Origin of the sequence: Caulobacter sp. S45 (assembly GCF_903642205.1) — a bacterium.
Classification (GTDB): domain Bacteria; phylum Pseudomonadota; class Alphaproteobacteria; order Caulobacterales; family Caulobacteraceae; genus CAHJWH01.
Window position 1 is genome coordinate 1 of sequence record NZ_CAHJWH010000001.1, and the last position, 53,447, is coordinate 53,447.

Genomic DNA, 53,447 nt, shown 5'->3' on the forward strand with positions numbered 1-53,447 from the left:
GCCGGAGCTCCGCGGCCAGCAGCGGTGCGGCGCCGCCCGTGGCGACCGCGGCGACGATAGCGCCCCGGTCCACGATGGCCGGGGTGTTGAAGTCGCAGAGCTCGGGCCGGTCCACCACGTTGACCAGGGCGCCGGCTGCGCGCGCCGCCGCCGCCGCCTGAACGGCCTCGTTGCCCGGAACGGCGATGAAGGCCAGGCGAGCGTCGGCATAGGCCTGCGGCAGGGCCGCTTCAGACCGGGCGATGCACCGCAGGGTGGCGGGAGAGCCTTCGAACAGGCGCGCCTTGGCGTCCGCGGGCTCACCTTCCCCGGCTACGGCGATGGTCAGGCCGGCCAGCGGAAAGGCGGCGGGGAAGACCTCCACCTCAGCCGGTCCCGATCGCATGCAAGGCTTCACGGGTGTCCACGTCGAACAGCACCCCGCGGTCCTGCACAGCCAGGCGGACGAAGCGTTCTCCCTGCGACTCCATAAGAGCGCGGGCGCCGCGGTCGCCCGTCAGCCGCATGGCCGCCGGGAACAGCTCGACGCCGAGCAGGGCGGGATGACCGGGCTCGTCCTCCAGCACAGGGGCGACAGCGACGACGCCCGGGTCGAGGGCGTGCGCCAGCCGCTGAGCGAGCCCCGAGGGAATGTTTGGCATGTCGCCAAGGAAGATGAACGCGCCCCGGCTGTGGGGCGACACGACGGCCAGGCCTGCCCGCAGCGAAGCCGACAGCCCGTCACTCCAGCCCGGAGCGCGCATCGTCCGGAGGCGCGCTCCCTGGCCGCGAGCTCGCGAAAATGCTTCCGCAGCCGGCGCGACCTTGGGATCGGAACCGGTGACCACGATGATCTCGTCAACGGGAGCGGCGAAGGCCGCGCGCAACGCCCCGTCCAGCAGCACGCCGCCCCGAAAGGGCGTAGTGAGCTTGGCGCCCCCGAACCGCCGTCCGGCGCCGCCGGCGAGGACAAGCGCGCTGAAACCGGTCGGCTCAGGGACGTTAAGGCGATCCACGCGTTTGACCGGCATACACGGATGTCCATCTATGGGGTCCGGGCCGGCGGACGCATGACACCTTACGACATCCTCGATCAGCCCATAAGCGGCCTGCGCTTCGGCGAGGGCCTGCCCGCGCCTGCGCCGCTGCTGGACGGCCACCGCCGCCGCATCGACTATGTGCGCGTCTCGGTGACCGACCGCTGCGACCTGCGCTGCACCTACTGCATGCCCGAGCGGATGCAGTTCCTGCCCCGGGCCGAGGTGCTGAGCCTGGAGGAGCTGGACCGGCTCTGCACCCTGCTGGTTGCGATGGGCATGACCAAGCTGCGCCTGACCGGGGGCGAGCCGCTGGTGCGCAGGGGGTTCATCAGCCTGGTGGACAGCCTCTCGCGGCACCTTCGCAGCGGCGCCCTGCACGAGCTGACCCTGACCACGAACGGCACGCGCCTGGCCGAGGTGGCGGACGACCTCGCCCGCTGCGGCGTAGGGCGGGTCAACGTCTCGCTCGACACCCTCGACCCCGCCACCTACCGCCGCCTGACCCGCGGCGGCGATCTCGCCAGGGTCATGGCCGGTCTGGACGCCGCCCAGGCAGCAGGCCTGAAGGTGAAGATCAACGCCGTGGCGCTGAAGGCCGACAACCTGGCCGACATCCCCGCCATGGTCGCCTGGGCTCATGGGCGAGGCCTGGAGCTGACCTTGATCGAGACCATGCCGCTCGGAGCCATGGAAGAAGATCGCACTGACCAGTACGTGCCCCTCGGCCAAGTTCGCGACACCCTCGCCGCCATCTGGACCCTTACCCCCGACGCCCACGTCACCGGCGGCCCGGCCCGCTATGTCCGGGTGGCGGAGACGGGCGGCCGGGTGGGCTTCATCACCCCGCTCAGCCACAGCTTCTGTGACACCTGCAACCGGGTCCGCGTGACCTGCACGGGCACGCTGCACACCTGCCTCGGCCAGGACGACGCCACCGACCTGCGCGGCCTGCTGCGCGCCTATCCGAACGACGACGCCCCAGCGCGTGAAGCGGTGCTGGGCGCCCTGGCCACCAAGCCCAAGAGCCACGACTTCGTCATCGCCCGGGGCTCGGCGCCGGCGGTGGCGCGGCACATGTCCACCACGGGCGGCTGAGCATGGCCCGGGTGCTGCTGTTCGGGGCGCTGGCCGATGTCGCGGGGTGGCGTGAGCGCGAGGTGGAGGCGACAGCGATCTCCAGCCTTCGCGCCCGCCTGGCCGCCGACGACGCGACTCTAGGCCAGGCGCTGCAGCGCCCCGGCGTGCAGGTGGCGCTCGACAAGGCGCTGACACGCGGCGACGCCCCGCTCGGCCCCACGACCGAAGTGGCCTTCCTGCCTCCGATGAGCGGCGGCTGATGAGCGTCCATCTTGAGACCGCACCGTTGCGCCCCGGCGAGATGCTGGACCGGTTCACCGCAGGCCGCAGCGAAACCGGCGCCATCGTCAGCTTCACCGGGCTCATGCGCGCGGAGCACGGCGCAGCCGACACGCTGTACCTGGACGCCTATCCCGGCTTTACAGAGGCCGAGATCGCCCGGACCGAAGCCGAGGCCCAGGCCCGCTTCGCCCTGCAGGACAGCCTGATCGTGCATCGCCATGGGGCCATCGCCCCAGGCGAGCCGATCGTCTTCGTGGCCACGGCCGCCGCCCACCGCCGAGCGGCGTTCGAGGCGGCGGACCACCTGATGGACTACCTGAAATCGCGCGCCCCATTCTGGAAGCGGAGTTCGGGACCGGCCGGCGCTTCGTGGATCGAACCCACCGCCCAGGACTTGGACGACGCGGCCCGCTGGGATGTGGTCCCTTGGGATGTCGCCCCCGCCGCCGAGGACGCTGGATGAACGCTCACCTCCCGCCCCCGCCCGAGCCCTCCGCCCTGCCCAAGGACGCCGGCGGCCGCTACGACCAGACCAAGCCTTTCAAGCCGGTGCGGATCGCGGTGCTCACCGTCTCCGACACCCGCGACGAGGAGAGCGACACCTCCGGCGACCTCCTGGCCGGCCGCATCGCAGGCGGGGGCCACGAGGTCGCCGGACGCGCCATCGTGCGCGACAACGTGGACGCCATCCGCGCCCAGGTGAACGCCTGGATCAACGCCGGCGTGGAGGTGGTGATCACCACCGGGGGCACCGGCATCACCGGGCGGGACGTGACGCCCGAGGCGCTTGAACCCCTCTTCGATAAGCGGCTGGATGGGTTCTCGGTGGTGTTCCATATGGTCAGCTATGCGGCCATAGGGCTATCTACGCTGCAGTCCAGGGCCACCGCAGGCCTAGTTCGCGGCGCCTTCGTCTTCTGCCTGCCGGGGTCGAACGGGGCGGTGAAGGACGGCTGGTCGGTGATCGCGCCCCAGCTCGACAGCCGTCATGGCCCCTGCAACATGGTGGAGCTGATGTCGCGGCTACTGGAGCGGTGAGCCCCCTCACGCCGCACCTCACCCACCTCGACGCCGAGGGCCGCGCACGAATGGTGGACGTGTCGGACAAGGCGGCCACAGCCCGCGAGGCGGTGGCCGAAGGCTTTGTCCGCATGGCGCCGGCGACCCTGGCGCTCGCTCGCACCGGATCTGGTCGGAAAGGCGACGTGCGCGCCGTGGCCGAGATCGCCGGTGTCATGGCTGCCAAGAGAACTTCGGACCTGATCCCGCTCTGCCACCCGCTCGCCCTGTCCAAAGTGGAGGTGGCGGTCGGCGAGGCGACGGACGGTTCGGGCCTGCGGGTGACCGCAAACGTGCGCACGACCGGTCCGACCGGCGTCGAAATGGAGGCGCTGACCGCCTGCTCTGTGGCCTGCCTGACGCTCTACGACATGCTCAAGGCCGCCGACAGGGCCATGGTGATCGAGGGCGTGCGCCTGCTTGAGAAGACCGGCGGCAAGTCTGGGGACTATCGAGGGTGAGGCGAGGGCCTGCTGTCCTCCGCTGCACAGGTATGCAGGGAGACCGCACGAAGCGGGTCGGAGGGAGCGTCAGGGCCGGAACACGCGCCGTTGGCGGCCGCTGCGTCACGCAGTTGGCGCCCCGCGCCACGTTCCGCGTTTCAAAGGCTAGGGAGATCAGCGGCATGACGCAACTTAGGGACTTGCCCGTGGAGGAGGCCCGGGCGCGCATGCTGGGCGCCGTGTCACCCGGCGTACCGGAGCTGATCCTGCTGGATCGGCACGCGCTCGGCCGCGTGCTCGCCGAGCCCATAGCGGCGGTGCGCGACCAGCCGCCCTTCGATGCTTCCGCCATGGACGGCTACGCTGTGCCGCTTGAGGGCGTGTGGACCGCCGGGTTCCAGCTGATCGGTGAGAGCGCCGCTGGCCGACCCTATGCCGGCGCCGCGCCGCGGGCGGGCGAGACGGTGCGGGTGTTCACAGGCGCGAGCGTGCCCGAAGGCTGCGCCGTGGTGGTGCAGGAGCGCGCGAGCCGCGAGAGCGACCACGTCCGGTTCGAAGGCGCCCCACCCTCGATCGGCGCCCACGTGCGGGCGAGAGGCGGCGACTTCCGGCGGGGCGAGATCCTGCTCCCTGCGGGCGTTCGGCTGGACGCCTGGCGGCTGGCCCTGGCCGCGTCGGCCGGACGCGGCGAGGCGCTGGTCTTCCCCCAGCCTCGGGTCGCCATCCTGTCCACGGGTGAGGAGATCGTGCGAGCCGGCGCCGCGGATCCCTCGGATGCGCAGATCTTCGACTCCAACGGTCCCGCCCTGTCCACTCTGATCGCCCAGTGGGGTGGCCGGCCTGTGCCGCTTGATGCCGTGCGCGACAGCCAGGCGGCCATCCTGGCAGCCTTGGACGGCGTAGCGGCGGAGCTGATCGTCACCGTCGGCGGCGCGTCGGTAGGCGACTATGACCTGGTCAAGCCGGCGCTGGCGAAGCTCGGCCTGGAACTGCTGGTGGAGACAATTAGACTGCGTCCAGGCAAACCCACATGGTTCGGGACCCTGCCCAACGGCCAGCGGGTGCTCGGCCTCCCAGGCAACCCGGCCTCCGGCCTGGTGGCGGCGGAGCTGTTTCTACGGCCCTTGCTGGCCGCCTGGCAGGGCGTCGATCCCGCCTTCCCGCTGGAGCATGCCCGGTTGGCCGAACCGCTGGAAGCCACGGGGCCACGGGAGCACTGGATGCGGGCTCGGCTCGTTTCGCAGGCTGATGGATCGGTCAGCGCCCACACCTTCCCGGACCAGGACAGCTCCCTGGTCAGCGTCTTCGCCGCCGCGGACGCCCTGGTGCGCCGCCCCGCCGGTGCGCCGGCGCTCGCCTCAGGCGAGGTGGTGGAGATGCTGAGGCTGAAGCGATTGTAGCGTCAGGTCAGCCTTGCCCCGCCAAGCGCGACAGGCCACCTGCAAACCATGCCCGTCTCGCCCGCCTACCTTCCCGACCCTCAGTTTCCTACGCTGGGGCCGGAGTTCGCCGAGGTCGTGGCGCCGGCCGCCTTCCCGCAGACGATCTCACGCTTCCGCAACGACCGTGCGGCCGCGCGCGTCGGCCTGAACACCCTGACCGACGCGGAGTGGCGCGACGCCTTCGCCCTCTTCAAGCCGCTGCCCGGCAACCTCCCTGCACCGCTGGCCACCCGCTATCACGGCCACCAGTTCCAGGTTTACAACGCCGAGATCGGCGACGGCCGCGGCTTCCTCTACGCCCAGATGCGAGAGGACGGCGAGCCCGGCGGCCGGCTGCTGGACCTCGGCGCCAAGGGCTCGGGCCAGACACCCTTCTCCCGCTTCGGAGACGGGCGGCTGACCCTGAAGGGCGGTGTGCGTGAACTGCTCGCCACAGAGATGCTGGAGGCGCTGGGCGTGCCGACCTCCAAGAGCTTCGCCTTGTTCGAGACGGGTGAAGACCTGGAGCGCGGCGACGAGCCGTCGCCCACCCGGTCCTCGGTGCTGACGCGGCTGTCCTGGAGCAACATCCGCTTCGGCACTTTCCAGCGCCACGCCTTCTTCAACAAGCCGGCGCTGGTCGGCCAGCTCGTGGAGCACGTTGTCAGCCTCTACTATCCCGAAGTCGGCGGGGCGGAGATGGCGGAGAAGGCGCCTGCGCTGCTTCGGGCGGTGACCGCACGCATGGCGCACCTGTGCGCCCGCTGGATGGCGGCGGGGTTTGTGCATGGAGTGCTGAACACCGATAACATGAACATCAATGGCGAGAGCTTCGACTACGGCCCCTATCGCTTCCTGCCGAAGAACGACCCAAACTTCACGGCCGCCTATTTCGACCACCAGGGCCTCTACGCCTTCGGTCGCCAGCCGAGCGCTGTGTTCTGGAACCTGCAGCAGCTGGCCGGCTGCTTGGCGCTCGTCTGCGAGCAGGAGCCGCTGGTGGACGCCTTGAACACCTATGGAACGCAGTACCGGGACAACCTGGCCGAAGCCATCGTGCGCCGCCTGGGGCTGAAGCCGCTGACGCCACCCGACAACGGCGTGCTGGCCGCGATCGCCTTCAAGGCCTTGGCCGAGGGCGGGGACGCCCTGCGCTGGGAGCCCTTCTTCTTCGACTGGTTCGGCGGCCTGGCGTCAGCGCCACGGGCGCTACGGGGGCCTCGCGCCCACCTCTACGACACCGAAGCGTTCCGAGCGCTGCGCACCGGGCTGGAAGCCTTCGAGGCCCATCAGGAGGAGCGGCTGCAGCACCGCTACTTCCAGCGTTCAGACCCTCAAGAGCTGCTGATCGGGCAGATCGAGGCGCTCTGGGCGGCCATTGCGGAGCACGACGACTGGGCTCCGCTGCAGGCCAAGCTTCAAGGGATCGGCGAGGCTCGAGAGGCGATGGCGCTTGCGTCCTGACCGGAACCGGCCGGGTCGGCGTCGCGTTGTCGGCGCAATATCTCCCAGTGGCTTGCGGCTCGTCCGTACGCCTGCTCAACACCTTAGGAGCTTCCCATGGCCGATGGCGCCGTCGATGTCGCGCAGCCCGACTACAAGATCCAGCCCAACGAGATACAGGCCTTCGGCACCCTCAAGGAGCTGCCGATCGCCCTGGCTGAGAACGCCCGCGCCAAGAGCGTCGGCGCCCTGAACCAGATCCTGGTCGACACCATGACCATCCGGGACCTCTATAAGAAGCACCACTGGCAGGTGTCGGGCGTCACCTTCTACCAGCTGCATCTGCTGCTCGATAAGCACTATGAGGAGCAGGCTGGTTTCGTCGACGACATTGCCGAGCGGATCCAGTCCCTCGGCGGGCTGGCCTACGCCATGGCGCACGATGTGGCGGCGAACACCAAGATCCCCCGCCCGCCCTCCGGCCGGGAAGATGTGGCGACGCAGATTTCCAGGCTTCTCGAAGCTCACGAGATCATGCTGCGGGAAATCCGCGAAGCCGCGCACGAGGCCGCCGAGTACGGCGACGACGGCACCAACGACCTTCTGGTGTCGAGCCTGATCCGCACCCACGAGATGCAGGTGTGGTTCATCGGCGAGCATCTGGCCGCCACCCCGCTGCTGGCCAAGGACCGTTAAACGTCAGATTTTGGCCGGAGTTCGGGAGGGGCTCGACGCGTGCGTCGAGCCCCTTCTTCATGGGTATGGGCGGCTCCGGTAGTGGGAAAGCCATGGACTTATGCTGATCGCGCTTTCTCCCGCCAAGACCCTGGACTTGAGCCCGGTCCCGCCGGACCTGCCCGCCACCCGTCCGCTGTTCGCCAAGGACACTGCCGAGCTCGCCAGGATCGCTCGTACGCTCAGGCGCGCTGACCTGAAGCGACTGATGGGCATCTCCGACAAGCTGGCCGACCTGAACGTCGAGCGTTTTCACGCCTTCAAGGCCGGCGCCAGGGCTGTGGGCGTTCCGGCCGCCCTCGCCTTCGCCGGCGACGTTTATACCGGGCTGAAGGCCCGCGAGCTGGATGGCCCCGCACTGGACTGGGCGCAGGAGCGGCTGCGCATCCTCTCGGGCCTTTATGGTCTGTTGCGGCCGCTGGACATGATCCAGCCCTACAGACTGGAGATGGGGATCAAGCTGGCCAACCCGAAGGGTCCTGACCTCTACGCCTTCTGGCGTGAGAAGGTGACAAAGACGCTGCGCAAAGAACTGAAGGTTCACGCCGATCCCACCCTGGTGAACCTGGCGAGCCAGGAATATTTCGGCGCCGTGGACGCCAAGGTGCTGGGACGGCCTCTTGTCAGCTGCGCCTTCAAGGAACGGGCGGCGGACGGCGGGGTGCGCATGATCGCCCTGTTCGCCAAGCGTGCTCGCGGCGCCATGGCCCGCTACGCCATCGACCACCGCGTCGACCGCGCCGAAGGCCTGAAGGACTTCGACCGCGACGGCTACCGCTTCGCCCCCGAGCTGTCCAACGCGTCGGCATGGACCTTCACCCGCCCTGCGCGTTGAGCCGCCACATCCCTGAGGGTTCTCCCATGACCACCGTCCTGATCTCCGGCGCCAACCGCGGAATCGGCCTGGAACTCGCGCGACAGTATGCTGCCGACGGCGCGCGGGTGATCGCGGGTGTGCGCGACCCAGGCGCCGCCTTGGCGTTGAAGGCGATTTCGGGCGTAGAGGTGCATACGCTGGACGTGGCCGACGAGGCCTCCGTACAGGCCTTCCACCAGGCCGTGGGCGAACTGCCTGTGGACATCCTGATCGCCAATGCTGGGGTGGGCGGCGGCCGTTCGGTGCTGGGCGAACTGGATTTCGACCGCTGGCTGCAGACGCTCAACGTGAACAGCCTTGGGCCGGTGCGACTGGCCCAAGCCTTTCTGCCCAACGTGAAGGCGAGCGCAGACAAGAAGATGGTGGCCATCTCCAGCACGCTCGGGTCCACCTCCACCCACGCCGGCGACATGTTCGCCTACCGCGCCTCCAAGGCGGCCTTGAACAACGCCTGGGTAGGACTGGCGGCGGCGCTGAAGGGTGAAGGCCTCACCTTCCTATTGCTACATCCGGGCTGGGTCAAGACCGACATGGGCGGTGCAGGGGCGCAGATCACGCCTGCGGCGTCGGCCGAGGGCCTGCGAGAGCGGATTGCCGAGGCGGGCCCCGCCCTGTCGGGCCGGCTGTTCGCCTATGACGGCGAGCCGCTTCCCTGGTAGGGACGGCGCCGCTTCGGGGCGGTCAGCCAGGGTGGACGGGTCGGCGGCCATGGTCTAGCCAGCGCTCAAGAGGACCCGTGATGATCGAAGAGCTTGTCCAACACGCGGCCCGCCATACCGGGCTGAGCCTCCAGCAGTCGCAGAGTGCACTCGCGGGATGCCTGTTTCTCATCGACAAGCACGGCGACCCCGCGAAGGTGAACACCCTGTTCGAGGCTGTGCCGGGCGCCGCGGAGCTGGCGCGCCAGGGCGGTATGCTGCTCGGAAAGGGCGGCGGCCTGATGGCGGGCCTGGTGTCCAAGGCCGGCGGAGCCGGCGGAGCGGCCATGTCGGACGGCATGGCGATGAACCAGCAGCTCACCCGCCAGGGGGTCACGATCTCCGACCTTCAGAAGATCCTTCCGCTCGCCATGGGCTGGGTCAAGCAGAAGACAGGCTCGGACCTGTTGCGCGACGTCCTGTCCTCCGTTCCTGGGCTGGGTCCCCTGCTGACCTCACATTGATGCGCTGGCTTAGGTCAGGTCCTCCGCGAGGATGGCCATCTCGAACATGAACGAGCCGTCCTCGTCCTCATCCTGGTAGACGACGCCGACGAACTCCTCGCCCACATAGACCTCGCAGCTGTCCTTCTGCTTCGGCCGTGGGCGCAGGCCGATGCTGGTGTTGGCAAAAGTGCGCTTCAGGTGCGCCTCGATACGCTTGAGGTCCTTGTCGTTCACGTCTTTCCGGCTCCTTCAGGTACGGGGCCGGGTCCTAGGCCCGATTGGCCCGCGGTGGAAGCCCGCCCGATCGCCGCTCTGAAACGCGCACCTCAGATCACGTAGTCGCCCAGCTCAGCCAGGGTATGGTCCATGGTTCGCGCCGGCTCCTCGCAGCTGGAGCAGTTCACCAGACGGGCCGGAACTCCAGCTGCCGTGCAATGGGAGGGAACAGGCTTCAGCACCACCGAACCCGCGGCGATCTTGGCGTAATCTCCAATCTTGATGGCCCCGAGCACCTTGGCGCCGGCCCCGATCAAGACACCCTTGCCGATTTTGGGATGGCGGTCGCCACGCTGGGCGCCGGTGCCGCCGAGCGTCACGCCATGCAGCAGGGAGACATCGTCGCCCACTGTCGCGGTCTCGCCGATGACGATGCCGGTGCCGTGGTCGATGAACACGCCTGAGCCGATGCGAGCCGCGGGGTGGATGTCCAGCTGGTACAGTTCCGACATCTTGCTCTGCAGGTGGTAGGCCATGGTCTCGCGACCCTGGGTCCACAGGTGGTGGGCGATGCGATGGGTCTGCAGCGCCTGATAGCCCTTGAAGAACAGGAACGGCTGCAGATAGCCCTTGCAGGCGGCGTCGCGCTCGAACACGGCCAGCATGTCGGCCCGCGCCGCCTCGATGAGGGTGGAGTCGGCGGCGTACGCCTCCTCGCAGATTTCGCGCAGGCTCATGGCTCGCAGCTCCTGGTCCCCGAGCTTGCGGGCGATCTGGTAGGCGAGCGAGCTGGTGATGTCGGTATGCGACAGGATTATCGCGTGCAGCATGGACGCCAGGCCGGGCTCCGTCGCCGCGACGCGCTCCGCCTGGTTGCGCAGCGCCGCCCAGATGGGAGGCGGGTCTTCGCGGGTGACCACTTCCAGCTGATGGGCCATGTTCGTCCGTCCGTCGCTATCGGCCGAGCAGGAGGTGAGCCAGGTCCGCCTCCAGTTCCCCCTCGGCCGCCATATGGTACAGCCTAAGGAGTCCCGCCACGGTAAGCGAGTCCTTCACGCGTCCCTCGACTGCAGCGTGGAGCGCCCGGCGGAAGGGGACGCGAGCCAGAGACAGCGCCTCGGTGGGGTCGCGCTCCACCTCGGCGGCGCCAAGGCCTGTCGCGAGATAGATGTAGGCGGTCTCGTCGCTGGAAGCGTTGGAGAGCTGCAGGGTCAAGATCAGATCCAAGCGCGCGGCGGACAGGCCCGCCTCCTCGCGCAGCTCGCGCCGGGCGCCGTCGATCGCGGGTTCAGGCAAGGGCGCGCCCCCTTCCGGCAGCTCCCAGCTGTAGGTCCCGAACGGAAAACGCCATTGGCCCACAAGAGTTATCGTTCCGTCCTCGTGCAGCGGGATCACGCCCGTGGCGGCGTTCTTGTAGCGCAGGGCGTAGTAGGTGGCCTCCGCGCCTGTAGGCGCGACGCCGGCATAGACGTCGGCGGCAAACCAGGGATTGTCGTGGACGCACTCCGGCGCTTCGGACTGCCAGGGGGAACCGCAGGGGTGTAGCCAGGCGTCGGCCGTGTCGCCTGATGAGGAAGTGGCGATGTGCGTGGGGAACGCGCTATCGGTCATCGTCACCTCGTCTCAGATCGACCGGCGCAAGGTTGCGCCCCCTGCGCTATAGCCGATAGCCGCCCGCGACCCCCTCGCGATTTATTGGAACGCCGTGATGCCGACCGAGACCTTGCTTGAAAGCGACCGAGGCGTGCCGATTGCACCTGAGTTCGGCGCGCGGTGTCCGGTCCGGCCGTCGTCGCAAACCCTGGCTTTGATGGCGAAGCGCCGCTCCGCCTCGGCTCAGACACTCCAGGCGCCTGGACCCGGCGCAGCCGAACTCGACGACCTGCTGCGCCTAGCCGCCCGGGTCCCTGACCACGGCAAGATGACGCCCTGGCGCTTCATCGTCATGGAAGGGTCCGCCAAGACGGGGCTGGTGGAGCGCCTGCGCGACCTCGCCGCCACTCAGGCCAATCCGGGCAAGGCGATGGCGGCGCTCGGCAAGATGTCTGCGCCGCCCGTGGCCGTGGCGGTGGTGTCGACCCCGCGCGAGGGCGGCCAGCCCGTCTGGGAGCAACAGATGTCGGCCGGCGCGGTCTGCATGAACCTGCTGCTGGCGGCCGAGGCCATGGGCTACGGCGCCAACTGGATCACCGACTGGTACTCCTACGATCCGGCCGCGAGGGCGTTGATGGGCGTGCGGGCTGGCGAGCAGGTGGCCGGCGTCGTCTATCTCGGCACACCGGGCGAAGACCCGCTGGAGCGGGTGCGCCCCGACATGGCTTTGTTGGTGAGCCGGCTCTAGCGCTTTCTCCACCCTTGGGCGGTGGGAGGGAGGTTACGGCATGCGCGATCGAGGTCGCTATTCGGCGTTGTCGTAGTGCAGATCAGGAACAACCCGGCGTGGTCCTGGCCGACGCCTCGGGAGACGGCGCAGACGCTCAGGCTCGGGACGCGAAGGGCCAGCCCGACGGCCTCCCGGAAATCCAGCGGCTTAGACGGTTGGCGGCTTGGTGGCCCGTCGGCGGCGTAGACCGGGATCAGGTCGTAGGCCTTCACCGGCCCGCCCGCAGCAGCAGCCCGTAGACCCGCGCCCGCGAGGCGGCCCACTTCTCGCCTTCTTGAGCTGCGATCTCCGACCCGTGAGCGAGCGAGGCGCGCAGAGTGGCCTCGCTCACCGCGGGCTCAGCGGCATGGGCGCATGTGCTGTCCATGCCACTAGGCTGGGCAAGTGCGAGCCGGGACGCAAGCCCGGCGTACGCCCCCTTGACCCGGGGATGCGAGCCCCGTATCGGCGTCTGCAGCGAAGGCGTTACAATGTAACACGCGCGCTGTCCTACGAAGTGGAACGTCCATGAAGCTGAAGATCGGGCTGCTCGCGGCCGTGAGCGCACTGGGGTGCGTCACAACGGCGGTCGCCCAGGTGGACCCCGCCACCCCGCAGTCCAGCCAGGTGAAGCCCGGCCCCGCGGCTGTCGGCGCATCGCCGCCAGCGGGCGCGGTCTCGGAGGTGGTGGTCACCGCCCAGCGGCTGAACGCGGCGCGGCTTGCCATCGAGCCGAGCCTCGGCGCCTCGACCTACACCGTCAACAATGCGGCCATCCAGGCCCTGCCCGGCGGCGACGACCAGCCGCTGAACGACGTGATCCTGCAGCTGCCCGGCGTGGTGCAGGACAGCTTCGGCCAGTTCCACGTGCGCGACGACCACAACGGCATCCAGTACCGCATCAACGGGACGATCCTGCCTGAGGGCATCAGTGTGTTCGGCCAGACGCTCTCGCCGCGTCTAGTGGACAGCCTTAGCCTGATCACCGGCGCCCTGCCCGCCCAGTACGGGCTGGAAACCGCCGGCATCATCGACGTGACCACCAAGAGCGGGCTGAAGAACGGTGGCGCGATCTCGCTCTATGGCGGCAGCCACGGGACCTATGAGCCGAGCCTGGTCTATGGCGGCTCCGGCGGTGGGACCAACTTCTTTGTCTCCGCGGAGTTCAAGCGCACCCAGCTCGGCATCGAGAGCCCGGACGGCAGCTCCACTCCTGACCACGACCGGGCGGATGAAGGCAACGTCTTCGTCTACGCCGACCACATCCTGACCCAGCAGGACCGGGTGTCCTTCATCGGCGGCTATTCCGACGACCGCTTCCAAATCCCCGACACGCCGGGCCTGGGTCCGGCGAACGGTTTCGCCGTCGGCTCGGTCACCGACTATCCGAGCACGCTTCTGAACGAGACCCAGCGCGAGACCACCGGCTTCGCCATCGGCAGCTGGCTGCACGACCAGGGGCCGTTCACGGTGCAGACCTCGGTGTTCAGCCGCTATTCCACGCTCGACTTCCGTCCCTCGCCCGTGGGCGATCTTCTGTATACCGGCATCGCCCAGAACGCCTTCAAGCGCGACGTGGCGTTGGGAGTGCAGACCGAGGGCGTCTACCGCGTGACGCCTGCCCATACGCTGCGCGGCGGGATCATCATCCAGGGTGACCGAGGCACGAGCGACACCGTCTCCCAGGTGCTGCCCGTATTACCCGACGGCACGACGGGGACCACCCCGGTACTCATCGCCGACAACGGCGGCAAGACGGAATACACCTACAGCGTCTACCTGCAGGACGAGTGGAAGCTGCTCTCCAAGCTGACCCTGAACTACGGCCTGCGCGGCGACGACGTGAACGGCTACCGCGACGAGAAGCAGCTCTCGCCGCGGGTCAACCTGGTCTGGCTGCCGACGCCGCAGACCACGCTGCACGCCGGCTACGCCCGCTACTTCAACCCGCCGCCGTTCGAGCTGGTGGGCACCGAGACGGTGTCCAAGTTCCAGAACACCACCGGCGCCTCGACCCTGACCCAGGACACCACACCCTTCGCCGAGCGGCAGCAGTATTACGACATCGGCGGCGAACAGAAGCTGCTGGACCGCCGGCTGACGCTGGGCGTGGACGTCTTCTACCGCCAGTCGCACAACCTGATCGACGAGGGCCAGTTCGGCGCGCCCATCATCCTGACGCCGTTCAACTATCTACGGGGCATCATCTTCGGACAGGAGTTCACGGCCAACTACACGCAAGGCCCGCTCAGCGCCTATTTTAGCTTCACCCACCAGCGCGCGCAGGGCAAGGACATCGACTCCAGCCAATTCAGCTTCGACCCCGCGGAGCTGGCCTATATCGCGCGGAACTACATCTATCTCGACCACGACCAGACCTATACCGGCTCAGCCGGCGCCACCTACCTGATCCGCGACGGGGTGATCGGAGGCACGCGGTTCGGCTTCGACCTGCTGTACGGCTCGGGTCTGAGGCGCGACCAGACCGCCGCCGACGGGACCGACATCCCCAACGGCGACCACGTGGCGAGCTACCTCACCGCCAACCTCACGGCCTCTCACCACTTCGACTTGCCGCTGACCGGGGTCGTGGACGTGCGGGTGGACGTGGTGAACGTCGGCGACAAGCTCTACGAGATCCGCGACGGCACCGGAGTTGGCGTCGGCGCGCCCCAGTTCGGCGCGAGGCGCGGGGTCTTCGGCGGCATCACCAAGTCGTTCTGAAGCTGTTCTCCTCCCCTGCGCAGCGGGGGTTTGAGCGCGAAGGCGCTCATGGGCGCGGCGCATGGCGCCGTGACGGAGGGGGCGTCCCCGGTGGGTTGGTACACCGGAACCGGCGACGCCCCCTCACCAGGCTTCGGCTGGTCCCCTCCCCCCGCTACGCATGGGGAGAGAAGAAGGGATCAACCCAACCCCTACTCCGGGTTTTCCAGGCTGAAGGCCCGGGATTGCTCGTCATAGGAGAACAGCTCCGCGTAGCGGCCCCAGCTGATCGCCGCGTCCATGGTCTCGTCGGCGTAGTCCTCGCTCATCACGTCCTCCAGCTGCTCTGAGAAGCGGCGATAAGGGGCTGTGTGGGTGGGCCGTTCGTCCAGCACCCGGCGGATCAGGGCGACGATGGGGACGTGGGCCACCAGCTGGCGGCCGAACAGGCGCTTCCTGGTGTCGCTGTCGCCATCGACGAACTGGCGTCCGGCGTCGCTGAGCGTGATGTCGCCGTGCGCCACCTCGGCGAAGCGCATCAGCTGCAGCGACTCCGCCAGCGGGAACAGCTCATCGATCTCCATCTGCAGATCGTCGGCGATCTCGGGCAGGTCGGCGCGGCCGTTGAAGGGCGGCTTGGCCAGTTCCTCCATCAGGCCGGCGAGCAGGTTGGTGGAGACGCTGGCCAGCCCCATGCCGACGCCCTGGCTGGCGGCGCTGTCGGGTGTGGGCTGCTCGGCCTTCAGCTTGGGGTCGGAGGGATTGGTCATGCGGCCGTAGATGTCGTCCACCAGCTGGCGGAAGGCGGGCTCGCCCCGGTCGCGGGGGTGGGCGAGCTCGACCCGAATCTCGTGGGCGATGCGGCCAGGGTTGGAGGCGAAGATGATGATGCGGTCGCACATCAGGACCGCCTCCTCGATGTTGTGGGTCACCAGCAGGATGGAGGACAGGGGGAGCTTCTTCTCCTGCCACAGCTCCACCAGGTCGGTGCGCAGGGTCTCGGCGGTGAGCACGTCGAGCGCGGAGAAGGGCTCGTCCATCAGCAGCAGCTCGGGATGGACCACCAGCGCGCGGGCGAAGCCGACCCGCTGGCGCATGCCGCCGGAGAGCTCGCGCGGATAGGCCGACTCGTAGCCGTCGAGCCCGATCAGGTCGATGGCCGCCACGGAGCGCGAGCGGCGTTCGGCCGCCGGCACGCCGAGCGGCTCCAGCCCGATCTCCACGTTCTCCAGCACCGTCAGCCAGGGAAAGAGCGCGAAGCTCTGGAACACCATGGCGATGCCCTGGGACGGGCCGGTGACCGGCCGGCCGCGCCAGCGCAGCTCTCCCGCCACGGGGCGCGCGAGCCCTGCGATGATGCGCAGCAGGGACGACTTGCCCGAGCCCGAGCGGCCGAGCAGGCCCACGATCTCGTTCCCGCGCAGGTCGAGGTTGATGTCCTCCAGCACCAGCAGGTCGTTGCCGGAGCCCTTGGAGTAGGACTGGCGGACGTGGCTGATCTCCAGCAGCGAGCGGCCGGTGGGGGCCTCGGCGACGGCTAAGTCTGTCATGACCCGCTCCTCAATCCATCCTCAACCGTTTGGCGGCGTAATTGAACAGCGGGCGCCAAAGCACCCGGTTGAACAGCACCACGAAGAGGCTCATCACCGCGGTGCCCAGCACCACCCGGGGGAAGTCTCCCCGCTCGGTGGACTGGAAGATGAAGGCGCCCAGGCCGCGGGCGACCAGCCGGGTGTGGCCCCAGTTGACCAGCTCGGCGATGGTTGAGGCGTTCCAGGCGCCGCCGCTGGCGGTGATCGCGCCGGTTACGTAGTAAGGGAAGATGCCCGGCAGCATCACCTTGCGCCACCAGCTCCAGCCCTTGACCCCGAAGCTCGAGGCGGCTTCGCGCAGGTCGTTGGGGAAGGCGCTGGCGCCGGCGATGACGTTGAACAGGATATACCACTGGGTGCCCAGGATCATCAGCGGCGACAGCCACACGTCCGGAGCCAGGTGGAAGTGCACGATGCCCACCACGACGACGGGGAAGAACAGGTTGTTGGGAAAAGCCGCCATGAACTGGGCCACCGGCTGCACCGCCTGGGTCCAGCGGGGCCGGAGCCCCACCAGGATGCCGATCGGCACCCAGATCAGGCTCGCCAGCACGATCAGGACCAGCACCCGCACCAGGGTCAGGCCGCCGAGGCCGATGACGGCCAGCACCTCGGCCGGACCCACCTCACGGCCAACGAAGGCCACGACCCTCCACGCCGCCCAGACACCCAGCAGCGCCAGCACGGTGTACCAGACATAGTCCGCGCCCCGGCTCGACCAGGCCTGGACCAGCCGGCGCGGCGGCGGGCGGACGCCGCCGACATGCACGCGGGTGAGCACTCCCGCAACGTTGGCGAACGGCATCCAGATGCGGCGGGCGAGCTGCGCTCTCTGGATGAAGTTCAATACCCAGGACTGCGGCGGCGCGCCCTGGCGGGAGGACAGCTCGACGGTGAACTTCTCCGACCAGGCCACCAGCGGGCGGAACAGCAACTGGTCGTAGGCCAGGATCACCAGACCCATGGCCAGGATGGCCCAGCCGATGGCGCCCAGGTTCTGCCGCGCGATCGCCAGCCCGACATAGGAGCCGATGCCGGGTAAGGCGATGGACACGTGGCCGACCGTCACCGCTTCCGAGATCACCACGAAGAACCACGCGCCCGACATGGACATCATGGCGTTCCAGATCAGGCCGGGCGCCGCGAACGGCACCTCCAGCACCCAGAACCGGCGCCAGGGCCCGAGCCTCAGGCTGTCGGACACGTCGCTGAGGTCGCGCGGCACGGTCTTCAGCGACTGGTAGAAGCTGAAGGTCATGTTCCACGCCTGGGCGGTGAAGATGGCGAAGATCGACGCCAGCTCGGCCCCGAACACCTGACCCGGGAACAGGGCCAGGAAGAAGGTGATCGTGAAGGACAGGAACGAGAACACCGGCACCGACTGCAGGATGTCCAACAAGGGGATCAGCACCTGCTCGGCCCGCCGGCTCTTCACCGCCAGCGCGCCGTAGGCGAAGGTGAACAGGGTGGAGCAGATGATGGCCGCCAGCATGCGCAGCGTCGTGCGCAGCGCATAGTTGGGTAGCACGCGCGGATCGAGGCTGATGGCCGGGCTGTGCGCCAGGGGCTGCAGCGTCTCGTGGCCGCCGATGGCGATGAGGGCGAGGCCGCCGATCACCAGGGCGAAGATCAGCGCATCCCAGACGCTGGGGACGAAGCGCCAGCTCTTGCGCATGTCCAGCAGGCGGACCGCGAGGAGGGGGTGAACGGTGGCCACGGCGTCCCCTCCCGTGATCGGCGCGAACAGGTGCGGGAGGGCGTCTAGCCAAGATCGGCGCGCCCGGCAATCTCGCCGGTGTGACGGCTCGCCACGAGGTGCGTCTCCCGCGCCTCACGCCATGGTGATTAGGTCACAGTGGAGACTCGGGCCAAGCTGTACGCCTTGGATGGAGGTCCAATCCCTGGCGTCCGCCGCCGGCCCCAAACGTCGCGGCGGACGCACACTTTCCGGCGCCGTTGATGATTATCTGCGAGCCGGATAGGCCTGAGCCGTGACCACCGGATGCGGCTGCGGTGTGGCGCCGGTCGCCGCAGCCAGGCCGGGCGCGGGCCTCGAACCCGTCGCCGGCTGTTGCCCCTCGACATCATCTTCGCGCATGTCAACCGCCGCCTTGTCCGCCTCGTAGGGGATCAGGTGCGCCGAGGAAGCCGGGCCCCCTGCGGCGGCGGCCAGCTCCGCATCCCGCTCGCCCTGGACCCCCGCATCCTGCGCCTGGGAGATGCCGGCGCAGAGCAGCCCGCCGCCCAGCATCACACCGATCAGAGCCGCTCGTCCGGCGGTCCTACGCATTGGAAAACCCACCGGAACCTCCTTATATAGAAGACTTTGACGGGGCCGGCGCGCGCGTCGGTTTGACCCGTCCTGACCCGGTGATAAGTCTTAACGAAGCCTTGAGGTTGCCGATTCGCGTGCCGCACGAACGCTGGCTGCAAGGCTCTCCTTCCAACCCCGATCGGCCCCCTCCTTGAGCGACATCCTACCCCCAGGCTCACCCTCGAGTGGCGGCCACGTCTCCCCCATCGCTATCGAGGCGGAGATGAAGCGCTCCTATCTCGACTACGCCATGAGCGTGATCGTGAGCCGGGCCCTGCCGGACGCGCGTGATGGGCTGAAGCCGGTGCACCGGCGCATCCTGTTCTCCATGAGCGAGAACAGCTTCACCTCTACGGGGCCGTACCGGAAGTGCGCCCGCGTGGTGGGCGACGTGATCGGCAAGTACCACCCGCACGGCGACCAGTCGGTCTATGACGCCCTGGTGCGCATGGCCCAGCCCTTCTCCATGGGGCTGGTGCTGATCGACGGACAGGGCAACTTCGGCTCGGTGGACAACGATCCGCCGGCGGCCATGCGCTACACCGAGTGCCGCATGACCAAGGGCGCCGAGGCGCTGCTGGCCGACATCGACAAGGACACCGTCGACTTCCAGGACAACTACGACGGCGCCGAGCACGAGCCCGTGGTGCTGCCGGCGCGGGTGCCCAACCTGCTGGTCAATGGCGCCGGCGGGATCGCGGTCGGCATGGCCACCAACATCCCGCCGCATAACCTGGGCGAGATCGTCGACGCCTGCCTGGCCCTGATCGACGACCCCACCACCGACCTGGAGCGCCTGCTGGAGATCGTGCCGGGGCCGGACTTCCCCACCGGGGGCGAGATCATCGGCCGCTCCGGTGCGCGCCAGGCGCTGATGACCGGGCGCGGCCCCGTGGTCATGCGCGGCAAGGCCGCCATCGAGACCACCCGACGCGACCGAGAAGCCATCATCATCACCGAAATCCCCTTCCAGGTGAACAAGGCCGCCATGGTGGAGAAGATCGCCGAACTGGTCCGGGAGAAGAGGATCGAGGGCGTCAGCGACCTGCGCGACGAGAGCGACCGCGACGGGATGCGGGTGGTGATCGAGCTGAAGCGCGACGCCTCCTCCGACGTCACCCTGAACCAGCTCTACCGCTTCACGCCGCTGCAGACCTCCTTCGGGGTCAACATGCTGGCCCTGAACCGCGGCAAGCCGGAGCAGATGGGGCTGCGCAAGCTGCTCGACCTGTTCCTGGAGTTCCGCGAGGAGGTCGTGGTCCGCCGCACCAAGTTCGAGCTGTCCAAGGCCCGCAACCGCGGCCACGTGCTGGTGGGGCTGGCGATCGCGGTCGCCAATATCGACGAGGTGATCGCCCTGATCCGCAGTTCCGCCAACGCCAACGAGGCGCGCGAGCGGCTTTGCGGCAAGAACTGGCCCGTTGGCGACATGATCGAGCTGATCGGCCTGATCCAGGATCCTCGCACCGTGGTGCTGGAGGGCGGCCTGATCCGCCTCTCCGATGAGCAGGCCCGCGCCATCCTGGCCCTGACCCTGTCCCGCCTGACCGGCCTCGGCCGCGACGAGATCTTCGGCGAGGCGCGCAGCCTCGCCGACGCCATCGCCGGCCATCTGGCGATCCTGGGTTCGCGCGAGCGGATCATGGGCATCGTGCGCGAAGAGTTGGTCGCCGTCCGCGACGCCTTCGCCATCCCCCGCCGCACCGCCATCGTCGAAGGCGACGCCGACGTCGAGGACGAGGACCTGATCCCGCGCGAGGAGATGGTGGTCACCGTCACCCACGGCGGCTACGTCAAGCGCACGGCTTTATCGGCCTACCGGACCCAGCACCGGGGCGGCAAGGGCAAGTCCGGCATGGCCATGAAGGACGAGGACGCGGTCACCCGCATCTTCTCCGCCTCCACCCACGCGCCGGTGCTGTTCTTCTCCTCCGCCGGCAAGGTCTACAAGCTCAAGGTCTGGAAGCTGCCCAACGCGCTGGCCAACGCCCGCGGCAAGGCCTTCATCAACCTGCTGCCCCTGGAGCAGGGCGACCGCATCACCACCGTCCTGCCCCTGCCCGAAGACGAGGCGGCGTGGGAGAAGCTGGACGTGATGTTCGCCACCTCGTCTGGCGACGTGCGCAGGAACAAGCTTAGCGACTTCGTCCAGGTGAACCGCGCCGGCAAGATCGCCATGAAGCTGGGCGAGGGGGAGCATATCCTAGGCGTCCAGCTCTGCACCGAGGACCAGGACGTGCTGCTGACCACCGCCGGCGGCCGCTGCATCCGCTTCGCGGTCAGCGACGTGCGCGTGTTCCAAAGCCGCGAGTCCACAGGGGTGCGCGGCGTGCGTCTGGCGTCCGGCGACGAGGTGATCTCCATGGCCATCCTGCGCCACGTGGAGGCCGGCCCGGCCGAGCGCACCGCCTATCTGCGCCGCGCCGCCACCGCCCGCGCCGCCATCGGCGATGCCGACGCCGCGGAAGGCATTGAGGAGGAGGCCGCCGAGATCGAGGCGGAAGAGGACGTCGTCGCCGAGGCCGACCTGTCTGAGGAGCGCTACATCCAGTTGGGCGCGGCGGAGCAGTTCATCCTCACCGTCACCGACAACGGCTACGGCAAGCGCACCTCGGCCTACGACTACCGCCTGACAGGCCGAGGCGGCCAGGGCCTGATCGCCCACAACCTGGCCCGAGGCGGCAAGCTCGCCGCCAGCTTCCCCATCGAGGAGAGCGACGAGCTGCTGCTCGTCACCGACGGCGGCCAGCTGATCCGCACCCGCGTGGACGCCGTGCGCATCGCGGCGCGGAACACGCAGGGGGTGACGATCTTCCGGACGGCGGAAGGTGAGCGGGTGGTGTCGGTGGAGCGGCTGGAGGCGGCGGCGGAGGAGGCGGAGGGCGCCTGAGGGTTAGGCGCTTCGGTCGGGGATGAGGCCGGGAAGCAGACGTTCTCAAGGCGGGCTGAGGGTGGATGGCTGCCGCGAGGTTACACCCATCGCGGACCTTACCTGCGGGGTGGCGGCTGAAGGCGAGGCCAGCAGGCACCCAGTGGGCACTTTTGCATTCACCGTTGCAGCGCCGCTTGTGACGTAGCCTCTTTGGGAGAAAAAAAGATGAAGGTGTACTTCGCGACTCCCAACAATCGCGATGCGAGTGACGAGCTGCTCCCTCAGCTCGGCGAGTACGATTGCTCACTCAGTCGGCGAGACCTCTTGTAGGTCTGGCGCACCGTGGCATCGCCAACCACACTCCCTAATCTGGAGTGGCGCTCGTGCCCAAAATCACTCTTGATGTTCGCATCACTATCGACGTGGCTGCGATTGTGCAGTTCGCTGCCCTGATTTATCTCTTACTGCGTTCTCAGTGAGTGTCAGGCCCGGTGCACTCTACTGGGCCTGTTGCTCCTAAGGTTGCCGCGAAGGAGTTCGACCGTGATCTCGCTAGTTTTCGCTGCGGCGCTTGGCATGGCAGGAGTTGATCGGCCCCTGGCAAGGGGGGCGGACTTCGTTCAGGCATGTGAGAGTTCACAACAGGACGCGCGGGTCGCTTGCCTCAATTACTTCAGTGGCGTGATTGATGTGATGATGGAACTCCATGAAGAACAGGAACGCAATGCGGGGTACCCGCACGGCACCGAACCACCATGGATTTGCCCACCAGCGAACGTTGGCGACGGTATGGAGAAGGCTGCCCTATCAGAGTTCCATCGAGAGCCGGGTTCACTACATGAAAGCGCGACCTACGGTATCATCGCGGGACTAACGACCGCGTTTCCTTGCTCTGCTCCTGCGCCGCCCCCACCAAAATGAAGATAGGATTGGCAGCTTACCCAGACCATCAGCAGCCGCACTGGCTAGGGCTGGCCACCGAGCTTTCAAAATTGCAGCTGCGCGCAATAGCTTTGACCGAGGAGTGTCCGCCTTGGGTCGTTCTTCCGCATTGAGGTTGCTCCAACAAGCGGACATGGGGGCCACCGTGCTCGGGCGCGTCCCGTTTGAACGAGACTTGGCCTGCGGCTGCGTCGAACCCAAGTCTGGAGCTGAAAGGGCGCCCGGCCTCTACTCGCCAGATCCGCATGTGAGCAGAAGTGGCGTTTTCTCATGCCTCTTCCATGTCGCCGATCAAGCCTGGAATGTCCCGCTTGGCGTGCAGCACGCGCAAGACGTCGATCTGCTCCACCCGTTCTACATAGAAGACGAGGTAAGGATACGTGGCCAGCGCATGGCTGCGCAGACCCGGCAGCGACAGCGCGTGGGCGTACCTCGGGGAGCCTGCGCCCGGGTGGGCGGCGATGGCGCCGAAAGCGGCCTCCACGGCGTCCAGGAACGCCATGGCGACCGCTTCACCCGCCTCGTCCAGATAGTATTCGGCGGCCGTCTGGATATCGATCCTGGCTCGGGCGCGGCGGACGATCGGCCGGGCCGTCATCCTCCCCGTGCACGACGGCGAACACGCTCGCGCAAGTCCTCAAAGAAGGCGGGGTCGGCCGGACCCTCGACCGGAGAGCGCAGTCCGTCCAGGATCAGCTCGCGGAACGTCTTCATCTGCTGATCTGTGCGGATCAGGTCGCGCACGTATTCGCTGCTGGTGCCGTAATGGCCGCTCGCCACTTGCTCGTCGACGAAGCCCTTCATGGCCTCGGGCAGGGAGATGTTCATCGTCGCCATAGCCGAACGGTATCATCTTGCCAAATTTTGACAAGCGCGCGCTTGCGATGCTGGCGCATCGTGGAGCTTGCGCCTAACTAGGACGGCTATCCCCGTCCCGGCCGCGCCCATGAAGTTCCTCGACCAGTGCAAGATCTTCATCCGCTCCGGCGACGGCGGGGGCGGCTCGATCTCGTTTCGGCGGGAGAAGTTCATCGAGTACGGCGGCCCCGATGGCGGCGATGGCGGGCGGGGCGGGGACGTGTGGATCGAGGCGGTGGAGGGGCTGAACACCCTGATCGACTACCGCTACAAGCAGCACTTCAAGGCCGGAACCGGCGTGCACGGCATGGGCCGCCAGCGGAGCGGCCTCTCCGGCGAGGACGTGGTGCTGAAGGTCCCCGTCGGCACCCAGGTGCTGGAGGACGACCAGGAGACCCTGATCGCCGACCTGGACGAGGTCGGCGCGCGGCTGCAGCTGGCCCGGGGCGGCAACGGCGGCTTCGGCAACGTGCACTTCAAGGGCCCGATCAACCAGGCGCCGCGCTTCGCCATGCCCGGCCAGGAGGGCCAGGAGCGCTGGTTGTGGCTGCGGCTCAAGCTGATCGCCGACGCCGGCCTGGTGGGCCTGCCCAACGCCGGCAAGTCCACCTTCCTGGCCGCGGTCTCGGCCGCCAAGCCCAAGATCGCCGACTATCCCTTCACCACGCTCACGCCGAACCTCGGCGTCGTGGACCTGTCGAGCCAGGAACGCTTCGTCATTGCCGACATCCCTGGCCTGATCGAGGGGGCTTCCGAAGGAGCAGGCCTAGGCACGCGATTCCTGGGCCATGTGGAGCGCTGCAAGGTGCTCATCCACCTGGTGGACGGGACGCAGGAGAAGGTGGGCGAGGCCTATACCCAAATCCGCCACGAGCTGGAAGCCTATGACGAGGGCCTGGCGGACAAGCCGGAAGTGCTCGCCCTGAACAAGGTGGACGCGCTCGATCCTGACACACGGAACGAGCGGCTGGAGGCGCTTGCGGTGGCCTCAGGCGTTCGGCCGCTGCAGGTCTCCGGCGTCTCGGGCGAGGGTGTGACCGAGCTGCTGCGCGCCGCGCTTGCCCGCATCCGGCCGCCGCGGGGTGACGACGAGCCGGCCGAGGCAGGCGCCGCATCCTGGCGGCCCTGAGCGCAGTGGCCGGCTGATGTGGTTGGCGGGTCCGGCGCGGCGACGGCCGGTGGGCGGCGTTCCCGCCGACCTCAGGCTCGGCTTCCACCTGGAGCGCGGGATGCGGGTGGGGCTGTTCGGCGGCTCGTTCAACCCGGCCCATGCCGGCCACGCCCACGTGGCGCAGACCGCGATGCGGCGGCTGCACTTGGACCGGATGATCTGGCTGGTCTCGCCTCAGAACCCGCTGAAGTCCGGCCGCGACACCGCTTCGCTGGCCGAGCGCATGGCCGGCGCGCGCCGGATGGCCGGATCGAACCCGCGCATGATCGTCTCGGATGCGGAGGCGCGGCTGGGCTCGGCCTATACCGTGGACACGCTAAACCGGCTGAAGGCGCGCTTTCCCGGGGTCAAGTTCGTCTGGATCATGGGCAGCGACAACCTGGCGAGCTTCCATCGCTGGCGGGGCTGGACCGACATCGCCCGAACAACCCCCATCGCCGTGGTCGCCCGCCCCGACACCTTGATGCAGAGCCGTTCCGCGCCCGCGGCGCGGCGCTACGCGGCGGCGCGACGCCCCTCACGAGAGGCGGCGTTGCTGGCGGACGCGCCTATGCCGGCCTGGACCTATCTATGCGCCCCCCTAAACTCGACGTCTTCGACGAAGCTGCGGACTGTCGCTTCTACGCTCTCTCAATCCGCCTTATCCTGAGGCGAACGCGAGGGTAGCTCGCCAGGCAACCCCATCCCTTCAAGACCGGGTCACGGGTTCGTTTCGGCCACGTCCGGCCGCAGCGCCCGCACGGCGGCCACCGCCGCGACGGCGCGCACATGCACCTCGTCCGGCGTGAAGCCGGGCTTGAACAGGTCCCCGCCCATGCCGAAGCCCCGCGCGCCTGCGGCCCACCAGTCGGCCATCTGCTCGGGCTTCACCCCGCCGACGGGTTGGACGACGACGTCCTTGGGCAGCACGTCGAGCATGGCCTTCACGTGAGCGACGCCATAGCTCGAAGCCGGATAGAGCTTCAGGTAACGCGCGCCGGCGGCGTAGGCCTCGAACGCCTCGGTGGCGGTGCCGAACCCGGGCATGGGCGCCAAGCCGCGCTGCAAGGAGCGGCGTATCACCCCCGCGTCGGTGTTGGGGGCCACGATGATGCGGCCGCCAGCCTCGACGACCTGATCCACCATCTCCGCGCTCAGCACCGTGCCCGCCCCGTGCACCACCCGGTCGCTGAAGCGGGCCAGGCGGCGGATGCTCGTCAGGGGGTCGGGCGAGTTCATGGGGACCTCGATCACGCGCACGCCGGCGGAGATCAGAGCCTCGGCCACGGTCTCCACCTCGTCCGGCGTGACGCCGCGGATGATGGCGATGATCGGGACCTCGCCCAGCGCCGCCTTGAGGTCCATCATCGGTGCGGCTCCTGTCGCATGACGGCGTGGAAGAGGGCCACGAGCCCGCTCAGCACCGCCCCTTCACCGTCGTGAACGCGGGCCTCGATCCCCCGATGCGCCAGGGCCCGCTGATACTGCGCACAAAGCTTGGAGTCGCCGACGATGGACACCGTCGCGTCGGCGGGCGCGTCTAGCAGCGGCGGGCTGGAGGCCACATCCGCGCCGATCAGCAGGCCGGAAAGATAGGCGCGCACGTCCGCCGCCACCAACCCGCCGCCGCCTACGACGCGGGAGCGGGCGGTGAACAGGCGGGCGGCCAGGGCGGCGCCGTCGCCGGCCGCCTTCAGGCCGTCATCGAAGGCCGGGCCGTCGGCGTCTCCCTCCCCACCCTTCAGCACGCTGTGCTGGGTCAGCAGGGCGAACAGCTCGCCGGTCATGGCGGTGACGAAGCGCTCGATGCGGCCGTCCACCGCCAGCACCCACTTGGCATGGGTGCCGGGATGGCAGATCACCTGAGCGCCCTGGCGGCGGGCGGGGTCCTGGGCCAGCCAGCCGATCAGCTGGGTCTCCTCGCCGCGCATGACGTCGGGGCCGTAGACGCCGGGTCCGCGCAGCCCGGGCGTGATGCCGACGAAGGGCGCTTCTCCAGGCACGGCGACGACGCCTCGCGCCAGCGCCCGGGCGTCGGCGGGACAGTCGGCATAGGGAACCTCCAGCCAGCCGATGTTGGAGCCGGCCATGCCGGTGATCAGCGTCGGCAATCCCTCTGCGCCGAGCGCCGGGCGGACCTCGTCACGGAAGCGCACCGCGGCCTCGCCGGGGCCCAGCCGCGAGACGCCCAAGGCGAACTCCTGGTGGGCGGTGGGGCGACCATCGGCGCCGACCACCCAGGCGCGCAGGTTGGTGGTGCCCCAGTCCAGGGCGAAGAAGGGATCAGTGATGGTCAGCTCCTCCTTCCGTCATCCTCAGGCTAGTCCCGAGGACCCAGGCCGGCGGCAAGCTCAACGCCCAAGGCGCGCCGGCGTCCAGCAGGCGGACGGCTCGATCCTCGGGACAGGCCCGAGGATGACGGGCGCAGGACGGCGGGTCGGACACCCTAAAGCGCCGCATGGGCGAAGCGCAGCAGGTTGGCCGAGCCGGGCGCGCCGAAGGGGACCCCGGCCAGGATCAGGATGCGTTCGCCCGGCCTGGCGAGGCCCAGCTGGCCGACCACCTCCACCGCTTCGGCCGTCATCTCGTCCACGTCGCGGGGGTCCTTGGCCACCCGCGGCTCCAGCCCCCAGACGAGGGCCAGCCGCCGCGCCACCTTCAGGTCGGGCGTGAGCGCCACCACCGGCTGAAGCGGACGCTCCCGGGCCAGCCGCCGGGCTGTGGCGCCAGTGGCGGTGAAGGCGACCAGACAGGCGGTGGAGGCCGCCTCCGCAGCGCGCCGCGCCGCCATGACCAGGGCGTCGGCGTCGTCCTCGGCGTCGTGGCGCTCGGCACCCATCAGCTCGGGCCAGCGGGGGTCGCGCTCCACCCGGGCGATGATGCGGCTCATCATCGACACCGCCTCCAGCGGATAGGCGCCCGACGCGGTCTCCGCCGACAGCATCAGGGCGTCGGCGCCTTCGTAGGTGGCGTTGGCCACGTCGGTGGCCTCCGCCCGAGTCGGTGTCCCCGAGGTGATCATCGATTCGAGCATCTGGGTGGCGACGATCACCGGCACGCCCCGGGCGCGGGCCGCGCGGAGCAGGGTCTTCTGCGCCACCGGCACCTCCTCCGGCTCCAGCTCCACGCCGAGGTCGCCGCGGGCGACCATCACCCCGTCGCAGAAGTCCAAGATCTCCTCGATCTGGTCGAGCGCCGCGGGCTTCTCGATCTTGGCGAGCACGGCGGCCCGGCCCTGCACGAGCCTGCGCAGGTCCGCCATGTCGGCGGCGCGCTGGACGAAGGAGAGCGCCACCCAGTCCACCCCGATCCGCAGCGCGAAGGCCAGGTCCTTGTGGTCCTTGTCGGTCATCGCGCTCATGGGGATGACGGCGCCTGGCAGGGCCACGCCCTTGCGGTCGGACAGGCGCACGCCCTGCATCACCACCGTGTCAGCGAAGCCAGGGCCGATGGCCTTGACTTGCAGGCGCACCTTGCCGTCGTCCACCAGCAGAACCGAACCGGGCCGCATGGCTGCAAACAGCTCCGGATGCGGCGCGCTCACCCGCGTGGCGTCCCCGGGGGCCGGATCGAGGTCAAGCCGCAGGGCTTGGCCGGGCTCCACCAGCACAGCCCCGTCCTTGAAGGCGCCGAGCCTCAGCTTGGGGCCCTGCAGGTCGGCCAGCACGCCGAGCGGGCGCTGCACTGCGACTTCAGCCTCGCGCACCGCCTTCGCCGCGGCGGCATGATCGTCGTGGACGCCATGGCTGAAGTTCAGGCGGAAGACGTCGGCCCCCGCCTGGGCCAGCTCAAGCACGCGCTCGGAGGCGCGACTGGCGGGGCCAAGCGTGGCGACGATGCGGGCGCGGCGGGCGCGAATCATGCAGGTCTCCGAACCCCCTTGCGGCGGACCAGACCACCCAGGACCAGGGCGAGCAAGGCCGCCGCCGCCGCCGGCGCCACTAGGGCCAGGGCCCCGAAGCGCGTCGCGCCGAGCGCGCCCAGCGCCGCACCGCTCACCAGGCCTAGCCACATCAGCAGGTAGGAGCCCCAGACCGAGCGCTGACCGAGAACCGCGTCCGCCAAGCCGTGACCGAGGTTCACCAAGGTGCCTGTGACGTAGGTGAGGGTGACCTTGGCGCCGCCCACCTGGCGCAGGACGGAGTTCTGCAGCCCCATGGCCAAGGCCAGGGCCGCAACGCCCAAGGTCAGCGCCGGACCTTCGGCGTCGGGCGAAACGGAGACGGCCGAGGTCGCCAGCAGCGCCGCAACCACGCTCAGCAGCGCCGGCCTGCGCCAAGCCCCCGCCGACTGGGCCAGCAGTCGCCCGGCGAATGCACCCATCACGAACAGGACGATAACTCCACCCGCCGCCGCCGCCTCGGTCAGACGCCCCTGGGACGGGAGGGCCGCCATTTCCGTCGTGTTGCCGCTCATGAAGGAGACGAAGAGGCCACCAAAGCGCACGAAGGCCACGGCGTCCACGAACCCCGCCAGGCTCGTCAGGGCGACAGCCAAAGCCAGCCGGCCGTCGTCGCTAGCCTGCGCCGGGTCCTCGATCACGCCACCTCCGGCTGGCTGCGCCCTCAGGGTGGACGTCGCGCCCATATAGACGTCATCGCCTTCATGTCGCCAGTGAGAGGCCAGTGAGAGGCCAGTGAGAGGGATGTCGGCGCCTCGCAAACGCCTCGAGCGCGTCCCATTATGTCCAGTCATGGAAGTCCGCGACCCTCTTCGGCGATCGGCCGCCAACATCTGGGCGAGCCTCGCTGTAAGCGTCCTGGTGGTCGGCGCCGCAGCGTCGGCCCACGGGCAGTCCTCGCCCTGGTCGGCCAAGCCGCCCCTGGCCTGGAGCCGGGCCAGTTCCGCCGTCGCCGATGCCACGACAGGTGAGGTGGTGGTGACCAAGCACCTGCCGGGGCCGGCGCTCTGGAAGGTGACCAAGGGCGACGCGCAGGTCTTCATCCTGGGTGCGGCCACGCCCCTGCCCCACATGCTGCAATGGGACACCCTGAGGCTGGAGAACGCGCTGAACGGCGCCGACGCGCTCTATCTGGAACCCCGCCCCTCTCTCAGCCCCATGGAGCTGATGCGACTGGCGGTGAACAGAGCGCCGCTCGAACTCGCGGGCGGCCAGACCCTGGAGACGGTGCTGCCGCCGCGGGAGAAGGAACGGTTCACCCGCATGATGGTCACCATCCACGGCAAGGCCCAGACCTACGACCGGCTGAAGCCGGCGATTGCGGGGCTTTTCCTCATCGCCGACTTCCGCAAGGCCGCGGGGCTGTCGGAAGGCAAGCCCGGCACCACGGTCATGCACCTGGCCGAGGACGCCCATGTACCTGTGAAATCTGTCGGCGACTTCCGGCTCGACCCCTTTGTGGACACCGCGTCCAGGCTGTCCATGGCCGACAACATCGCCTGTTTCGATGCGGCCATGGACGACATCGACCAGGAGGCGGTCCACGGCCGCGTCATGGCGGAGGCCTGGGCCAAGGGCGACCTGAAGACGGTGGGCGAGACCTACAAGGCCTCCCTGCTCACCAGCTGCCTGATGCGCATCCCGAGCGTGCAGAAGCTGCTGGACCGCGGCACGGACCAGGGAGTCCAGACCGTACAGGCGGCCCTCATCAAGCCCGGCAAGTCGGTGGCGGTGGTGGACCTGAACTTCCTGCTGGGGCCCCGTGGCGTGCTGGGTCGGCTGGAGGCCGCGGGCGCGACAGTCACAGTGCCAGACTGACCCGGGCGCCCGCCGTGGCGGGCCTCAGTGCGAGGCGACGCCAGGTTGGGCGAACACCAGGCCGGTGGAGGTCAGCGACATGGCGGCGCCTACGGCGGTGATCGTCGCGGCGGCGACCAGTATGGTGGCCAGCTTCTTCACGTCGCGTTATCCATGTTTCTCTGGCGCAACGTAGGACACTTCGCCGCCGCATCAAAATGCTTTCCGTCTGTCCGGATGCATAACGGGCGCCAACTCGCACTTATCCCCAGCGACACTACATCTTGTGGACGGGCGCTCTTATCGCCTCCACATTCAGTGTTCCTCCGCTATGATGACCTCGTCTCGATTCCGTGAAGGGCGCCCTTGATGAGCCAGCTTATCTCCACACCGGGCCTGCTCACCCCCTCCCACGCCTACAAGCCGTTCCGCTATCCCTGGGCCTACGACTTCTGGAAGCGCCAGCAGCAGGTCCACTGGATGCCGGAGGAGGTGCCGCTGGGTGAAGACTGCAAGGACTGGGCGGCGCGGCTGAACGACGGGGAGCGGAACCTGCTCACCCAGATCTTCCGCTTCTTCACCCAGTCCGACATCGAGGTGAACGACAACTACATGGAGCGCTACGCCCGCGTCTTCCGCCCCACCGAGGTGAAGATGATGCTGAGCGCCTTCTCCAACATGGAGACGGTGCATATCGCCGCCTACGCCCTGCTGCTGGAGACCATCGGCATGCCGGAGGCGGAGTTCGGCGCCTTCCTGGAATACGAGGCCATGAAGGCCAAGCACGACTACATGCAGCAGTTCGGCATCGGCTCGAACGGCGACATCGCCCGCACGGTGGCCATGTTCGGCGGCTTCACCGAGGGGCTGCAGCTGTTCGCCAGCTTCGCCATGCTGATGAACTTCCCGCGCTTCAACAAGATGAAGGGCATGGGCCAGATCGTGTCCTGGTCGGTGCGCGACGAGAGCCTGCACTGCGAGGGCATGGTCCAGCTCTACCACGCCTTCAACAAGGAGACCGGCGCGGTAACCAAGAGCGTGGCGGCCGACATCGTGGACTGCTGCAAGACCGTGGTGGGGCTGGAGGACAAGTTCATCGACCTGGCCTTTGAGGCCGGCGAGATCGAGGGCATGACGCCGCACGACATCAAGCGCTACATCCGCTTCATCGCCGACTGGCGGCTGCGCCAGCTGGAGCTGCCCACGGTGTACGGGATCGAGGAGAACCCCCTCCCCTGGCTGCAGTCGCTGCTGTCCGGGGTCGAGCACGCCAACTTCTTCGAAGCCCGCTCGACGGAGTACTCCAAGGCCGCCACCACCGGCCAATGGCAGGGCGGCGAAGGCGTCTGGGCGGAGTTCGACCGGCTGATGGTGCGCCGGGGCGAGCCGAGCCCCACCCCGCAGTAGCCGCGCGGGCCGGGCGGCGCCATGCTGGGACCATGATCCAGGTTCCGCCCGGTCCCGCCATACCCGTGCTGTCGGACGCGCAGAACAGCGCGGAGGTGGCCGTCGCCGCCGGACAGGTGCTGGAGGTTCGCCTGTCGACCCGCCCAGGCACGGGCTACGCCTGGCAGGTGGTGCAGGGTCCGCCGGCCGTCACGGTGATCCGCCAGGGCTACGGACCGGCCCCGGGTCCCTACCTGAGGACAAGGAACGGCCAACTGGGCCAGCAGGTGTTCGACGTGCGTGCGCCTTCGACGCCGGGCCGCATCGTGGCGCTCGCCCTCGCCTATCGGCCGGTGGGTCGCAGGCTAGCCTTTGCGCGCATATGGCGCATCCGGCTCAGCATCGGGCCGGCGCCCGCATCGCTTTCCAGGCCGCGGCGTTAGGCAGACATGACAGAGGTTGCAGCTCCGCTTGTCCGGCCACGCGGCCTCAAGGTCGCCAAGGCCCCGTTCTCCGACACCGTGCTCGTCTGCGGCAAGTGCGCCCGCAAGTTCAAGGGCGCAGGCAAGCCTGTGGCCAAGGAGCTGAAGGCGCTGCTGAAGGACCGACGCTGGGGCAAGGTGAGGGTGGTGGAGACCAAGTGCTTCGACCTCTGCCCCAAGCGCCGGCAGGTGCTGGCCAGCCACCGCACGCTGGCGGACCACCGCCTGGTGGTAGTCGAGCCGGGCTTCTCGCCGGAAGAGGCGTTACACGCCCTGCTGGGGCCGCCCCGTGACCCTGGGGCTGGGGCCGATCCAGCGCTGTCGCTGCCCGGATGAGCGGCGTTCACGCCTCCCCGTCCTCGAGGTGGTCTGCTCCGGGCCCATAGGTCAGAAGGTCCCCCGGCTGGCACTCCAGCTCCCGGCATAGCGCCGCAAGGGTGGTGAAGCGGATCGCCCTCGCCTGGCCGAGCTTCAGGAGCGAGAGGTTCGCCGGGCTGATCCCCACCCGATCCGAGAGTTCCGCCAGCGACATCCGCCGGCGATGGAGCAGGGCGTCCAGGTGAAGGCGCACGCTCATATGGTCAGCTCGGCGTCGCGGCGCAGGCGCGCCCCCTCGCGGAACACCTCGGCCAGCACGAACACCACCAAGATGGCGAACCAGGCTGTCAGGTTGAGCGTCAAGCCGCCGCCCGTCACTCGGCCGGGAAAGACGAAGGCCAAGGTCATGCGCAGCAGATAGCCCATAAGCTCAAGCCCGATGAGCGCCAGCCCGATCACCCGCAGGCGCGCGACATTGTCCGGATGGAAGGGGTCGCCAAGGGTGAGCGTGCCGAACACGCGTCGCAGCCGGTTGAACACCACCACCTGCCCCGCCACGAAGACCGCCAGCGCCAGCAGGGCCAGGGCCAACGGCCGCTGTGGATCCAGACCCATGGACTGCAGGGCCTCCAGCTCGGCCCTCGGCAGGGCGCTCGTGAACGGCTGCAGGAGCAGGGACGTTAGGCCCGCGATCAGGAGGGCGGAGGCGGCGGCGACGAGCCCGAGATAGATCACCTCCACGACGACCTTCAGGAAGCTCGATACAGACCCAGGCCCCAGAGCGCGCATCGTCCCGCCTTCACCGCCCATGCTGCGGGCCACCGCCGCCAGCTTGCCCGATCCCGGCCCCGCCGCGCCAGCCCACGTCGATGAACAATCCGACAGCTGCGGCCCCCGCGGGGAGTGGACCCGGCGCTCCGCATCTGTTGCAAGGAGCCCATGAAGGCGCGGACGCAATGACCCTCTCGCTGAAGACCGGCTCGCGGCTGGTGGTGGCCACCCACAATCCAGGCAAGGCCGTGGAGATCGCCGCCCTGCTCGATGCGCGCTATGAAACGGTCGCCGCGGCCACGCTCGGCCTGCCCGAGCCGGAGGAGACTGAGGCGACCTTCATGGGCAACGCGGTGCTGAAGGCCCGCGCCGCTGCGGATGCGGCCCACCTGCCCGCCATCGCTGACGACTCTGGCCTGTCGGTCGCGGCGCTGAACGGGGCTCCCGGAGTGCTGTCGGCCCGCTGGGCCGGCGAACCGCGCGACTTTGACGAGGCCATGGCTCGGGTCCATCGTGAGCTCGACGCACGGGGCGCTGCAGCGGATGCGATGGCCTGGTTCACCTGCGCCCTCGCGGTCGCCTGGCCGGAGGGGCCGGTGCTGGCAGTGGAAGGTCAGGTCGCCGGCCGCCTGGTCTTTCCGGGCCTGGGGACCCGCGGTTTCGGCTACGATCCCATCTTCCGCCCGGACGGCCACGCCCATACCTTCGGTGAGATGGACCCTGAGCTGAAGCACGCGGTCAGCCATCGCGCCCGGGCCTTCGCCAAGCTCAAGGCGGTCCTGTTTTGACGGTCGCCCCTGCGCCGCTCGGCGTCTACATCCACTGGCCCTACTGCGCACGCATCTGCCCCTATTGCGACTTCAATGTCGTGCGCGACCGGGGCCGTTCCGCCGCAGGCGAGGCGCTGGTCGACGCGATCGCTGCAGACCTTTTCGCTCAGGCTGCGCTGATCGCGGTCTCCAGTAGCCGAAGCGTTGATCTGGTCTCGATCTATTTCGGCGGCGGGACGCCCTCGCTCATGCGGCCGTCGCACGTCGAACGCCTGATCCGCTCGGTCCGAAGCCTGTGGACGGCCCGCGGGTCGGTGGAAGTGACGCTGGAAGCCAATCCGGCCGACGCCGATCCCGCCCGCTTCCAGGCCTTCGCCGCGGCCGGCGTGAACCGGCTTTCGCTCGGCGTCCAGTCCTTCGACGATCACGCCCTGAGCTTCCTCAGGCGCGACCACGACGCCGCCCAGGCGGGCGCGGCGCTGGCCCACGCCCTCGCCGCCTTCCCGCGCGTGTCGCTAGACCTGATCTACGCCCTGCCTGGCCAGACGCCGGACGACTGGAGACACAGCCTTCAGGCCGCCGCGAGCCTTGGGGCCAGCCACGTCTCGGCCTACCAGCTCACCCTGGAGCCGGGCACACCCTTCGCTCGCGCCGCACAGCGGGGGACCTTGGCGGCTGTCGAGGACGAGCTCGGCGCGGCCTTCTACGACGTGACGGTGGACACGCTCGGCCGCGCAGGGTTCACGGCCTACGAGGTCTCGAACTTCGCCCAGGGCGCCGAGGCCCGGTCCCGGCACAACCTCGTCTACTGGCGGGGCGAGTCCTATGTCGGCGTCGGCCCGGGCGCCCACGGCCGGCTGGTGCTGGAGGGGCGGCGGACCGCGACCGAGGCCGAGCCGCGTGTCCAGGCCTACATGGACCGCGTCGTGAACGAGGGCGCGGGCTGGCGGCTGAAGGATCCCATGGCGAGCGCCGATGTCCTGGAGGAGCGCGTCCTGATGGGGCTGCGGATCGCCGAAGGGGTGGAGATGGCCGACATCGCGGAGCTCGGTCGCACCGACGCCTTGGCGCCGCTCGTCGCGGCCGGCTGGCTCGCCGCCGAGGCCGGGCGCATCCGGGCCACCCGGGCGGGACGCCTGCTCCTGGACAGCGTCACCGGCGCGCTGCTGGCCTGAGGCCTGCGGGCGCGTGCAAGGGCCTTGGCGAGCCGGCCGAAGCGGGGTGTTATCGCCCGATGACACTCCCGCCGCCCTCGGACGCGCCTCTCGCGCCGGGGCTCTACATAGTCTCCACGCCCATCGGAAACCTGCGGGACCTGAGCCTGCGGGCGCTGGACGTACTGACCCAGTGCGACCTGATGCTGGCCGAGGACACCCGGGTCACCGCCAAGCTGCTGAACGCCTACGGCCTGTCCAAGCGCATGGAGCGCTATGACGATCATGTGGGGGAGCGCGTCCGCCCCGCCGTGCTAGAGAAGCTGGCGGCCGGCGCCCGGGTCGCCCTGGTATCCGACGCCGGCACGCCGCTGGTCTCCGACCCCGGCTACCGCCTGGTGGCCGCCGCCCGCGAGCAGGGCGTCGCCGTGATCCCTGTTCCGGGCGCCTCGGCCCTGCTGGCCGCCCTGGCCGGGGCGGGCCTGCCCACCGACCGGTTCCTGTTCGCAGGCTTCGCCCCGCCCAGGTCCGCCGGCCGCCAGACGGCCTTCGCCGAGCTGGCGGGGGTGCGCGCGACCCTTGTCTTCTATGAGACGGGCCCGCGCCTGCGCGACAGCCTCCTCGACATGGCCGCAGTCTTCGGGCCCACGCGTGAGGCTGCGGTCTGCCGCGAGCTGACCAAGCGGTTCGAGACCTTCGTGCGCGCCTCGCTGGGCGTCCTGGCCAGCGACCCCACCCTGGATACGCCTAAGGGAGAGATCGTGATCGTGGTCGCGCCCGGCCGCGAGGAGGCCGCCTCGGCGGCTGACGCCGACACGGCCCTGGTGGAGGCGCTGGGCCGCCTCTCCCCGGCGGAGGCGGCCGGAGAGGTGGCGCGCGCGCTCGGCCTGCCGCGACGCGAGCTCTACCGCCGCGCCCTGTCCCTGCAGACACCGGGCAGGCCTGAGTGACGGCGCAGGCCGATCGCCCCCAGCGCCGTCGCGACCGGGGAGGCCGCGCCAGGACGCAGGGCCGCACCGCCGAGGTGGTGGCCGCCTTCTGGCTGATGGCCCACGGCTATCGCATCCTGGGCTTCCGCATGAAGCTGGCCGGTGTGGAGGTCGATCTCGCCGTCCGGAGGCGCGACGTGCTGGCCGTGGTGGAGGTCAAGCGCCGCCGCACCCTGCAGGCGGCGCTGGAGGCCGTCACCCCCGTCCAGCAGGCGCGCCTGCGACGCGCCGGCTCGGCGCTTGCGGCGCGGTCCCGGGCGGCGGGCGTGGTCCCTTCGGTGCGGCTCGATCTCCTGGCGCTCGCGCCGGGCCGGCTTCCGCAGCATGTCGCGGACGCCTGGGGAGACGCGCTCGGGACGAGGGAGGCCGGTCGATGGCCGTGACCCGGCGGCAGGCCGAAGACGCGCTGGCGGCGGCGGGGCGCGCGCCGGACGGCCGCTTCCCCCTCTACGAGGCGGCCCTGTCCTGCGCCCTGCATGAGGACAGCGCCCGTGACGCCGACGCCGCCCGACGCCTGGTCGACGAGGCGCAGGAGAGGCTCCGCCGCCGCCTGGTCGGGGAACGGCCCGACGACGCCCTTGGCGAGGCGTTGGGCGGCGACCTTCAGCTCAAAGGAGACCTGTTGACCCCCCACGATCCCGCCAACGCCGACCTGATCGCGGTGTGCGACCGCAGGCGGGGCCTGTCGATCGCGCTGGGCCTCATCTACCTGGAGGCAGGGCGCCGGGCGGGGCTGACCCTTGCCGGCGTCGACTTTCCCGGCCACTTCCTGCTGCGTGTGGAGACGGGCGAGGGGCCGGTGGCGCTCGACCCGTTTTCCGGCGGCGCGGTGGTGATGCCGTCGGAGCTGACCCGCCGCGCCCTGTCCGCGGGCCTGATGCCCGGCGTCGGCGACCGGCTGGACGCGCTGATGGCGCCGGCCGGCGACCGGCAGATCGTGCTGCGGCTGCAGAGTCTGATCTTCGCCCGCGCCATGCGGGCCGGCGACCATGAGGGCGCCGAGCGGGCGGCGCTCCGGCGCGGGCTGATCGACCCCGGCGATCCCTGTCCCTGGCTCGACGTGGCTACCGCCCGGGAGGCTCAGGGCCGGCTGACCGGCGCCCTGGAGGCGCTGCATCAGGCCAAGACCCTTAGCGGGCTGGCGGCGGGCCCGGCCGAATGGGCGAGCTTGAGGGTTCGCCGCCGGCTGAACTGAGCTAAAGGCTTGCAGCCGTTTTCAGGAGGACCTGCGCCATGGCGCTGCGCGTCGCGATCCAGATGGACCCCATCGAGCTGGCCAACCCGGAGGTGGACACCACCGTCCTGATGGCCCTGAACGCCCAGGCGCGGGGCCACAGCCTCTGGGTCTATCAGCCCGAGCGGCTGGCGCTAGAGGACGGCCACGTCACCGCCCGCGCCCACCCGCTGGAGGTCCGAGCCACGCCCGGCGACCACTATACCCTGGGCGAGCCCGTACTGCTGGACCTGGCCGAGGACGTCGACGTGGTGCTGCTGCGTCAGGATCCGCCCTTCGACATGCACTACATCACCGCCACCCACATCCTGGAGCACATCCACCCCGAGACGCTGGTGGTGAACGACCCGGTCGAGGTGCGCAACGCCCCCGAGAAGCTGTTTGTCACACGCTTCAAGGGCCTGCAGCCGCCGACGCTGATCTCGCGCGACCTGAGGGCCATCGCCGAGTTCAGGTTGCGCTTTCCCGACATGATCCTGAAGCCGCTCTACGGCGGCGGCGGTTCCGGCGTCACCCGGCTGAAGCCCGGCGACGGCAACCTGGACGCCCTGCTGGAGCTGCATTTCGCCTTGAACCGCGAGCCGGTGATCTGCCAGGCCTTCCTGCCGGCCATAGCCCAGGGCGACAAGCGCATCCTGCTGGTGGACGGCGAGCCCGTGGGCGTGATCAACCGCGTGCCGGCCGAGGGGGCGGTCCGCTCCAACCTGCACGTGGGGGGGCGAGCGGAAGCGGTGGAGCTGACCGCCCGTGACCGTGAACTCTGCGCCACCATCGGACCGGACCTCAGAACCCGCGGGCTCATCTTCGTCGGGGTGGATGTGATCGGCGACTACCTCACCGAGATCAACGTCACTTCCCCGACCGGCGCACAGCAACTCAAGCGTTTCACCGGCGTGGACGCCACCGCGCTGATGTGGGACCGGATCGAGGCGTTGAGGGCGGAAGGCCACGCCGGACTTGGTCTGTTCCGGAATTAACCATCGCTTAAACACGTGTAGTTCCATTCTTGTTCTTGACGCCCTGCGTGTGCGTCGCGCAGGTTACGTGCAGGTTGCAGGGGCGGGTGATGGTCGCGCGGGTGGTCACCGTGGCGTTCGAAGGCGTGGAGGCGCGCCGGGTCGAGGTGGAGGTGCAGGCCAGCTCCGGCGTGGTCGCCTTCGTCGTGGTGGGCCTGGGTGACAAGGCCGTGGCCGAAAGCCGCGAGCGCGTGCGCGCCGCCTTCACCGGGCTGGGCCTGGCGCTGCCGGCCAAGCGGTTGATCGTCAACCTCGCCCCGGCCGACCTGCCCAAGGAGGGGAGCCATTACGACCTGCCGATCGCCCTGGCCATGATGGGCGTGATGGGCATCCTGCCGCCCGATGCGCTAAACGGCTGGATGGCCTTCGGGGAGCTGGGACTGGATGGCCAGATCGCCCCCACGGCCGGCGCCCTGCCCGCCGCCGTCGCCGCCTCCGAGTTCGGGCTGGGCCTGATCTGTCCGGAGGCCTCGGGGCCGGAAGCGGCCTGGGCCGGCGACGTGCGTGTCCTGGCGCCCCGCTCGCTCATCAGCCTGCTGAACCACCTCCGCGGGACCCAGGTCCTGGGCGCGCCCAAACCCGGCCCGGTGCTGGACGGCGGCGACTTCGCCGACCTCCGTGACGTCAAGGGCCAGGAGCAGGCCAAGCGCGCCCTGGAGATCGCGGCGGCCGGCGGCCACAACCTGCTGATGGTCGGCCCGCCGGGCTCAGGCAAGTCCATGCTGGCCCAGCGTCTGCCCGGCCTGCTGCCGCCGCTGTCGCCGCGCGAGCTGCTGGAGACCTCGATGATCCACTCGGTGGCCGGGCTGATCGCCAAAGGCGCGCTGACCCGGGCGCGGCCGTTCCGCTCGCCGCATCACTCGGCCAGCATGGCCGCGCTGACCGGCGGGGGCGCCCGGGCCAAGCCGGGGGAGATTTCACTCGCCCACAACGGCGTGCTGTTCCTGGACGAGCTGCCCGAATTCCACCCTCAGGTGCTGGATTCGCTGCGAGGACCGCTGGAGACGGGCGAGGTGATGGTCGCGCGCGCCAACGCGCATGTGCGCTATCCGGCCCGCATGCAACTCGTCGCCGCCATGAATCCCTGCCGCTGCGGGCACGGCGGGCCAGGCCGCGGCGCCTGCGGCAAGGCGCCCCGCTGCCAGCTGCAATACCAAGGCCGGGTCTCCGGCCCGCTTATGGACCGCATGGACCTTCAGGTGGAGATGCCTCCGGTCACCGCGGCCGATCTGGCCCTGCCTGCGCCCGCAGACGGCACCGAACAGGCGGCGAAGCGGGTGGCGCGCGCCCGCGAAATCCAGGTCGGCCGCCAGGAGGACCTTGGGGGCGCCCTCAACGCCCGACTCGACGGGGAGGCGCTGGAGCGGGTGCTCGGCATCGAGGCCAAGGCGACCGCCCTGCTCAACCAGGCGGCGGAGGTGCAGGGTTTCTCCGCCCGCGCCTTCACCCGGACCAAGCGGCTGGCCCGCACGATTGCGGACCTGGACGCCTCCGGCCCGGTGCAGCGGGTGCACGTGGCCGAAGCCCTCATCTACCGCAAACCCACTCTGCAGAACGGTCCTTCGCCCACCTTCCGCTCGGCGTTCGAGCCGCCGCCCGAAGGCTATCGTCACGATCAGCTCGACCCGGCCGCGGAGCCTACAAGCGATGCGGGTCGCCGCTAGGTTCGCTCAGGCGTGTTCGACCGGCTCCGCGGCGGCGCCTTCGGCCTCGGCGTTCGCAGCCAGGCTGCGGGAAAGCTGCAGGACGGCGCGGCGCAGGCGGGGTGACTTGATCCGGGCGTAGGTCTCCACGAGCTCCTCCACTCCGCGCATCTGCGCCAGCAGGGTCAGAATGGCGGGCGAGCGTGGCGTCGGATCGCCTTCGTCGGGCAGCAGAGTGGTCGGCGCGACCGACAGGGCGCGCGCCGACTTCACCAGCATGGAGGCGGAGATGCGGTTGGTCCCCCGCTCGTACTTCTGGATCTGCTGAAAGGTGATGCCGAGAGCACGCCCGAGCTGCTCCTGGGACATGCCGCGCGACTTCCGCAGCGTCCGAAGGCGCAGTCCCACGGCGACATCAATGGGATCGGGCCCGTTCGTGCCAGCGCGGTCGGCCATCTAAGCTCCTGGTCTGGACGCCATCCGCGGACGGCTATCGGGATGACCTTGTACAAAGCCGTACAGGCCAAGGTTCAAAACTGCGATCTGCCGCATCCCCTACGTGTGTTTGTGGTGATGGGATAGTCGCTCATCGTCTTGGGGCGGCGTTAAGGCGGAAAGGCTCAAACTTTCGGCATGTCGATCAGCGACCAGTCCGGCGAGACGCGTCCGTCCGGCCACCCTGAAGGCGGCTGGCCAGAGGGCGGCTGGCCAGAGGGCGGCTGGGACGAAGCACGCGCCCGCGCGCGCGAACGGGTGTTCGCCTTGCTGAGCCATGAGATCCGGACGCCTCTGAATGGTGTCATCGGCATGGCGGGGCTGCTCGCCTCGACACCCCTGGACGTGACCCAGACCGCCTACCTCGCCACGCTGCACGAATGCGCCGACCACCTGCTCGGCCTGGTCAACGACGTGCTGGACCTCGCCAAGCTGGAAGCGGGCCGGATCGATCTGGAGCCGAGCGCGACGGATATCGAGCACCTCCTGCAGGGTGTGTGCGAACTGCTCAGTCCCCGGGCGCATGCCGCAGGGCTGGAGATCGGCTGGGCGGTGGACGCCGGAGTGCCACCCTTGAACCTGGACGACGGACGGCTGCGCCAGATCCTGTTCAACCTCGCCGGGAACGCGGTGAAGCTGACCCGCGCCGGCGGCGTCCTGGTGAACGCCGATGTCGCTGGCCCGCTGGCCGCCGGTCGCCTGCGCGTGCGGTTCACCGTCTCCGACACAGGGCCAGGGCTGGATCCTCGCGACAGCGCCCGCATCTTCGAGGAGTTCGTCCAGGCAGACGCGGGTGAGCGCGCCGGCGGAGCCGGCCTGGGCCTCGCCATTGTCAAGCGGCTGGCCCAAGCCTTCGAGGGAGAGGTGGGGGTCGAGAGCAGGCCGGGTGAGGGCGCAAGCTTCTGGTTCGAGGCCGAGTTCGAAGCCGCAGGACCCGTCGCCGCCGAGAGCGGACTGGAAGGCCTGCGGATCCATCTGGCGACGCAGTCGCCTATCGTGCGGGCCGCCGCGGCCGGGCAGTTGCGCGCCTGCGGAGCCAAGCTGGCGCCGCGGGAGGCCTGCGATGTGCTGCTGGTCGACATCGGCGAGGATGCGCCCCGGCCGCACCCCGGCGACCCGCCGGCCCTGGTGCTCCTGGCGCCGGAGGCCCGCGGCCGCATCGAACCCCTGAGAGCGCTCGGCTACGCTGGCTACCTGATAAAGCCGTTGCGGCGGACCTCGCTCGCCGAGCGAGTCCTCGCGGTCGCCCGGCCGGCCACGCCGATCCCGGATGAGGGATCGCCGCGGGACGAACGCGCGACCCTAGGAAACACGACGGCGGGATTGCGGGTCCTGCTCGCCGAGGACAATCCGGTGAACGCCCTGCTGGCCCGGGCGCTGCTCAATCGCGCGGGCTGCATGGTGGATCGCGCAGCGGCTGGCGAAGAGGCGGTCTCCGCGGCCCTGGCGCGACCTTACGACCTGATCCTGATGGACATGCGCATGCCCGGCATGAGCGGCCTCGATGCGGCGCGGGCGCTCCGCGCGGCCGGCTGCACCACGCCGGTCGTGGCGTTGACCGCCAACGCCTTCGATGACGACCGCCGCGCCTGCCTCGAGGCTGGCATGGACGACTTCCTGACCAAGCCGCTGGATCCCGCAGCCCTCGAAGCGACGCTGGCGCGCTTGCGTCCGAACCCGCAGACCTCCCATACCTGAGGCGGGCCAACGCCGCCCCTCGCCTTGTGCGACGACTGAAGCTAAGCCGGTCGAGTGCAAGCCGTGCCTAAACACCCTGCCTCGGGACATCGTGGACGTCTGGGTCCCGGTGAGGTCCTCCGCGCCCTCGGCCGGCCCAAGGTCACAGTCATGCTGGGCCTCGGCTTTTCCTCCGGACTTCCCTTCCTCCTGATCGGAAATACTCTGAGCTACTGGCTTGGCGACAGCCACGTCAACCTGGCCCTGATCGGCTACCTGTCCTGGGTAGGACTGGCCTATTCGCTGAAGTTCATCTGGGGCGCGGTGGTGGACAGCCTGGGACCGCCGCTCGTGGGGCGGCTGGGCCGAAGGCGGGGCTGGATCTTGTGGGCGCAGCTCGGGATCGGCTTGGGGCTGGCGGGCATGGCCGCGAGCGACCCACATACCCGCCTAGCAGCACTTACCGGCTTCGCCCTGCTCACCGCCTTTGCGGCCGCGACACAGGATGTGGTCATAGACGCCTGGCGGATCGAATCCGCAGACGACGGCGAGGAGCTCGACCTGCTCACCGCGAGCTACAAGCTTGGCTATCAGGTCGCCGTCATCCTGACCGGGTCTGTGATCCTGCTGATGGCCGAGGCGGTGGGCTGGCAGACTGCCTACGGCGCCTTCGCCGGAGCGGTCGTCATCGGCGTCACCGCCACGCTGTGGGCCCGAGAGCCCGCACGCGCGAACGCCGTCCTGGCGCGGAAGGCGGCGGCTGGCCTTAGACCTTCGCGCATCTTCGACGCAGTCGTCGGCCCGTTCATCGCCTTCTTCCGGCAATGGGGGGCCATGGCGCTCCTGATCCTGCTGACCGTGAGCGCCTACCACCTCTCGGACTATCTGCGGGGCCCGGTGATCAATCCCTTCTATGTCCAGGTCGGCCTGCACAAGAGCGTGGTGGCCGGTGTGAGGCTGGCGATCGGGCTGCCTTCGACCCTTCTCGGGATCGCCGCCGGAGGCCTGTTCGCGGCCCGGTTCGGCCATATGCCGGCCTTGATCACCGGCGCTGTACTGCAGCCACTGGCCGTCGCCGCCTTCGCCTTGCTGGTCCTCACCGGGCCAAGCCTGCCGGTCTTCTCAGGCCTCATGGCCTTCGACGACTTCGTCATGAATTTCGCAGGCGTCGCCCTGATCGCCTACATGTCCACCCTGACCCAGGTCGGCTACACCGCGACGCAATACGCCCTGTTGACCTCAGCTCTCGCATGGTCCGGCAAGCTGCTGAAGGGATGGTCGGGCGCAGCGGTTCTGAGCCTCGATCACGGGCGTTCCTTGGAGCAGGCCTATGCGTTGTTCTTCTGCGGGGCTGGAGTGTTCGGAATCGCCGCCATCATCTTGTGCATTGCACTCGCATGGATGGCCCGCGGGCGACACCCGATCGCAGAGGCAGCCGGTCTTTAGGCTTTCGTGCAACGCGATCCTTGCCGAAGGCGAACACGGACGATCCTGAGCTCAGCCCTGGCCCCAGACCTTGCGCAGGGTCGCGTCCCGGCCGCATCCGGCGCGGTAGAGGTTGTACTCCAGCGCGTGGGTGTGAGCGTAGTCGCGGTGGTAGTCCTCAGCCGGCCAGAAGGCCTTCAGCGGCAGGATTGGAACGATGATCCTGCCGTGCTTCAGCTGCTTCTGAGCCTCCGCCTCGGACTGCAAGGCGACCTTTCGCTGCCGATCGTTGGCCACGAAGATCGCCGGCCGGTAGGACGGGCCGCGGTCGCAGAACTGGCCGCCATTGTCGGTGGGATCCACCAGCTTCCAGTAGCGGTACAGCAGGAAGCCGTAGTCGATCCTGGCGGGATCAAAGGTCACCTTGACCGATTCGTAGTGGCCCGTGGTCTCCGAGGAGACCTGCTCGTAGCTCGGGTGGTCCACCGCGCCCCCCGTATAGCCGCTCTGCACCGACACGACGCCGGGGATGGCCTTCATGTCATGCTCCATGCACCAGAAGCAGCCGCCGGAGAACACTGCGGTCTGCAGGGGCGCGGCCGCGACCGGGGTGGCGAGCGCCGCCGCTGCGAGACCCGCAGCGAAGACGAGCGCGATCAGGCGGAGGAGCGGCGCGGACACAGGCTTCATGGGGGTGTTACGTGGCCCGTCGTGCGCCGGACGCAAGCTCATCCCGTGCGCACGAAGTCCAGATAGACCGGCGCGATGTCGCCCAGTCGTTTGGCCTGGTACCGCGTCGGGACGTGGTCCGCCGGCGCCGTACGCCAGTCGTCGGCGCGACGGGCTGTCCACCGCAGGCGCGGTTCGGCGCGCAGCCGCTGCAGCGCGGAATTGGCGTAGTCCGCCCAGTCGGTGGCGAAGCGCAGCCGGCCGCCCGGCGCCAGCACCCTTGCAAGCTCCCCGACCAGGTCCGGCTGGATCAGGCGGCGCTTGTGGTGGCGCGTCTTGGGCCACGGGTCGGGGAACAGGATGAAGATGCGGCTCAGGCCCGCGTCCGGCAGGACGGCGATGAGCTCGCGCGCATCGCCGACATGCAGGCGCACATTGGTCAACGCGTCATCCTCGATATGGCGAAGCGCGCTCGCCGCCCCGTTCAGGAAGGGCTCCGCGCCGAGCAGCAGGTGCTCGGGATGACGCGCCGCCTGGCCCGCCAGATGCTCGCCACCGCCGAAGCCGATCTCCAGCCAGGTCTCCGTGGCGTCTGCACTCAATGCCCGAAGGTCGAGCGGGGCGGACAGGTCCAGCCTCACCGTGGGCAGCAGCGTCTCGATCAGGGCCGCCTGGCGGGGCTTGATCGGTCGCGCCTTGAGGCGGCCGAAGCTGCGGAGCGGACCGTGCGGCTGCTGGGGCATGGCTATACTCTAGCCCCTCCCCGTCGATGGGGGCCGAAGGGCTAGGCCAAGCCCTTCAGCTCATTCACGAGGTCGGTCTTCTCCCACGAGAAGCCGCCGTCGGCGTCCGGCTGGCGGCCGAAATGACCGTAGGCGGAGGTGCGCGCGTAGATCGGCAGGTTCAGCTTCAGATGCTCGCGGATCGCTCGCGGCGTGGCCCCGCCGATCAGGTCGGGCAGGATCGCCTCCAGCTTGGCAGGGTCGACCTGGCCGGACTCGTGCAGGTCCACATAGAAGCTGAGCGGCTTGGCCACCCCGATCGCATAGCTGATCTGGATGGTGCACTTGTCGGCCAGCCCGGCGGCCACGACGTTCTTGGCCAGATAGCGGCAGATGTAGGCCGCCGAGCGGTCCACCTTGGTGGGGTCCTTGCCGGAGAAGGCGCCGCCGCCGTGGGGCGAAGCGCCGCCATAGGTGTCCACGATGATTTTGCGCCCAGTCAGGCCGCAGTCGCCGTCCGGGCCGCCGATGACGAAGTTGCCGGTGGGGTTCACGTGCCACTCGGTCTCGTCGGTGACGAAGCCATCTGGGAAGACGCTGCGGATGTAGGGCTCCACGATCTGGTGCACGTCGGCGGGCGTCAGCCCCTCCTTGTGCTGGGTGGAGAGCACGATGGAGGTGGCGCGCACCGGGCGGCCGTTCTCGTAGAGCAGCGTCACCTGGCTCTTGGCGTCAGGCTCCAGCCCGCTCTCCTCGCCGCTGTGGCGCACCTCGGCCAAGCGCTTGAGGATGTTGTGGGAGAACTGCAGCGTCGCCGGCATCAACTCAGGCGTCTCGTTGGTGGCATAGCCGAACATGATGCCCTGGTCGCCCGCGCCCTCGTCCTTGTTGCCTGCGGCGTCCACGCCCATGGCGATGTCGGCGGACTGGGCGTGCAGGTGGCAGGCGTAGTCGGCCGTCTTCCAGTGGAAACCCTCCTGCTCGTAGCCGATGTCCTTGACGGCGGCGCGGACCTTCTCCTCCAAGTCTGCCACCACCCCCTCGGGGCCGCGCACCTCACCCGCGAGGATGATGCGGTTGGTGGTGACCATGGTCTCGCAGGCGACGCGGGCATAGGGATCGGAGCTCAGGAAAGCATCGACCACGGTGTCGGAAATGCGATCCGCGACCTTGTCGGGATGGCCTTCGGACACGCTCTCGCTGGTGAAGATGTAGGACGGTCGGCTCAAGGACGCTCTCTCCGCGGTCGTCCCCGCGGAAGGCAGGGGCCGAGGCACCATATAAAGCGATCCTTATATGTTCAAGCGGAGGGAAGGCGGCTGCCGCCCGGCCGCAGCTACTGGGCGTTCCCGGTGGTCGAAGGCTCGCCTGGAGGGGCTCCACGGGCTGAACCGCCGGGGGTGTTGAAGGTGCTGATGTCCTGGGCGTTTTCATCGCGAGGCTGCGGGTGGTTGATGGCCCCCATCCTCGGTGCATGCAGCAGCGTGTAACCGAGCAACAGAACCACAGCTGCACCCAGGGAGATCACCAGAATCCAGATGTTGCGGCCGGTTCTCTGGGCGCCGCGCGCGTCCGTGACCGTCACCTCCGGGCCTGGAGCGGCGTTCCTGTCCGGTGGCGGTGTCGACATGACGGCTCTCTCCCACGGTCCACGTCACCGCGTGATCCAGCGCAGCAAACGTCGTATCGGCGCCGCCGTTCCAGAGCCGGCCATCGCCCGCACTCCGCTCAGGTCGGCAAGGCGTGGATCACCACTTCCGTCTTGCGGCGGAGGGGGACTGGACGACCCTTGTCCGTCAGAGCACCGGTCTCGCCAGCCCCGTTCACCTCGAACTTGGGGGTCGGCAAGCCGGCGGAGGCCAGGGCCTTCGCCACCGTCGCGGCGCGGCGGCGGGACAGATCGAGGTTGTGGGCTACGCCGCCCGCCGCGTCGGTCAGGCCAAGCACGCTGACATAGCCGATCCGGCATCCGTGCACCTGGGCGGCTTCCGAGCCGATCACCTGATCCGCGGTGGCCGTCAGCTGGTCCGACCCCTCGGCGAAGTAGATCGGAAAGACCACGTCGGTACAGGACGGGCTGGTCCCCACCGCCATCGGCTTCAGCGGCGTGGACGCGCAACCGGCCAGCAACAGGGCCGCCAGCGCCGCGAGCCCCACGCCTGCGCCGGCTCCCATCGCCGCGACCTCGCTTCCTGATCTCAAGCGCATCATTCGCCTCGCCCCCAAACCGGTCAGCTCTTGGGCTGGCCGTTCTCCCAGAAGAACCGCTTCTGCGTCAGATCGTAGTAGTAGTAGCGGTTGTGCGCTTTGTCGAAATACTGATGGTGCGGGTCTCGGTGGTAGGTAGGGCCGCTGTCCGCCGTGGAGGTGTTGCCCAGGCGAGCCCAGTCCGGCCGGGCCACGTGGCGCACGGCGCAACCGCAAAGGCCGATCGCCAGGCACGCGGCGAAAGACACCCTCATCCGCCCCCCATAAGCGCACCCGCGTGCGGACTGTTACCGCCGACCACCTGCCGCACGATGTCGGAGCCTGCGCGCGAGTTCAAGAGGAACGCAGGTCTGCGCCATCCGTTTCGCAGGCATGGCAGAACTGCACCCCGACGCTCGCCTCACTCCCCACGTGCGGCTCGGCAAGGTGACGGCGGTTCTCAACGCCGCGTCCGGAAGCGTCGGCGCCGACGCAGCGGCCCGCATGAAGGCGATCGCCGCCCGGTATGGCCTTGATATCGAGCCGCGCGCCGTCCAGCCCGCCGGCATCGCCGATGCGGTCCGGGCGGCTGTGGCGGAGCGGCCTGACGCCTTGTTCGTCCTCGCGGGCGACGGCACCCTGGCCCTGAGTGCGGAGCTATGTGGGCCCGACGGACCCCTGCTCGCGGCCCTTCCGGGCGGCACCATGAACATGCTGCCTCACGCCTTGAACGGTCGCCGCGCGTGGCCCGAAGCCCTTACCGCCATCTTGGAGACGGGCCGAGAGCTCGAAGTCTCAGGCGGTGAAGTCGGCGGCCACGGCTTCTACGTCGCCGCGATCCTTGGGGCCCCGGCGCTATGGGCGGATGCGCGGGAGGCGGTGCGCAAGGGCAAGCTGAAGCTCGCAGTGCTGCGTGCACGTCGGGCGCTGCTGCGCGCCTTCAAGGGGCGGCTGCGGTTCGAACTCAACGGCGGGGAGCGGCGCAAGGCCGAGGCCCTGACGTTGATGTGCCCGCTGGTCTCCCAGGGGCTGGACGAGGACGTGGGGCTGGAGGCTGCGACGCTCGATCCGAAAGGGGCGCTGGACGGCTTCCGCCTGGGCTTCAGCACGCTCACCGGCGGGTGGCGGAACGATCCGTCGGTGAAGATCGAGATCTGCACCTCGGGGACGGCCTGGGCGCATGGGCGCGTTCCGGTGATCCTCGACGGCGAGCCACGCCGGATGGACCCACCGGTGAAGCTCGCCTATCGCCGGCGCGCCTTCCGCGCCCTGGTCCCTGGAGACTGCGAAGCCTTGCGAGCCCGAAGCGAGGTTGGCGAGCACGCCGCCCGCAAGGCCGCTCGTGGCGCCGCGGCGGTCGGGGTCGAGCGGCCGGCGGCGTGATGCGGGTCGTACAGCTCAGCGACATCCACTTCGGCGGCGAGGATGCGGCCGCCCTCGACGCGGCGACCACCTATGTGACCGCCGATCCGCCGGATCTAGTGATGGTGACGGGCGATCTGACGCTGAACGGCACCCCGCGGGAGTTCCGCTCGGCCGAGCTATGGCTGGCGCGCCTTCCGAACCCGCTGCTCGTCACGCCCGGCAACCACGATACGCCCTATTGGAACCTGCCGTTGCGCGCGCTCCAGCCGTTCAAGCGCTACCGGCGCTTTATCGGACAGCCGTCCGCTTCCCGCTATGACGTGGCGGGATTGCACGCCCGCACGATCAACACCTCACGTGGCGCCCAGCCCCGGTTCGACTGGTCGAAAGGCGCGGTGAGCCTCAAGCTGGCCTCCGCTGCGGCGGAGGCGATCACCGCCTTTCCCGCCGACGAGATCAGGATCATCGGCTGCCATCATCCGCTGATGGAGATCACTGGAACGCCGGTCACCGGGGGCGTGCACCGGGGCCAGACGGCGGCGAAGCTGTTCTGCGATCGCGGGATCGACATCATCCTGACCGGCCACGTCCACACTCCGTTCGCCGTGGCCCTGCCGTTCGGAGACGGCCAGACCTACGCCGTCGGGGCCGGCACGCTGTCGGTGCGCACCCGTGGCGCCCCTCCAGGCTTCAATGTCCTGGAAATCTCGCCAGGCTGCGTGGAAGTCACAGCCCTCGGCTGGATCGGAGCAGCACTGGAAATTCATCGCGTCTGGCGGCTGCCCCGCCGATCTGCGCCGGAGGGAGCTGCGCCTGAGCCGAAGCTTTCCCGTGCGGAGGTCGTCGTTCAGAACGAAGGGCCCAGCGCTGCCGCCGGGCCCTCCTGAGTTCCACCGCCGCTTGGCCCAGGGTTTCAGATGCCTCTACCCCGGACGAGGTGCATGACCAGAGAGACCAGGAACAGAACGAGGAAGATTACAAACAGGATGTAGGCGATGTTCGACGCCGCGCCGGCAATTCCGCCAAAGCCCAGCAGGCCCGCGACCAGCGCGACCACCAGGAAAATCAAAGCCCACCTCAGCATAGTCCGCCTCCCTCTCTGATCACGGATCCAGGACGAGGCGATCCCGCCGGCCTCCCATCCGCCCGCCCGTAAACGTACGTTGCAGGCGAGCGTTCCGACAGCCCCACGGCTACGCTAGAGACGGGGCAGCCCGGGACACGGAAGACATCCGGGCGGCAACGCGCAGGATCAGCCCCGCTTCCGTTCCGTACGAGGCTCAAGCACGCGTAAAACCGTGGAGACAAGGGTGGGATTGCGCCAAGCCAGCAGGCCCGCCGCCACCGCCGCACTCGCGGCGACCACCGGACGATCACTGACCAGATCAGTCAGGCGTTCCACCAGACTGCCCGACCCGTCCGCCGCCTTGCTCTTGGCTTTCAGATGCGGCCCTTTGGCCTTGCTGAACAGGAAAAGCGCCAGTACGCCGAGGACGATCGCTGCCGCAAGGGTGACGCAAGCCGCCGATCCTGATGGACCGATATAGGTCCGGAGCAGGGCGTAGAAGGCGAAAGCTGCCGACACTACCAGCACGCACGCCGCCGCCGCCATGGCGGCGAGCGCGATGACGAAGCTTACCAGCTTTGCGATCACCGGCGTCCGCCAGCAAACAGCAGGCCCAGCACAAAGCCAGCCCCGAGCGCAGCCAGCGTCGCGGTCATCGGCCGTTCCTGCACGCGCTCCACCATGTAGAGCTTGGCGGTGTCAAACTGGTCGCCGGCCTGGTCGGCGGCGTCACGCGCCTGATGCCGCAGCTGGTCTACGCCGTCGTCGAAGGCCTTGCGGGCGTCACCCTTCAGCTTGGGCAAGGCGCGGCGGCCTTCTTCGACCGTCTCACGGGCGCTGCGGGCGGTTTGACGCGCGCTGTCCAGGGTGCTCCCCACCTTGGATGCGACAGGATCTAAGGTCGAGGAAGCCGCCATCGCAAAATATCCTATCCAACTTGATGCGGCCTCGAAACGCGGCGCTGTAGCACCGGTTCCGCCTCCGATCAGCTAGGCGGCGACCTTGGGACGGGCGGGATGGAAGAACAGCGCCTGCCCGATCGCCGCCTTCACCGTCTCCGGCTGGAACGGCTTGGTGATCAGGAAGGTCGGTTCAGGCCGCTCTCCCGTCAGCAGACGCTCGGGGAAGGCGGTGATGAAGATGACGGGGACGTCGAAGCGGCCCAGGATATCCTTCACCGCGTCGATGCCCGACGATCCGTCCGCCAGCTGGATGTCGGCCAGGACCAGGCCGGGCGTGGCGCGCCCAACGGCCTCAACCGCTTCCCTGCGGGTCGAGGCGACATCCAGAACCTTGTGACCAAGCTCGCGGACCAACGCCTCGATGTCGGCGGCGATGACCGGTTCGTCCTCGATGATCAGCACCTCGGTAGCGAGCTCGGCGTCGATCTCGCCCTGCGCCTCGGAGATCAGCACCTCGATCTCCCCCGCGCTGGCGCCCAGGATCTGGCCCGCCTCCGATGGATTGAAGCCCTCCAGGGCGGTGAGCAGAAAGGCCTGCCGCGACCTTGGAGCGATGCGCATCAGCCGGCCGGACGCGTTGCCGGCCTCCATGCCGTTGTCGTTGCGGGCCTCAAGCTGAGCCCCCGTGCCATCCCAGATGGTGTGGAAGACGTGATACAGCGCCACGCGCGGCGTGAGGTGAGGCGGAAGCGACCGCTCCCCAGCGGCCAGGGCCTCAAGGGACGCCCGCACATAGGCGTCGCCTGCGCTCTGCTCGCCGGTTAGGGCGCGAGCGTAGCGCCGCATGTACGGCAAGTGCGGCGCCAGCCGTTCCAACAGACCCATACCGCCTCCAAACGAACCTTACAGAGATGACCTGTCGAGCCGTCTCACGCAGCCACGCTGCGTACGACGTGAGAGGCGGCTTCCCGTTTTGGAAGAGGCGCCTTCACGCGTCAATATACGGTCTATTCTGCGGAACCCTAGTCATGTCGGCGAGTTTTTGCCCATCGTCCCGCCAATCTCTGAGCGCGCTTCGAGGCGTACGAATGGACACCGACCATGAAGGACGACGGCCAGCCTCGCCAACCCGCAACCCCTGCAGCCGAGCCGACTCTGAATGAGGCCAGACTGCGTCAGCAGGCCATCGGGGTGAAACTGCGCCACATGTTCGACGAGATCGTCAACGAGCCTGTGCCACAAGACTTTCTTGATATCCTTCGGCGCGCCGATGATAAGGGTGGGGCTGGCGGTAAGGGCTGATGGTCCAACGTAACAATCTAGACGCCGCCTCCGAAGCCGCGTTCCAACGCGATCTCGTAGGCCTCATTCCCCACCTGCGCGCCTTCGCCCGCACCCTGTGCGGCGATGCCGCGGCGGCCGACGACCTGGCCCAAGACGCCACGCTGAAGGCATGGGATGCGCGGTCCAGCTTCCAGATGGGCACCAACATGAAGGCCTGGACCTTCATGATCCTGCGCAACCAGTTCTATTCCGAGAAGCGAAGGTCATGGCGGCAGTCCCAGCTCGACCAGGAGGCGGCGGAGCGGACCTTGGTGGCTGCGGACGACCCAGAAGCGCCCGTCGCCCTGGACGAGATGCGCCTGGCCATGGGCATGCTGCCGACTGAGCAGCGCGAGGCGTTGATCCTGGTGGGCGCGGGCGGCTTCGCCTACGAGGAGGCGGCGGACATCTGCGGCTGCGCCGTGGGGACGGTGAAGAGCCGGGTCAGCAGGGCCCGTCGCGCCCTGCAGGGCATTCTTGAACAGGGCGCCTATCACCGTGACGGCCGGGCGGCCGGCGAGGCCATGCGGTCCATCCTGAACGATGCGGAGCGGTTGAGCGGACCGCGCTGACATGGGCGCCTCCGGCCGCCTGACGATCCGCTTCCGACTGGGCCTGGCTCTCGCCGTGGCCCTCTTCCCCGTACTCGTCCTTGGCGCGCTTCAGGTCGCCACCGAGTTCAACCGGGAAGGCCACATCCGCCAGGTGACGCTCACCCAGGCGGCCACCCGGAGCGCGCTGACCGGCCGGGCGCGCATCCAGGGGGCGATGGCCCTGCTGGACACCTTGCGGCCGGAAGCGGTGGGGCTGGAGTGCACGCCACGCCTCGCCGCCATCCTCAATGAGCTGGACGGCTACCGCAACATCGTCCGGCTCGACGCCGACGGCCGGGTGGTCTGCGCAGGAGCCAGCCTGCCCGCGGCGAACAGGGCGAGCCTGCCCTGGTTCCAACGCCTGAAGGCCGGGACGCAGACCGTGGTGGCGCGATCACAGGCTGCGGGCGAGCCGGCCCTCATCGCCGCTACGCGCGCCGAGCGTCGCGACGGACATTTTGACGGGGCGCTGATCGCCTCCATCCTGCTCTCAAGTCTGAAGCCCGACCTGTCGGACCCGACGCTGCCGGCACGGACGGCGGTGGCTATTGTCTCAGGAGACGGGCACTACCTGGTGCAGACGGACCGGGACGCCTTTGCTCCGCTTCCGGCCGACTGGCGCGCCCGGCTGGCCCAGGGTCACAACCTTTTCACTGCCAAGGACGCGCAGGGCGCGCCGCGTGACTACGCCGCCGCCCAGCTGCTGAGCGGGGAGGCCTATGTCGTCCTGTCGGCTCCGGCGCCCGGCATCTTCTACTGGGCGCGGCTGAACCCGTTCAGCGCCATCGTCTTCCCCGTCCTGGCGTGGCTCGCGGCCTGGGTCGCTGTCTGGCTGGCTGTGGATCGCGTGGTCATCCGCTGGCTGCACTATCTCGACAGAATCGCCTCCATCTACGCCCGCGGGCGCTTCACGGTGCGCCCGCTGAAGGCCGAGAGGGCGCCGGCGGAGATCCGCGATCTGGCGCACACGCTGGACGCCATGGCCGACGCCATCGTCGCCCGCGACATGAGCCTTCGCGACTCCCTCGCGCAGAAGGACACTCTGATGCGCGA

At 69.1% G+C, this 53,447-nt stretch carries 63 protein-coding genes (1 of these 63 running past the window's edge); 35 read left to right on the plus strand and 28 right to left on the minus strand.

Annotated features, from left to right (window positions below):
- Together HUV06_RS00005 and HUV06_RS00010 are read right to left on the minus strand one after the other, a co-directional pair.
- Window positions 1-385: NAD(P)-dependent oxidoreductase (locus HUV06_RS00005; protein ID WP_371810921.1), on the minus strand; the 385-nt coding region annotated here is incomplete at its 3' end.
- Window positions 366-1,010 (minus strand): NTP transferase domain-containing protein, encoded by a 645-nt coding sequence (locus HUV06_RS00010; protein WP_174299215.1) that lies wholly within the window; start codon window positions 1,008-1,010, stop codon window positions 366-368. The genes HUV06_RS00005 and HUV06_RS00010, both read right to left, overlap by 20 nt.
- Window positions 1,011-1,049: 39 nt before the next feature.
- Here HUV06_RS00010 and moaA point away from each other — a divergent pair, with 39 nt between their 5' ends.
- The 11 genes from moaA (at window position 1,050) to HUV06_RS00065 (ending at window position 9,518) form a co-directional block, all read left to right on the plus strand.
- Window positions 1,050-2,114 carry a GTP 3',8-cyclase MoaA gene (gene moaA / locus HUV06_RS00015; RefSeq protein WP_174299286.1) on the plus strand — a complete coding sequence of 355 codons (1,065 nt, stop codon included), beginning with the start codon at window positions 1,050-1,052 and terminating at the stop codon, window positions 2,112-2,114.
- Window positions 2,115-2,116: 2 nt separating this feature from the next.
- Window positions 2,117-2,356: a MoaD/ThiS family protein gene (locus HUV06_RS00020; protein WP_174299216.1), complete on the plus strand. Its 240-nt coding sequence runs from the start codon at window positions 2,117-2,119 to the stop codon at window positions 2,354-2,356.
- Window positions 2,356-2,841 carry a molybdenum cofactor biosynthesis protein MoaE gene (locus tag HUV06_RS00025; RefSeq protein ID WP_174299217.1) on the plus strand — a complete coding sequence of 162 codons (486 nt, stop codon included), beginning with the start codon at window positions 2,356-2,358 and terminating at the stop codon, window positions 2,839-2,841. Before HUV06_RS00020 ends, HUV06_RS00025 begins: the two co-directional genes overlap by 1 nt.
- Window positions 2,838-3,416, plus strand: coding sequence for a molybdenum cofactor biosynthesis protein B (moaB, locus tag HUV06_RS00030; protein WP_174299218.1), 579 nt, complete (start codon window positions 2,838-2,840; stop codon window positions 3,414-3,416). The genes HUV06_RS00025 and moaB overlap by 4 nt, the downstream gene beginning before the upstream one ends.
- Entirely contained in the window at window positions 3,413-3,898 is a 486-nt protein-coding gene (gene moaC / locus HUV06_RS00035) for a cyclic pyranopterin monophosphate synthase MoaC (RefSeq protein ID WP_174299219.1), read from the plus strand. Before moaB ends, moaC begins: the two co-directional genes overlap by 4 nt.
- Before the next feature lie 164 nt (window positions 3,899-4,062).
- Window positions 4,063-5,280 carry a molybdopterin molybdotransferase MoeA gene (locus HUV06_RS00040; protein ID WP_174299220.1) on the plus strand — a complete coding sequence of 406 codons (1,218 nt, stop codon included), beginning with the start codon at window positions 4,063-4,065 and terminating at the stop codon, window positions 5,278-5,280.
- Window positions 5,281-5,328: 48 nt separating this feature from the next.
- On the plus strand, window positions 5,329-6,765 hold the full coding sequence (locus HUV06_RS00045; RefSeq protein WP_174299221.1) for a protein adenylyltransferase SelO family protein: 1,437 nt from the start codon (window positions 5,329-5,331) through the stop codon (window positions 6,763-6,765).
- A 96-nt stretch (window positions 6,766-6,861) separates the two neighbouring features.
- Window positions 6,862-7,440, plus strand: coding sequence for a Dps family protein (locus tag HUV06_RS00050; RefSeq protein ID WP_174299222.1), 579 nt, complete (start codon window positions 6,862-6,864; stop codon window positions 7,438-7,440).
- Window positions 7,441-7,540: 100 nt separating this feature from the next.
- The gene (yaaA, locus tag HUV06_RS00055) at window positions 7,541-8,314 is read left to right on the plus strand and encodes a peroxide stress protein YaaA (protein WP_174299223.1); all 774 of its coding nucleotides are present in this window, start codon (window positions 7,541-7,543) and stop codon (window positions 8,312-8,314) included.
- Between the two features lie 26 nt (window positions 8,315-8,340).
- Window positions 8,341-9,015, plus strand: a complete 675-nt coding sequence (locus HUV06_RS00060; protein WP_174299224.1) for an SDR family oxidoreductase — start codon at window positions 8,341-8,343, stop codon at window positions 9,013-9,015.
- Between the two features lie 80 nt (window positions 9,016-9,095).
- A complete protein-coding gene (locus HUV06_RS00065) occupies window positions 9,096-9,518 on the plus strand; it encodes a hypothetical protein (RefSeq protein ID WP_174299225.1) in 423 nt (140 codons plus the stop codon).
- A gap of 9 nt (window positions 9,519-9,527) precedes the next feature.
- On the opposite strand, the gene HUV06_RS00070 is transcribed toward HUV06_RS00065, so the two are convergent.
- The 3 genes from HUV06_RS00070 to HUV06_RS00080 all read right to left on the minus strand — a co-directional run bounded on the left by HUV06_RS00070 (window position 9,528) and on the right by HUV06_RS00080 (window position 11,327).
- On the minus strand, window positions 9,528-9,734 hold the full coding sequence (locus tag HUV06_RS00070) for a DUF3126 family protein (protein ID WP_174299226.1): 207 nt from the start codon (window positions 9,732-9,734) through the stop codon (window positions 9,528-9,530).
- A gap of 92 nt (window positions 9,735-9,826) precedes the next feature.
- Window positions 9,827-10,654: a serine O-acetyltransferase gene (cysE, locus tag HUV06_RS00075; protein WP_174299227.1), complete on the minus strand. Its 828-nt coding sequence runs from the start codon at window positions 10,652-10,654 to the stop codon at window positions 9,827-9,829.
- Window positions 10,655-10,670: 16 nt separating this feature from the next.
- On the minus strand, window positions 10,671-11,327 hold the full coding sequence (locus HUV06_RS00080; RefSeq protein ID WP_174299228.1) for an NUDIX hydrolase: 657 nt from the start codon (window positions 11,325-11,327) through the stop codon (window positions 10,671-10,673).
- A gap of 199 nt (window positions 11,328-11,526) precedes the next feature.
- On the opposite strand from HUV06_RS00080, the gene HUV06_RS00085 reads away from it, so the two are divergent.
- Window positions 11,527-12,057, plus strand: a complete 531-nt coding sequence (locus HUV06_RS00085) for a nitroreductase (protein ID WP_254600795.1) — start codon at window positions 11,527-11,529, stop codon at window positions 12,055-12,057.
- A 250-nt stretch (window positions 12,058-12,307) separates the two neighbouring features.
- Here the strand turns inward: HUV06_RS00085 and HUV06_RS16400 are convergent, their stop codons facing one another.
- Window positions 12,308-12,430 carry a hypothetical protein gene (locus tag HUV06_RS16400; RefSeq protein WP_256429981.1) on the minus strand — a complete coding sequence of 41 codons (123 nt, stop codon included), beginning with the start codon at window positions 12,428-12,430 and terminating at the stop codon, window positions 12,308-12,310.
- A gap of 176 nt (window positions 12,431-12,606) precedes the next feature.
- On the opposite strand from HUV06_RS16400, the gene HUV06_RS00090 reads away from it, so the two are divergent.
- Window positions 12,607-14,802 carry a TonB-dependent receptor gene (locus HUV06_RS00090; RefSeq protein WP_174299230.1) on the plus strand — a complete coding sequence of 732 codons (2,196 nt, stop codon included), beginning with the start codon at window positions 12,607-12,609 and terminating at the stop codon, window positions 14,800-14,802.
- Between the two features lie 191 nt (window positions 14,803-14,993).
- On the opposite strand, the gene HUV06_RS00095 is transcribed toward HUV06_RS00090, so the two are convergent.
- From HUV06_RS00095 to HUV06_RS00105, 3 genes are all read right to left on the minus strand, one after another.
- Window positions 14,994-16,331, minus strand: a complete 1,338-nt coding sequence (locus HUV06_RS00095) for an AAA-associated domain-containing protein (protein WP_174299231.1) — start codon at window positions 16,329-16,331, stop codon at window positions 14,994-14,996.
- A gap of 10 nt (window positions 16,332-16,341) precedes the next feature.
- A complete protein-coding gene (locus HUV06_RS00100) occupies window positions 16,342-18,090 on the minus strand; it encodes an ABC transporter permease subunit (RefSeq protein WP_254600797.1) in 1,749 nt (582 codons plus the stop codon).
- Window positions 18,091-18,336: 246 nt separating this feature from the next.
- Entirely contained in the window at window positions 18,337-18,663 is a 327-nt protein-coding gene (locus HUV06_RS00105) for a hypothetical protein (protein WP_174299232.1), read from the minus strand.
- 247 nt (window positions 18,664-18,910) lie between these two features.
- Here HUV06_RS00105 and gyrA point away from each other — a divergent pair, with 247 nt between their 5' ends.
- Together gyrA and HUV06_RS16540 are read left to right on the plus strand one after the other, a co-directional pair.
- Window positions 18,911-21,577 (plus strand): DNA gyrase subunit A, encoded by a 2,667-nt coding sequence (gene gyrA / locus HUV06_RS00110; protein ID WP_217433571.1) that lies wholly within the window; start codon window positions 18,911-18,913, stop codon window positions 21,575-21,577.
- 558 nt (window positions 21,578-22,135) lie between these two features.
- Window positions 22,136-22,480: a Rap1a/Tai family immunity protein gene (locus HUV06_RS16540; RefSeq protein ID WP_371810925.1), complete on the plus strand. Its 345-nt coding sequence runs from the start codon at window positions 22,136-22,138 to the stop codon at window positions 22,478-22,480.
- Between the two features lie 289 nt (window positions 22,481-22,769).
- Here the strand turns inward: HUV06_RS16540 and HUV06_RS00115 are convergent, their stop codons facing one another.
- Complete coding sequence (locus HUV06_RS00115; protein WP_174299233.1) at window positions 22,770-23,099, minus strand: type II toxin-antitoxin system RelE/ParE family toxin; 330 nt, start codon at window positions 23,097-23,099, stop codon at window positions 22,770-22,772.
- Window positions 23,096-23,338, minus strand: coding sequence for a type II toxin-antitoxin system ParD family antitoxin (locus HUV06_RS00120; RefSeq protein ID WP_174299234.1), 243 nt, complete (start codon window positions 23,336-23,338; stop codon window positions 23,096-23,098). The genes HUV06_RS00115 and HUV06_RS00120 overlap by 4 nt, the downstream gene beginning before the upstream one ends.
- A gap of 109 nt (window positions 23,339-23,447) precedes the next feature.
- On the opposite strand from HUV06_RS00120, the gene obgE reads away from it, so the two are divergent.
- Both obgE and HUV06_RS00130 read left to right on the plus strand, forming a co-directional pair.
- Complete coding sequence (obgE, locus tag HUV06_RS00125; protein ID WP_174299235.1) at window positions 23,448-24,488, plus strand: GTPase ObgE; 1,041 nt, start codon at window positions 23,448-23,450, stop codon at window positions 24,486-24,488.
- A gap of 16 nt (window positions 24,489-24,504) precedes the next feature.
- Complete coding sequence (locus tag HUV06_RS00130) at window positions 24,505-25,179, plus strand: nicotinate-nucleotide adenylyltransferase (RefSeq protein WP_174299236.1); 675 nt, start codon at window positions 24,505-24,507, stop codon at window positions 25,177-25,179.
- Window positions 25,180-25,229: 50 nt separating this feature from the next.
- Here the strand turns inward: HUV06_RS00130 and HUV06_RS00135 are convergent, their stop codons facing one another.
- The 4 genes from HUV06_RS00135 to HUV06_RS00150 form a co-directional block, all read right to left on the minus strand.
- Window positions 25,230-25,877 carry a 2-dehydro-3-deoxy-6-phosphogalactonate aldolase gene (locus HUV06_RS00135; protein WP_174299237.1) on the minus strand — a complete coding sequence of 216 codons (648 nt, stop codon included), beginning with the start codon at window positions 25,875-25,877 and terminating at the stop codon, window positions 25,230-25,232.
- Complete coding sequence (locus tag HUV06_RS00140; RefSeq protein WP_371810926.1) at window positions 25,874-26,806, minus strand: 2-dehydro-3-deoxygalactonokinase; 933 nt, start codon at window positions 26,804-26,806, stop codon at window positions 25,874-25,876. The genes HUV06_RS00135 and HUV06_RS00140 overlap by 4 nt, the downstream gene beginning before the upstream one ends.
- Window positions 26,807-26,955: 149 nt before the next feature.
- Window positions 26,956-28,371 carry a pyruvate kinase gene (pyk, locus tag HUV06_RS00145; protein WP_174299239.1) on the minus strand — a complete coding sequence of 472 codons (1,416 nt, stop codon included), beginning with the start codon at window positions 28,369-28,371 and terminating at the stop codon, window positions 26,956-26,958.
- The gene (locus tag HUV06_RS00150) at window positions 28,368-29,051 is read right to left on the minus strand and encodes a YoaK family protein (RefSeq protein ID WP_174299240.1); all 684 of its coding nucleotides are present in this window, start codon (window positions 29,049-29,051) and stop codon (window positions 28,368-28,370) included. Before HUV06_RS00150 ends, pyk begins: the two co-directional genes overlap by 4 nt.
- 151 nt (window positions 29,052-29,202) lie before the next feature.
- On the opposite strand from HUV06_RS00150, the gene HUV06_RS00155 reads away from it, so the two are divergent.
- The 4 genes from HUV06_RS00155 to HUV06_RS00170 all read left to right on the plus strand — a co-directional run bounded on the left by HUV06_RS00155 (window position 29,203) and on the right by HUV06_RS00170 (window position 32,411).
- Window positions 29,203-30,228 (plus strand): TraB/GumN family protein, encoded by a 1,026-nt coding sequence (locus tag HUV06_RS00155; RefSeq protein ID WP_174299241.1) that lies wholly within the window; start codon window positions 29,203-29,205, stop codon window positions 30,226-30,228.
- 348 nt (window positions 30,229-30,576) lie between these two features.
- On the plus strand, window positions 30,577-31,614 hold the full coding sequence (locus HUV06_RS00160) for a ribonucleotide-diphosphate reductase subunit beta (RefSeq protein ID WP_174299242.1): 1,038 nt from the start codon (window positions 30,577-30,579) through the stop codon (window positions 31,612-31,614).
- Between the two features lie 32 nt (window positions 31,615-31,646).
- A complete protein-coding gene (locus HUV06_RS00165; protein WP_174299243.1) occupies window positions 31,647-32,036 on the plus strand; it encodes a protease inhibitor I42 family protein in 390 nt (129 codons plus the stop codon).
- 6 nt (window positions 32,037-32,042) lie between these two features.
- On the plus strand, window positions 32,043-32,411 hold the full coding sequence (locus HUV06_RS00170; RefSeq protein ID WP_174299244.1) for a (2Fe-2S) ferredoxin domain-containing protein: 369 nt from the start codon (window positions 32,043-32,045) through the stop codon (window positions 32,409-32,411).
- A gap of 7 nt (window positions 32,412-32,418) precedes the next feature.
- Here HUV06_RS00170 and HUV06_RS00175 read toward each other — a convergent pair whose 3' ends face one another.
- Complete coding sequence (locus tag HUV06_RS00175; RefSeq protein WP_174299245.1) at window positions 32,419-32,652, minus strand: helix-turn-helix transcriptional regulator; 234 nt, start codon at window positions 32,650-32,652, stop codon at window positions 32,419-32,421.
- Window positions 32,649-33,182 (minus strand): DUF2975 domain-containing protein, encoded by a 534-nt coding sequence (locus HUV06_RS00180; protein ID WP_174299246.1) that lies wholly within the window; start codon window positions 33,180-33,182, stop codon window positions 32,649-32,651. The genes HUV06_RS00175 and HUV06_RS00180 overlap by 4 nt, the downstream gene beginning before the upstream one ends.
- A gap of 167 nt (window positions 33,183-33,349) precedes the next feature.
- Here HUV06_RS00180 and rdgB point away from each other — a divergent pair, with 167 nt between their 5' ends.
- The 7 genes from rdgB to HUV06_RS00215 all read left to right on the plus strand — a co-directional run bounded on the left by rdgB (window position 33,350) and on the right by HUV06_RS00215 (window position 39,991).
- The gene (gene rdgB / locus HUV06_RS00185; RefSeq protein ID WP_174299247.1) at window positions 33,350-33,952 is read left to right on the plus strand and encodes an RdgB/HAM1 family non-canonical purine NTP pyrophosphatase; all 603 of its coding nucleotides are present in this window, start codon (window positions 33,350-33,352) and stop codon (window positions 33,950-33,952) included.
- A complete protein-coding gene (gene hemW, locus HUV06_RS00190; protein WP_174299248.1) occupies window positions 33,949-35,109 on the plus strand; it encodes a radical SAM family heme chaperone HemW in 1,161 nt (386 codons plus the stop codon). Before rdgB ends, hemW begins: the two co-directional genes overlap by 4 nt.
- 59 nt (window positions 35,110-35,168) lie before the next feature.
- On the plus strand, window positions 35,169-36,038 hold the full coding sequence (gene rsmI, locus HUV06_RS00195; protein ID WP_174299249.1) for a 16S rRNA (cytidine(1402)-2'-O)-methyltransferase: 870 nt from the start codon (window positions 35,169-35,171) through the stop codon (window positions 36,036-36,038).
- On the plus strand, window positions 36,035-36,460 hold the full coding sequence (locus tag HUV06_RS00200) for a YraN family protein (RefSeq protein WP_174299250.1): 426 nt from the start codon (window positions 36,035-36,037) through the stop codon (window positions 36,458-36,460). Before rsmI ends, HUV06_RS00200 begins: the two co-directional genes overlap by 4 nt.
- Complete coding sequence (locus HUV06_RS00205) at window positions 36,457-37,272, plus strand: SirB1 family protein (RefSeq protein WP_174299289.1); 816 nt, start codon at window positions 36,457-36,459, stop codon at window positions 37,270-37,272. Before HUV06_RS00200 ends, HUV06_RS00205 begins: the two co-directional genes overlap by 4 nt.
- A 38-nt stretch (window positions 37,273-37,310) precedes the next feature.
- Window positions 37,311-38,288, plus strand: a complete 978-nt coding sequence (gene gshB / locus HUV06_RS00210) for a glutathione synthase (RefSeq protein WP_174299251.1) — start codon at window positions 37,311-37,313, stop codon at window positions 38,286-38,288.
- Window positions 38,289-38,377: 89 nt separating this feature from the next.
- A complete protein-coding gene (locus tag HUV06_RS00215) occupies window positions 38,378-39,991 on the plus strand; it encodes a YifB family Mg chelatase-like AAA ATPase (protein WP_174299252.1) in 1,614 nt (537 codons plus the stop codon).
- Between the two features lie 6 nt (window positions 39,992-39,997).
- On the opposite strand, the gene HUV06_RS00220 is transcribed toward HUV06_RS00215, so the two are convergent.
- Window positions 39,998-40,426, minus strand: a complete 429-nt coding sequence (locus tag HUV06_RS00220; RefSeq protein WP_174299253.1) for a helix-turn-helix domain-containing protein — start codon at window positions 40,424-40,426, stop codon at window positions 39,998-40,000.
- Between the two features lie 177 nt (window positions 40,427-40,603).
- Between HUV06_RS00220 and HUV06_RS00225 the strand changes: the two genes are divergently transcribed.
- Both HUV06_RS00225 and HUV06_RS00230 read left to right on the plus strand, forming a co-directional pair.
- On the plus strand, window positions 40,604-42,163 hold the full coding sequence (locus HUV06_RS00225; protein WP_174299254.1) for a response regulator: 1,560 nt from the start codon (window positions 40,604-40,606) through the stop codon (window positions 42,161-42,163).
- A gap of 150 nt (window positions 42,164-42,313) precedes the next feature.
- Window positions 42,314-43,588 (plus strand): MFS transporter, encoded by a 1,275-nt coding sequence (locus HUV06_RS00230; protein ID WP_174299255.1) that lies wholly within the window; start codon window positions 42,314-42,316, stop codon window positions 43,586-43,588.
- A 51-nt stretch (window positions 43,589-43,639) separates the two neighbouring features.
- On the opposite strand, the gene msrA is transcribed toward HUV06_RS00230, so the two are convergent.
- The 6 genes from msrA to HUV06_RS00260 all read right to left on the minus strand — a co-directional run bounded on the left by msrA (window position 43,640) and on the right by HUV06_RS00260 (window position 47,420).
- On the minus strand, window positions 43,640-44,257 hold the full coding sequence (gene msrA / locus HUV06_RS00235) for a peptide-methionine (S)-S-oxide reductase MsrA (protein WP_174299256.1): 618 nt from the start codon (window positions 44,255-44,257) through the stop codon (window positions 43,640-43,642).
- A gap of 38 nt (window positions 44,258-44,295) precedes the next feature.
- Window positions 44,296-44,985: a tRNA (guanosine(46)-N7)-methyltransferase TrmB gene (gene trmB, locus HUV06_RS00240; protein ID WP_174299290.1), complete on the minus strand. Its 690-nt coding sequence runs from the start codon at window positions 44,983-44,985 to the stop codon at window positions 44,296-44,298.
- 35 nt (window positions 44,986-45,020) lie between these two features.
- The gene (gene metK / locus HUV06_RS00245) at window positions 45,021-46,187 is read right to left on the minus strand and encodes a methionine adenosyltransferase (protein WP_174299257.1); all 1,167 of its coding nucleotides are present in this window, start codon (window positions 46,185-46,187) and stop codon (window positions 45,021-45,023) included.
- Between the two features lie 107 nt (window positions 46,188-46,294).
- Entirely contained in the window at window positions 46,295-46,588 is a 294-nt protein-coding gene (locus tag HUV06_RS00250; protein WP_174299258.1) for a hypothetical protein, read from the minus strand.
- Between the two features lie 98 nt (window positions 46,589-46,686).
- A complete protein-coding gene (locus HUV06_RS00255; RefSeq protein ID WP_174299259.1) occupies window positions 46,687-47,133 on the minus strand; it encodes an OmpA family protein in 447 nt (148 codons plus the stop codon).
- 56 nt (window positions 47,134-47,189) lie between these two features.
- Complete coding sequence (locus HUV06_RS00260) at window positions 47,190-47,420, minus strand: hypothetical protein (RefSeq protein ID WP_174299260.1); 231 nt, start codon at window positions 47,418-47,420, stop codon at window positions 47,190-47,192.
- Window positions 47,421-47,538: 118 nt separating this feature from the next.
- Between HUV06_RS00260 and HUV06_RS00265 the strand changes: the two genes are divergently transcribed.
- Window positions 47,539-48,528, plus strand: a complete 990-nt coding sequence (locus HUV06_RS00265; RefSeq protein ID WP_174299261.1) for a diacylglycerol kinase family protein — start codon at window positions 47,539-47,541, stop codon at window positions 48,526-48,528.
- Entirely contained in the window at window positions 48,528-49,397 is an 870-nt protein-coding gene (locus HUV06_RS00270) for a metallophosphoesterase (RefSeq protein ID WP_174299262.1), read from the plus strand. The genes HUV06_RS00265 and HUV06_RS00270 overlap by 1 nt, the downstream gene beginning before the upstream one ends.
- Window positions 49,398-49,423: 26 nt before the next feature.
- Here the strand turns inward: HUV06_RS00270 and HUV06_RS00275 are convergent, their stop codons facing one another.
- The 4 genes from HUV06_RS00275 to HUV06_RS00290 form a co-directional block, all read right to left on the minus strand.
- Window positions 49,424-49,594 carry a DUF1328 domain-containing protein gene (locus HUV06_RS00275; protein ID WP_174299263.1) on the minus strand — a complete coding sequence of 57 codons (171 nt, stop codon included), beginning with the start codon at window positions 49,592-49,594 and terminating at the stop codon, window positions 49,424-49,426.
- 168 nt (window positions 49,595-49,762) lie between these two features.
- Window positions 49,763-50,164, minus strand: a complete 402-nt coding sequence (locus tag HUV06_RS00280; protein WP_174299264.1) for a hypothetical protein — start codon at window positions 50,162-50,164, stop codon at window positions 49,763-49,765.
- Complete coding sequence (locus HUV06_RS00285) at window positions 50,161-50,493, minus strand: hypothetical protein (protein ID WP_174299265.1); 333 nt, start codon at window positions 50,491-50,493, stop codon at window positions 50,161-50,163. Before HUV06_RS00285 ends, HUV06_RS00280 begins: the two co-directional genes overlap by 4 nt.
- A 72-nt stretch (window positions 50,494-50,565) precedes the next feature.
- Entirely contained in the window at window positions 50,566-51,363 is a 798-nt protein-coding gene (locus HUV06_RS00290; RefSeq protein ID WP_174299266.1) for a response regulator, read from the minus strand.
- A 216-nt stretch (window positions 51,364-51,579) separates the two neighbouring features.
- On the opposite strand from HUV06_RS00290, the gene HUV06_RS00295 reads away from it, so the two are divergent.
- The 3 genes in view from HUV06_RS00295 to HUV06_RS00305 are tightly spaced (at most 1 nt apart) and all read left to right on the plus strand, a layout consistent with a single transcriptional unit that may run on beyond the window.
- Window positions 51,580-51,780 (plus strand): NepR family anti-sigma factor, encoded by a 201-nt coding sequence (locus HUV06_RS00295; RefSeq protein WP_174299267.1) that lies wholly within the window; start codon window positions 51,580-51,582, stop codon window positions 51,778-51,780.
- Window positions 51,780-52,373: a sigma-70 family RNA polymerase sigma factor gene (locus HUV06_RS00300; protein WP_174299268.1), complete on the plus strand. Its 594-nt coding sequence runs from the start codon at window positions 51,780-51,782 to the stop codon at window positions 52,371-52,373. Before HUV06_RS00295 ends, HUV06_RS00300 begins: the two co-directional genes overlap by 1 nt.
- Window position 52,374: 1 nt before the next feature.
- A protein-coding gene (locus HUV06_RS00305; protein WP_174299269.1) for a sensor histidine kinase crosses the window boundary here: on the plus strand, window positions 52,375-53,447 show its 5' portion. It continues 622 nt past the right edge of the window; the window shows 1,073 of its 1,695 coding nt (coding positions 1-1,073); the start codon lies at window positions 52,375-52,377; the stop codon falls past the right edge of the window.

Bases quoted from the DNA above. Each gene is read 5' to 3' on its own strand.
- HUV06_RS00270 (WP_174299262.1), top strand. From the start codon at position 48,528: ATGCGGGTCGTACAGCTCAGCGACATCCACTTCGGCGGCGAGGATGCG.
- moaA (WP_174299286.1), top strand. From the start codon at position 1,050: ATGACACCTTACGACATCCTCGATCAGCCCATAAGCGGCCTGCGCTTC.
- HUV06_RS00165 (WP_174299243.1), top strand. From the start codon at position 31,647: ATGATCCAGGTTCCGCCCGGTCCCGCCATACCCGTGCTGTCGGACGCG.
- HUV06_RS00285 (WP_174299265.1), bottom strand. From the start codon at position 50,493: ATGGCGGCTTCCTCGACCTTAGATCCTGTCGCATCCAAGGTGGGGAGC.
- cysE (WP_174299227.1), bottom strand. From the start codon at position 10,654: ATGGCCCATCAGCTGGAAGTGGTCACCCGCGAAGACCCGCCTCCCATC.
- obgE (WP_174299235.1), top strand. From the start codon at position 23,448: ATGAAGTTCCTCGACCAGTGCAAGATCTTCATCCGCTCCGGCGACGGC.
- HUV06_RS00225 (WP_174299254.1), top strand. From the start codon at position 40,604: ATGTCGATCAGCGACCAGTCCGGCGAGACGCGTCCGTCCGGCCACCCT.
- HUV06_RS00085 (WP_254600795.1), top strand. From the start codon at position 11,527: ATGGCGAAGCGCCGCTCCGCCTCGGCTCAGACACTCCAGGCGCCTGGA.
- yaaA (WP_174299223.1), top strand. From the start codon at position 7,541: ATGCTGATCGCGCTTTCTCCCGCCAAGACCCTGGACTTGAGCCCGGTC.
- gshB (WP_174299251.1), top strand. From the start codon at position 37,311: ATGGCGCTGCGCGTCGCGATCCAGATGGACCCCATCGAGCTGGCCAAC.
- HUV06_RS00080 (WP_174299228.1), bottom strand. From the start codon at position 11,327: ATGACCGATAGCGCGTTCCCCACGCACATCGCCACTTCCTCATCAGGC.
- HUV06_RS00265 (WP_174299261.1), top strand. From the start codon at position 47,539: ATGGCAGAACTGCACCCCGACGCTCGCCTCACTCCCCACGTGCGGCTC.
- HUV06_RS00105 (WP_174299232.1), bottom strand. From the start codon at position 18,663: ATGCGTAGGACCGCCGGACGAGCGGCTCTGATCGGTGTGATGCTGGGC.
- HUV06_RS00170 (WP_174299244.1), top strand. From the start codon at position 32,043: ATGACAGAGGTTGCAGCTCCGCTTGTCCGGCCACGCGGCCTCAAGGTC.
- HUV06_RS00260 (WP_174299260.1), bottom strand. From the start codon at position 47,420: ATGAGGGTGTCTTTCGCCGCGTGCCTGGCGATCGGCCTTTGCGGTTGC.
- HUV06_RS00300 (WP_174299268.1), top strand. From the start codon at position 51,780: ATGGTCCAACGTAACAATCTAGACGCCGCCTCCGAAGCCGCGTTCCAA.
- HUV06_RS00220 (WP_174299253.1), bottom strand. From the start codon at position 40,426: ATGGCCGACCGCGCTGGCACGAACGGGCCCGATCCCATTGATGTCGCC.
- moaB (WP_174299218.1), top strand. From the start codon at position 2,838: ATGAACGCTCACCTCCCGCCCCCGCCCGAGCCCTCCGCCCTGCCCAAG.
- HUV06_RS00050 (WP_174299222.1), top strand. From the start codon at position 6,862: ATGGCCGATGGCGCCGTCGATGTCGCGCAGCCCGACTACAAGATCCAG.
- HUV06_RS00135 (WP_174299237.1), bottom strand. From the start codon at position 25,877: ATGATGGACCTCAAGGCGGCGCTGGGCGAGGTCCCGATCATCGCCATC.
- HUV06_RS00115 (WP_174299233.1), bottom strand. From the start codon at position 23,099: ATGACGGCCCGGCCGATCGTCCGCCGCGCCCGAGCCAGGATCGATATC.
- HUV06_RS00045 (WP_174299221.1), top strand. From the start codon at position 5,329: ATGCCCGTCTCGCCCGCCTACCTTCCCGACCCTCAGTTTCCTACGCTG.
- HUV06_RS00120 (WP_174299234.1), bottom strand. From the start codon at position 23,338: ATGGCGACGATGAACATCTCCCTGCCCGAGGCCATGAAGGGCTTCGTC.
- HUV06_RS00090 (WP_174299230.1), top strand. From the start codon at position 12,607: ATGAAGCTGAAGATCGGGCTGCTCGCGGCCGTGAGCGCACTGGGGTGC.
- HUV06_RS00290 (WP_174299266.1), bottom strand. From the start codon at position 51,363: ATGGGTCTGTTGGAACGGCTGGCGCCGCACTTGCCGTACATGCGGCGC.
- HUV06_RS00065 (WP_174299225.1), top strand. From the start codon at position 9,096: ATGATCGAAGAGCTTGTCCAACACGCGGCCCGCCATACCGGGCTGAGC.
- HUV06_RS00025 (WP_174299217.1), top strand. From the start codon at position 2,356: ATGAGCGTCCATCTTGAGACCGCACCGTTGCGCCCCGGCGAGATGCTG.
- HUV06_RS00020 (WP_174299216.1), top strand. From the start codon at position 2,117: ATGGCCCGGGTGCTGCTGTTCGGGGCGCTGGCCGATGTCGCGGGGTGG.
- HUV06_RS00180 (WP_174299246.1), bottom strand. From the start codon at position 33,182: ATGCGCGCTCTGGGGCCTGGGTCTGTATCGAGCTTCCTGAAGGTCGTC.
- HUV06_RS00130 (WP_174299236.1), top strand. From the start codon at position 24,505: ATGTGGTTGGCGGGTCCGGCGCGGCGACGGCCGGTGGGCGGCGTTCCC.
- HUV06_RS00095 (WP_174299231.1), bottom strand. From the start codon at position 16,331: ATGACAGACTTAGCCGTCGCCGAGGCCCCCACCGGCCGCTCGCTGCTG.
- rsmI (WP_174299249.1), top strand. From the start codon at position 35,169: ATGACACTCCCGCCGCCCTCGGACGCGCCTCTCGCGCCGGGGCTCTAC.
- HUV06_RS00155 (WP_174299241.1), top strand. From the start codon at position 29,203: ATGGAAGTCCGCGACCCTCTTCGGCGATCGGCCGCCAACATCTGGGCG.
- HUV06_RS00230 (WP_174299255.1), top strand. From the start codon at position 42,314: ATGCTGGGCCTCGGCTTTTCCTCCGGACTTCCCTTCCTCCTGATCGGA.
- gyrA (WP_217433571.1), top strand. From the start codon at position 18,911: ATGAAGCGCTCCTATCTCGACTACGCCATGAGCGTGATCGTGAGCCGG.
- HUV06_RS00255 (WP_174299259.1), bottom strand. From the start codon at position 47,133: ATGGGAGCCGGCGCAGGCGTGGGGCTCGCGGCGCTGGCGGCCCTGTTG.
- HUV06_RS00160 (WP_174299242.1), top strand. From the start codon at position 30,577: ATGAGCCAGCTTATCTCCACACCGGGCCTGCTCACCCCCTCCCACGCC.
- HUV06_RS00040 (WP_174299220.1), top strand. From the start codon at position 4,063: ATGACGCAACTTAGGGACTTGCCCGTGGAGGAGGCCCGGGCGCGCATG.
- HUV06_RS00275 (WP_174299263.1), bottom strand. From the start codon at position 49,594: ATGCTGAGGTGGGCTTTGATTTTCCTGGTGGTCGCGCTGGTCGCGGGC.
- msrA (WP_174299256.1), bottom strand. From the start codon at position 44,257: ATGAAGCCTGTGTCCGCGCCGCTCCTCCGCCTGATCGCGCTCGTCTTC.
- rdgB (WP_174299247.1), top strand. From the start codon at position 33,350: ATGACCCTCTCGCTGAAGACCGGCTCGCGGCTGGTGGTGGCCACCCAC.
- HUV06_RS00010 (WP_174299215.1), bottom strand. From the start codon at position 1,010: ATGCCGGTCAAACGCGTGGATCGCCTTAACGTCCCTGAGCCGACCGGT.
- HUV06_RS00060 (WP_174299224.1), top strand. From the start codon at position 8,341: ATGACCACCGTCCTGATCTCCGGCGCCAACCGCGGAATCGGCCTGGAA.
- HUV06_RS16540 (WP_371810925.1), top strand. From the start codon at position 22,136: ATGGCAGGAGTTGATCGGCCCCTGGCAAGGGGGGCGGACTTCGTTCAG.
- HUV06_RS00215 (WP_174299252.1), top strand. From the start codon at position 38,378: ATGGTCGCGCGGGTGGTCACCGTGGCGTTCGAAGGCGTGGAGGCGCGC.
- HUV06_RS00175 (WP_174299245.1), bottom strand. From the start codon at position 32,652: ATGAGCGTGCGCCTTCACCTGGACGCCCTGCTCCATCGCCGGCGGATG.
- pyk (WP_174299239.1), bottom strand. From the start codon at position 28,371: ATGATTCGCGCCCGCCGCGCCCGCATCGTCGCCACGCTTGGCCCCGCC.
- HUV06_RS00250 (WP_174299258.1), bottom strand. From the start codon at position 46,588: ATGTCGACACCGCCACCGGACAGGAACGCCGCTCCAGGCCCGGAGGTG.
- HUV06_RS00295 (WP_174299267.1), top strand. From the start codon at position 51,580: ATGAAGGACGACGGCCAGCCTCGCCAACCCGCAACCCCTGCAGCCGAG.